The organism is Bartonella pachyuromydis (assembly GCF_039543065.1).
GTDB classification, from domain to species: domain Bacteria; phylum Pseudomonadota; class Alphaproteobacteria; order Rhizobiales; family Rhizobiaceae; genus Bartonella; species Bartonella pachyuromydis.
The window spans coordinates 1-46212 of sequence record NZ_BAABJA010000010.1 but is presented as its reverse complement, the minus strand read 5'-3'; the positions used below and the strand labels follow the sequence as shown (position 1 = coordinate 46212).

Sequence of the window (46212 nt, the reverse complement as noted above, 5' to 3'; positions counted from 1 at the left end):
ATTATGATGTTTGAGATGGCAATGCTCTTACTGAGATGGTGAAAGATATTTTGCTGAAATTCTAATCGAGAATTTGTTTATGGGGATTGGGCCGATTGGCGAGAGAAACATCTTCAAGAAAATAAAACAGTAAAATTTATAATAAAATAATTTACATTGTTTCTGTTAATAGATAAAAAAGAGAATTATATTTATTGATATATAACAAAATACTTCTTAAACAAATAATTTATTTTTAAAATTGCAAAATGTGCTTTTCTCTCATGCAACATAAATATACATTACCATTCCTTATACTTATCGTGTGTTTGTCGACCGGAGGTCTGATTTCTACAGATATTTTTCTTCCGGCACTGGGAGAAATGCGCCAATATTATCAAGTTACTGAATCTCGGATTCAGAATGCTGTGGCGATTTTTTTGTTTGCATTGGCACTTGGACAGCTCATTTATGGACCATTGAGTGATAATTTGGGGCGTAAAAAAACACTTCTCTTTGGTTTGTTTCTATGGTTGTTGACCACGATAAGTGTAATTTATACGGTTAATATTCACGCTTTTCTTGCTTTGCGTTTTTTACAAGGTCTTGGAGCATGTGCCGGAATTGTTTTAAGCCGTGCTATTATCAATGATTTATTGGATAAAAAAGCAGCAGGAAAACTTTACTTAATTGTTTTTCCTTTTATTGGCATGTCGCCAACACTCGCCCCTTTAGTGGGAGGGATATTGTTACAAGCTTTTCATTGGCAAGCGACTTTTATCTTTTTAAGTGTTTTTATATTCTTGACTATTTTACTTTGTTATTTTGTGCTCACAGAAACCTTGCCCGTTCAAAAACATCATCGTTTTTCTCTTGTGGGATTTATGAAGGGATGTTTAGGGGTTCTTAGAAATAAACAATTTGTTTTCATGCACTTATTCCGTGTTTTTCTTATGCGGCCTATTTTGCTTATATTGTAGAGTCGCCTTTTTTACTCACAACTTTGGGTTTGCCACCAGTCTATATTGGTTATAGCTATATTGGTGTGTCATTACCCTATATTTGGGGAAATTTTACAGCGCGATGGTTTTTTAAGCGCGAGTCTATGGAAAAAACTGTCTGGCGCGGGTATATTATTTTTGCGATAGGAGGGGGGCTGTTTGCTTTGCAAATGTATGTAAGTCCATGGCCCTTGGTGACGAGTTTTGTTGCTATTGCTGTTCTTACTTTTGCCAATGGTTTTTTATTGCCATTAGGGACAGCATTGGCTATTTCTTCACATCCGCAGGCTGCTGGAGCTGCTTCTGGTATGATGGGAGCTTTACAATTAGGTAGTGCTGCGTTGAGTGCTGCGGTTATTGGAAAGATATCTGGGCACAATCCATAGACTATGGCAGTTTTATTGGCTGCCTGCTGTTTGCTGGGTTTTATCATTTTATCTGTAAAGCGCATGATTTTATGCATTCCGAAATGGATTGAGGGAGATAAGAAAAAAGAGCATTATGGGTAAATATTATACTGTTATTTTACTTGAATAGAAATTATTGTGGTTAATAGTAAAGTTTTAGGAAGCTGGTTCCTTGAACGTATTTAAAATTTATCGCAGTTTTGTTTAATTTTGTTACAATTGCGTATTCTGAATAATTGTTTTGGGGGAATGCATGATAGGATTCGGATATATATGTGTTTTAATGTTATCTGCAGTGAGAATTTTTTTTTCTAGATATCTTTTAAAATAACAGTTGTGGGGAATAGCGGGGAATAAATCAATGAGCCTTCGTATTGTCATTCTCTCTCCTGTGATGCCAATTTGGGATCATGGTGTTTTTTGTTCTTCATTTACAAAGCTATGTTCGGAAAAAGGGTACCAAATTACTCTCCTCGATACGCTGTCTCTTTTTCCTAGTAATTCTCTTATTTGTAAGCACTCTTCTGTAGAAATTTTGTCTTTTATTAGAGAGAAACTTGAAAGCTCTTTTAGAGAGCCTTCAGTACTGGTGGGTTTTTCTATGGCTGGAATGTTAGTTCAAATATTGGCAGCAAGACTGCCAAATGTTCGCGCTGTGCTTGCTGTGAATGCACCAGGTTATCCAGATGAGCTTTTACAACAGAGACTTGGATATGTTCTTAATTTCTTAAAAAATCAAGATTTATCTAGAGCGCTAGAAGCACTCAATATTTTGATGCATCCTTCTGGAGGTGTCAAAAAAAGAGTTCCACGGGAAATCCCTGATACGCAAAAGGATATAGCAATTGAGCGTATGACGAGAGGATTTCATTTCTTGCTAGAGATGGATGCTAGAAATGAGATTATCAAATATACTGGAAAGTTTTTAGCGCTAATTGGTGAAAAATCGCAACTTGCAACCATAGACAATCAAACGAGAAGCTATTGTATTTATCATGAATATAGGGTCATCCCTGATGCTGGTACGCGTCTGTGGGATGATAATCCTGTTATGACGAATGCAATTATTGAGCAATGGATGAATGGATTATGAAAAAGAAAGTTCTTGTATTGCTATGGAGTGGGACCAGGGATTTGTGATGCTGCACTGATGGTCTTAGAATAATTTAAGTTGCCTATCGAATTCACTTATGGCGATATTGGTTGGCAATGCCATTTTAAAAGAGTTTGTAGAACCTTCAAAAGCAAGTCAACTTTCTGATGTTTTCCCTCTTGTTCAATTGCGCCAAAAGTTGGATCTTTTTGCAAATATACACCCTATCAGATACATTATCGGTCCGAAAAAGCCTTTTCATTTTTGTGTTATCAGCGACAATAGCGAAGGTCTTTATACAGAACGAAATTCTCGTGGAATCCCCTCTGAGGAAGCTGCATGGTTAAGACAACTCAATTTAGAAAAATTTGGTCTTAAAGAGGCGGCGTGGACGGTGCATTTGCAAACACGCTTTGGTTTAGAACGATTATTTGAATATGCTTTTTCTTATGCACGAGCACATGGGTGTAAGAGGGTTACTTTTGCGGATAAGCCAAATATTATGGGGAAAAGTGGTCAATTTGCGCAAGAAATTTTTGAGAAAATCGCGCAGAATTATCCGGAAATAGAAGCAGAGATTCACGATGTGAATACGGTTTCTTTATGGATTGCAACAAAGCCTGAGCGTTTTGGTGTAATTGTTGCTGACAGTATGTTTGGTGATATCCTTTCTAATTGTTCTGCTGGAGTGATGGGTGGATTAGAGCTTGCACCTTGTGCAATGGTGGGAAGCAAAGTTGCTTGTTTTAAACCTGTTCATGACAGTGCACCGCATATTTCTGGACAGAATAAAGCAAATCCTTCTGCCATGCTTTACACCACGGCTTTACTTTTGAATTATTTAGGCTTTCAGGATGCGGTATGACAATTGTCTGAGAGTGTTGATCAGGTTATTCGTTCTGGAAAAACTGTTACTTATGATTTAGGAGGTTTAGCCTCTACACGCCAAATGGCACAAGCTGTTCTCAATTCTCTTGAAAATCCTGTTTCTGTTTGTCGGGCAGCGGTTATTACCGTTGGTGATGAACTCCTTTCAGGACAATATTTGAATACCAATTTGCAGGATTTAAGTCAAAGCTTGGAAAAGAGGAATATTCAAGTAACACGCCATTTTGTTTGCGTAGATCAATTACAGCAAATGTGCGAAACTGTAATTGCTTGTTTGGGACAAGAAGATCTTATCATTATCAGTGGAGGATTAGGGCCTACATCTGATGATAAAACGCGTGATGCGGTGGCTCAAGCTGTGAGACAGCCTTTGATTCATCATGAAGATGTTTGGCAAACAATAAAAGCGCAATTAGAGAGACTAGGAATTGTGCCGGATAGCAATAATGCGTGTCAAGCATTGTTTCCAGAGACAGCAAAAGTGCTTGATAATCCTACTGGTACAGCCCCTAGTTTTTACCTTTCTTGTGATGGAAGTTCCCTTGTGGTGTTGCCTAGTCCACCTACACAAGCTCTTGCCCTTTTAGAAGATTATTTACAACATGGTGAGAAAAACTATTCTTTTATATCGCGTGCGCAATATGCATGGACTTTGATTGGAATCGATGAAAGCACTATTGCGCATTGGGTGGATTGCCATTTTGAAAATGAGCCATTTGAACGGCATTTTTTATGGAAAAACCCTTATGTTCTTGTGCAATTGGTTGGCCAGTCATCTACGCCTTTAGCAGGGCATTTAATTGAAGAATTTGAAAATCATTTTCGTCCATATTTGGTTGGGGCAGAAATTACCACTGCTCGTGAACAATTAGCAATGTATACAGAGGTTTGTTGGTCGGCAAATGATCCTCATCTTTTAAAGTATTTTCAGGAGGCAGGAAAAAGTGTAAAAAATATTCCGCAGTTAGAGGTTGAGGTTAGCTTATCACCTTCTTTAGAAATATTAGAAAACCAAAAAGAAAGCCTTGGATATGCTACAATGAGTGTACGGATAAAAGACTATGGGGATGATCAGGTTTCTTTTCTTTATACACGACCACTTTTAGGGATTGTCTTACAGGAATATGCAACTTGGTTGGTTTTAAAAAGATATTTGCAAAGAGAAAAAAGCAAATAATACTTTATAAAGACTCTATTTCCTAAGTCATTTTGCTGTTGCATGAATTACAGACAGTGTTTTTTTGATGCGTTAGAAGAATTGTCTTGGCAAGTGATTTTCGTTGATATTAAATACTTGGGAAATATTTTATTCCAAACGTTTTTACAGTAAAAATTTTCCTATAATCGCCTAGACATTGTACATAAAATTGCTGATTATAGAGCTTATCATTACCTTGTTTGCAAACAAATATTTATATAATTTGGAGTAAAAATCCCCTGTACAGATGAATTATAGGGGATCTTTATGGCATGATGAAATTACAATTATTTTTGCAGATTGTTTTATTCAGTTTAGAAAAAAATTTTGGCGCGTGTTGTTTGAGAGATAAGAGAATATATTTTAAGAAAACTGTAGGAAAAACTTCTTTATGATAAAGGCAACAGCTTGATTGTTTATCACTATACAAAAGAAGTTTCTCAATGTTGTTTTAAAATATGCGAGCGAAGAATTCAGCCAAAATGGGTATTGTTAATTGGTTTTGCCCATAAATAGACACAAAAATTTCATAAAAGAGTCTCTCAGTGTTTTTGCACTATCAGGCGATGGTTCAATAGGGGGGCTAATATCTGTCCGTGTATTGCTTACATTCGTAAGAGGAGGAATTGTTTTATACAAAGCATAAGAGAATAGTTGCTCAATAGTTTCGCTGTGCTTGTATTTGTTTCTTAATGAGTAGTTTTTCAGACATTTTAGAGAACAGATGTTTGAATCAGTGGTTGGTGCGTGTTTAGAGAGTTATTTTGTTCGTTTTGTATAGAGGATGTGAAAGTGCGCGTTCATTATGGAGCAAGAGCTTTGCTGTTTTTGATGCGCCAATTTAAAGTTGGATAGTGGGATGTCTTGAAAAAGCCATCATAACACTGATTTTGAGTATTTCTATTGTAACGTGCAGTCTTATTCGCGAAAGAGATAAAAAGGAAGAATTGCTGTGTATCAGATTGATTACAACAGTTATCGTTCTATCAAGAGCTTTAATCGTCGTGTTCGTTTTCTTGTCATGCATTATACTTCACTGGATTTTAAAGAGTCAGTGATGGCTCTCACAGGAGAAGATGTTAGTGCCCACTATCTTGTTCCAGATCCCACAGAGCAGAGCTATATTGAGGCAGGGTTTAAAGATATGCGCATCTTTAATCTGGTAGATGAAAATGAACGCGCATGGCATGCGGGTATGAGTTCATGGGCTGGACGTAGTAACCTTAATGATACCTCCATTGGAATTGAAATAGTGAATTTGGCGAAGGGCTATTCTGATTCTTCAGAGAAGGCATATAAAGATGACTGTGAATTGCAGAATTATGTTAATTCATGGAGTGAAGGCGATGGTGTGAATGGGACGGCTTTGCAGCTTGAGACAGAGAATCTAGAGGTTGACAATTGTCAGAATTTTATATTTCCTCCTTATAACCCAAGGCAAATTGATGCAGTTAAGGAACTTGCATTAAATATTCTTCAAAGATATCCAGATATTATGCCAACGGGTGTTGTTGGACACAGTGATATTGCCATTGGAAGAAAGAGTGATCCAGGGGCTGCGTTCCCATGGAAAGAACTTTATTTGGCTGGTATAGGGGCATGGTATGATGAGAAACAAAAAGACGGCTATCAGGAGCAGTTCTATAAGAGTTTGCCGCCTCAAGAAGATGTTTTGGCTAAACTAAAATGTTATGGATATGATATTTCGGTTGCATCTAGTGAAATGGGATATAGAGATTTGATTCGAGCATTTCAATTTCATTTTCGTCAGGAAAATTATGATGGAATTTTGGATATTGAAACAGCAGCAATTATTTATGCGTTGGTAGATAAATATTTTCCATCAAATTGATTCAATTTATTTTTATTTAAATATAAAGTTACGATAATAGACGTTTTATAAAATTCTTTATTTGCTTTTTGCCGATTAGAGTTGTGTGGAAGAAGTCATTTGTGGTGTGAGAGCAAGTGAGAGTGCATTTACGAGCTTTTCAAACAAAGTGCGTATAGTAGCAAAAAACAATGTAGTGTTTCTCTTTGGATAGAGGAAGGTAGAGAGAAATATTATTAATGTTAAGACCTTGAAATTGATCAGCATGTTTGGAGTGAGTTTTTCTTTGTACAAGATTTGTATTCTTGCAACACTGTTTGCTTCAATAGAAGGATGTGGGAGATAAGATCACTCGATTTGCTTTTACATAACAAATCCGGAGAAATATTTTCTTTTTTTCCTGAATTGCCATAACATTTGAAATTGATCACAAAAAATAAAACACTTATCTGTTATCTACAGAAAAAGGGACATAAACGCGTAAGAGAAAATTGAGATAATCTTTTGCACGAAGTATATCATACAGCAAGAAATTGAAAAATCGGCAAATGAGTTAAGAAAATAAGCTGCAATGCATGCAGCTCATTTAGATGTTACAGTTTTGCCAATGAAAGCATTTTTTTGCTCGACTGAAGATAAAATGGCATCACCCTATCTCAAAACAACCGATAAAAAACCGTGAGCAAAAAAAGCAATTTATGAAGATATAAAAAATTTTGAATAGCCGGAAAAATAAAAAGAATCAAAAAAACAAAATTTCCAAATTTTATTACAACCTATTACTTTTACTGAAAATAGCGGAGAAGAAGAAAATCCTATTCCCTCACTTTTATTCTAGCATCCCGTACCCTAAAAAAAGATATCAAAAATCAATAAGTTATAGCGTGATAAAAGTGTTGTGGCGGAGAGGAAGAGATTCGAACTCTCGAGAGCCTTTTGAGCCCTACTCCCTTAGCAGGGGAGCGCCTTCGACCACTCGGCCACCTCTCCAAGGAAGTGCATAAATGGTATCAACCGAAAGTTCAAGACATTTTCGATTTTTTTCAAAAATATCTAAAATTTTTCTTTTATTGATGACATCAGATAAGGCGTTAACAAAATGCATATGTGCTTTTTTTACCACATTGTCGTGAATAGTACATCAAGATCCTTCAAAAAGTTAATTTCATATTTGTATATTGAAAAAAGATTAGTATAGCTAATGAATTATAAGTATCGCGTATTTTACTCTGTCTTTGTATAAGTCGAGAAAATAACATTCCCTACGAAGATTAAACTACGTTTCATTGGAGATTCATTATGAATATTAAATCCATTTTTTTAAGCTCTGCAGCAGCTTTTTTAGCAGTTTCTGGAGCGCATGCTGCTTCAACAGTCGTTGCAGAACCAGAGCCTGTAGAATATGTTCGCGTTTGCGATGCATATGGTAAAGGATATTTTTATATCCCAGGAACAGAGACCTGCATGCGTTTGTCAGGAAATGTTCGTGCTGATTTTCTCGGCGGTGATAATATTAATGCAACAACAAATGCTGAATTAGCTACCAAAAGAAAAACCTATAGTGCAACATCACAATTAACCCTTGTTTTTCAGACTGCTTCTGAAACAGAAATGGGAACACTTCGTTCATATGCGCGCATTGCCTCAAACTGGAAGAATGGTGCAAACAGGGATGGTGCTAAGCTTACAGCTGCCTATATTGAACTTGGCGGTTTCCGCGTAGGTCTTGATGATACAATTTTTAGCAGCTGGACTGGTGGTTATGGAAATGTTATCAATGATGACAGTATAGCGCCAGCGGGTGATACACGTACCAATTTTATTTCTTACACTTTTAGTGGTGATGGTGGTTTTTCTGCCATTATTGGGGCTGAATTAGGCAATGCTTCCTTCAAATCAGATGATGATACATACTACTACATCGATAAAAATGACAAAGTTGCCCTTGTTCCTAACGATGACCTTCCGCCAAGCAAAGGCATAAAGAATTACGCTCCTAATCTGGTTTTAGGTATGAAGTTTATGCAAAAATGGGGTGGTTTTTCAGCCGTTGCTGCTTATGATTCTTACTACAAAAAGTGGGCTGGTAAGGTCCGTGTAGATTTCAATGTCAATGATCGTTTTAATCTATGGGCAATGGCTGGCTATAAAAACAACGTTGATTACTATACTGTAGAAGAAGGTACAGATAGTGTGTTAACGCGGCAAAATACAACGATTTACGCAAACTGGGGAGGAAATTGGGCTGCTTGGGCTGGTGCAACTTATAAACTCACTCCAAAAGCGAATTTAAATGCTCAAGTTTCTTATAGCGCTGTAAAAACCTTTGCAACTTCTGTCAATATTGCCTATACGCTCGTTCCAGGCTTTGTAATTACACCTGAACTTACTTACGTTTCTTGGAATGATGATCGTACTTTGAAAGGCGTAAATAAAGATAAGAATTATACCCATGCCTTGAATGGAAAAAATGCTTTCCAAGGTATGCTTCGCTTACAGCGTTCATTCTAATCCTATTGAACTATGCTTTTAAAAACTGGCGATATACATTGCCAGTTTTTATTTTTTTAAGTGAGTTGTGATAATTATAATACTCTATGAAGATATTTTTACCACTATTTCTCAAAAAAGCTGTTTACTTCTATAAAAATATTCCAAACATATACATTATCAAGTGCAATAAGGACTCTCAAAATCTTGTACATCTCATTCAAATGATCTTCTCTTTGCCCTTTTAGGATAAAATTCTTACCTTTCATCGGTTGTTATAAAGCTGGGATTTTTAAGAAAATTCTTCAGTACTTTTATATTTAATGAATAGGCTTACACCTTTCAGGTAAAACAAAATGCCATGATATCATCAATTTACGTATTTATTTTCAAAAATATTTCTCAAAGCATTTAGATTCATTTCACTGCGCTATTCATGAATGGTATAATGATAAACCTGTAGTGTACCACCATCTTTGCAATTTATAAAGAAGCAAACTTGCTTCATTAGACTAGTTGCTAGCCACTCATGTTATGACAGTTTTTGATACCTAAGATGATTCATAAGCGGCGTTATTATTACTTTCCCAAAGGCCTTTTGTCCTTATATTCATCCTATTTAGGATGAGCAGAAGGGAAGGGGGTATGATTCCATATAAACAGATTTGAATGAAAAGAATTTTACGCTATGAGAGACTCTATTTAAGATAATGGATTATAAATCAATATGTTGTTCATATTAAGCAATATCATTTTTGGAAGATATTATATGATATTTTGCGTGTAGCGCTTTGCGGGAATGTGTCATCCATCTCATGACGATCAAACCACAGATGAAAAAGGCGATGGTTGGTAATATTAGATAATAAGACGGTGAAATTTTTGCAGGGAGACAAGAGATGATGCTCAGCACCGTGATTGAAAATATTCTTCCACTGAAAGATACAGCGCTGATAATGCCGGAAATATGTCCTGTTTGTTTTTGGTTAAGCTCTGAAAAAAATAGGCTCTTTGCACCGATTGATACGGTGCAAATAAATCCATGGATTAACGAAAATGCGATGATTTCTAAAGCGATTTGCTTGCTATGAGCTAAAAAATAAAGTGCCCTGCACATCAGGGCAGAGAAGAATAAAAAATATTTTACAGAATTTCTGTATTTGTTCTCTAAGACATGATATTTAGACATCAGTAAGTTTGAAAAATATTGCGCTGTGAAGAAGCCCCTACATGGCAGAATATCAGTGTGAGCATCTGTGCACTGTTAAGGTAGTTGATTTTGCTTGTTTAAAGTATTATCGATTGACAGAAATGATAAATAATCTGAATGCCAGTACTGAAAAGGCACATGAGAAAAATAAACCATGCTCCTTCAATGGTATTTTAGAAAATCCACAGTGTTTCTTTGGCATTTTGCAGGATTGTTGTCTTTTTTTCTTCAGGAATAAAAAGGAAGATCAAAAAAATGATGCTCATCATGAAGCATGAAATGATATATCTCATGAAATATTGCCCAGAATAGTATATTGTTCCAATTCCTATCATACCGCTGATAATGCTCCCAAAAGAATTTTCTTGGTGATAGAGATGGGCATAATGCGAAAAGCAATCTTATTTGTTGCCTAGTGAATGATAAATCCATCCGTCTTTTTGGTCAAAAAATATTTTGAGCTAGTAACAGAAAATCGCATTATCGTTATGGAAAAGAAAACAGGTATTCCTCCACATATATTGTGGTTTCATTGATATCCTTCTTATTTATCAAAGCCGTTTTTTTTGAAACGAATACCGATGGAAAGAGATATCCCTATCATTTTAAAACTATGCAGTCGATGTTTTTTCTTTTTAATTTTTATTATTCTTTATTGTCAATTTAGAAGAGATATTATTTTTAAAGAGTATTAATCTAATTGTATTTATTCTTTTACAAAATAAATACATTTTTTTGTTGTAAATAATTAATTTTATTTCATATAATTATAATATATTATTATTTTGTAATAGCTATGTTTACTATTTTATAATATTTTATTTTTAATTGGTTTTTATATTATAATAATACGTTACTTTATTGAAGTTATGTATGTTTTTTTGTTTAATATCATTGTTTTTTGCAATCGAGCAAGTTATATTTTGTTGCCTTAAGAAATAAGGGGGGAAGGAAGGAAAGAATTTTGTCATGAAGTTTCAGTGGTATGCTTGGCAAATTTAAGGTGTTTTAGCGCATCTTATTGCAAGATAAATTTTGAAGAGTAGTTTTTTATTGCTTGAGAAGAAAAAACTATTGATCAACAACCGATGTTGTTGGGTAGGTTGTTTTTGTGATGTTATAAAACTGCATATCTTTGCAAAGATGTTCGAGGCTCATTTGTGTTAATCTTTCGTGATTGTGATGTGGTAAGGAGAAAGTTTCAAAGGTTGAGATTTTTTATACAATGCAAAGAGCTTGAATGTTTAGGATAACTAAAAAATATCTAAAAAAACGCAATCTAAAATAGATTATAGAAGTAAGTTGGGAAGCTATATTCTTTTATTTTTTACACTTCTCTCACGTCTAAAAGTATCCGTAAAATCAACTATTGATATCGTGATGAAAAGAGAATGGTGCCCAAAAGAGGACTCGAACCTCCACGCCTTGCGGCACAGGTACCTGAAACCTGCGCGTCTACCAATTCCGCCATCTGGGCTATAAAACTCGTCTAAGCTTGTGAGGCAGTTCTGTCAATAAAATTTTCTAAAGTACCATAAAGATTGTTTTTCACTATAGGGGAAAGCACGTTTATGTATTCATTGGCGTATTTTAAAGTGACATTTCTCAACTCTCTGAAGCTCATTTTATGACGGCGTCTGTGAATAGTATAACGGTAAAACCATGGAGCACTATCATCTATGCTTATGGGCCCATCATACTCTTTGCTAATTCCCAATGTTGCTACTGTTCTTGCTTTGAGATAGTTCATGAGGAGTATTTTTACTCCTTTCTTGAATTTTTTATCTACACGTCAATATCGCTTGTCACATACAAGCGAATGATTTTGATTAATTTAGCATTGGGAAGAAGTTTGGAATGAGAGAATCTTGGGATATTCGGGTTTCTCATTCAATATGAATAATTCTATATTATTATTATAAATCAACATGTTGCATTTTATAAAGTTATAATGTTGTTGATGTCTAATTTTCATTTTCTATTGTATTTATCAAATGTGCAAAAGAGAAAGTTAAAGGAAATGTTTAGGAACGAATTTATGTGTAGAGCCTTTAAAGTCTCCCATAAGTGTTCAGAAATGGAATCTACTAAGAAAATTCAATTTGATGAAAGGCTAATAGGGAGCAGAAAGCTTTGTCTTTTAGGGTGAGGGAAAAGTCAAAGAATTTATTCTTCCGTTTAGAATTATTGGGCTAAACTTCTTCTGATCATTACGATTTTAAGAATTTAAGGGGTGATGATTGTCTTTGAGGCGATTGTTGAGTCAGAATTTAATGTATAAATGATAGGAATGCCGGTTGCTAATTCTTGGGAGATAATCTCTTCACTGCTTAAACCTTCAAGAGCCATTATAAGAGCACGAAGAGAATTGCCGTGTGCGGCTACCAAAACAGTTTGAGAACGCAAAATATGAGGTTGGATATGGTGAAGATAATAGGGCCAGATGCGAGCTCCAGTATCGCGTAGACTTTCTCCATTTGGGGGGGCAATCGTATAGGAGCGACGCCACATTTGTACTTGTTCTTCTCCCCATTGTTGGCGTACTTCATCTTTATTTAAGCCAGCAAGATCACCATAATTACGTTCATTCAATGCAGGGCTTTTTATGAGTTCTAAATCTGCTTGCTCCATCTGTTCTAAGATGTAGCGCGCTGTTTTTTGTGCACGCTGTAGATCCGATGTATAAGCAATATCAAATTTTAAACCAGCTTCTTTGAGTTTTTTTCCTGCTGCTATTGCTTCCGTACAGCCTTTTTCCGTTAAATCAGGGTCTTTCCAACCGGTAAAAAGATTTTTGAGATTCCATTCACTTTGTCCATGACGGATGAGTACGAGTGTGCGTCCCATTATAAATTTCCTGTGTTACATTGATTGCTTATAATTCATCATTCAATCCTAAAACATCAAGCATTGAATAAAGACCATTTTTGTGGTTCTTTGCCCATAATGCTGCTTTTAATGCTCCATTAGCAAAAATAGAGCGTTCTTGCGCTGCATGTGAGAGAACAATACGCTCATTTGAGCCAGCAAAAGTGACACTATGGTCGCCAACAACTGTCCCACCTCGCAAACTGGCAAAGCCGATAGTGCCTTTTTCACGTTTACCTGTATGACCGCTTCGTCCACTCACACTCACATTTTTGAGCACAACATTGCGACCTTCGGCTGCTGCTTGACCAAGAAGAAGAGCTGTTCCAGAAGGAGCGTCAACTTTGTTGGCGTGATGCATCTCATAAATTTCAATGTCAAAATCATCCGCTTCTAATGCTTTGGCTGCTTTTTTTACAAAGTTTGCTAACAGATTGACGCCAAGGCTCATATTTCCTGATTTGACAATAGTTGTATCTTTTGAAAAGTTTACAATTTCTGCTTCTTCGGCTTTGTTAAATCCCGTTGTACCGATAATATGCACAAGGCCTTGTTGGGCAGCATAGTTGGCGTAAAGAACGCTGGCTTGTGGCTGAGAAAAATCTAAAATACCCTCTGTATTAGAAAAGGCGCTTTCAGGATCATCAGTGATGCGGATACCAAGAGCATTAGAACCAATCAATATACTCGCATCTTTGTTTACGAAAGGTGATCCTTTACGCACAAGCACAGCACACAGTTCTACATCTTGCCTACGCTGGATAGCGGCAATGAGCTCGCGCCCCATTCTTCCATTGGCACCAACAACTGTAAGGCGCATCTTTTTCTCCTTAATAACACTTTACCTTTTGTAGTATAGGCAAATTCTTATTCTCTTTCCAATGGTTCTTTTTCTTTCTAGGGAGAAATTAGGTTTCTTTAGTTTTGTGAAAAGATCGCTTGTTGATAGAAGTGCATGACAAAAAACACTTTTATTTTTTTATAGAGTGAATCACGTGGATGTTCAGCAATTATTTTTTTAAGAATACCTTTAGAAAATGACATCTGTCGATATCATTATTTTATTTGCGTGCTCTCATAATACTATAGCTCTTGTATTTAAATACAGAAGCTTAAAATCTTTACCTGAAATGGTTTTACTCATATATTTATCATCCAACAGAGCTTAATTGAGAAAATATTTTGTATTTTAAGTGTTCATTCAAGTTATCACACGGTGATCATCTTAGTGTATCAATCTTATCATAATAAAGTCTATAAAACACTAGGATTTTATTGATAAAGAGCTGTATAATCTTTTAGATAAAATATTGCTTTCACTTTTATTCAAATAGATGCTTATAGATGTTTAAAAATCAAGGTCCGTATAATGAGGACTTGCGACAATTCCCCTGATGCGATCTGCTAGAAGAGAGCGAAAAGAAGGTCGCGACTTAATCCGCATGTACCAGTCTTTGGCAGCAGGGACTGATTCCCAGTCGATTTCTCCTAAAAAATCAAGGACAGAAACAGAAGCAGCAGCTGCGAGATCCGCATAGGATAATTCAGAACCAACTAACCAGTCGCGAGATGCACAAAGCCAATTAAGATAGTTCATATGGGGTGGAATATTGGCGCGTGCATTGCGTAAAATTTGAGAATTGGGAGCACCACCGCCAATGGCTAATGGCATTTCACGTTTATAGATCCGTTCTCGTACAATATGGCGTGTGGCTTCAGTTTCAAATTTATTTAAAAACCAGTCATTGAGACGACGTACTTCAGCACGACCTAAAGGATTTTCTGGAAAAAATTTATTCTCTTGTCGTAAACTACCATGCGTTTCATCTAAATATTCGTAGATAACAATAGCTCCCGATAATGGAACTTCATGTTCATCAAGAAGAACGGGCACATGGCCTGCCGGATTGAGTGCAAGAAATTCATGTCTTCTGGCCCATTCATGTTCTTCAATTAATTGCGTGGTTACACCATATTCTCCAAGAATAAGGCGTATAAAACGGGAAGCAGAAGAAAGAGGAGAGTGAAAAAGTGTCAGCATAATCTACAGTATCAGATAGAGTTAATGAGAATTCTTTCAAGTAATAAGAATTTTATAAAGATGCTTTACTAGAAGTACAAGATTATTAGCAGAAGCTCGCGATTATGTTTAATAAATTCTTAAAAATAGAAATGTCTTCTATATTGTGATGGTTTGTAAAATGGCTGTACGTAATTCCTCTAAACCAAATGCTTTTTCTGAAGATGTTACAAGAAGTTCAGGGTAAGCTGCTGGACGTTTGAGAAGCTTTGTTTTTGTAGTTATTACTAATTTTTCAAGATCACTGGATTTGATTTTATCACTTTTCGTGAAAACAATTTGATATGAAACAGCTGCTTTATCAAGAAGATCTAGAACATCTGCATCATTCTTTTTGATTCCATGGCGTGAATCAATCAACAGATAAACACGTTTTAGTGTTGTACGACCCCGTAAATAGCTGAAAATCAAATTTGTCCATGCATCAACCAAATTTTTAGGCGCTTCAGCAAAACCATAACCTGGCATATCTACCAGTGCTATAGGGGGAAGATCTTCTCCTTGTCCACTGAAACCATCAGGTACAAAGTAATTCAGTTCTTGCGTACGCCCCGGTGTATTTGAGGTACGTGCTAAGCCTTTTTTTTGGACGAGCGCATTAATTAAAGATGACTTACCAACATTAGAACGTCCTGCAAAGGCGATTTCTGGTGGTCCTTCAGGGGGAAGAAAGCGTATTGCTGGTACACCACGAATAAAAATCCAATTGTGAGAAAAAATTCCAGAAAGGGAAGTATTTCTTGTCATTCATGCACTTCTTTTTTTGGTGATTTTTTCCACATAGCTTTAAGGTTATCGAAAAGTTCGATTTTTACCCCTTGGCGTTTCATCATGATACTCTGTTGGATTATTGATAATATATTGTTCCATGCCCAATAGATGACAAGACCAACAGGGAAGGAGGCGAGCATAAAAGTAAAGATAACCGGCATCCATGTAAAGATCATTGCTTGTGTTTGGTCTTGAGGGGATGGATTCATACGCATTTGTAAAAACATCGTTATTCCCATAATCAAAGGCCATGCACCAATCATAAGAAAGCTTGGAGTCGTATAGGGTAAGAGACCAAATAGATTAAAAACAGATGTTGGATCTGGCGCTGCTAAATCTTTAATCCAGCCAAAGAAAGGTGCATGTCGCATTTCGATGGTAATATAGAGAACTTTATAAAGAGCAAAGAAGATTGGAAATTGAACCAACATCGGCCAACAGCCAGCAAGAGGATTAATTTTTTGGGTTTTATAGAGCTCTATTATTGCTTGTTGTTGTTTGTTTCGGTCATCTGGATATTTTTCTTTTATTTCTAACAACATAGGTTGTACAAGCTTCATGCGTGCCATAGATTTGTAAGACTTATTTGCAAGTGGGAAAAGAAGCGTTTTTAAGAGCACGGTGACAAGAAGAATAGCGATTCCAAAATTGCTTGTTTGCTTATAAAGAATGTCAATGAGAGAAAACATTGGTTTGGTGATGAAGTCAAACCAACCCCAATCGATTAAGAGTGCAAACTTCTTAATTTGCAGGTCATTTTGATAATGATTAATGATTCCAACTTGTTTTGCACCAGCAAAAAGACGATTTTTAATGGTTTTTGTTTCATTGGGAGCAATCGTTAAAAGGGATCCTAGCAAGTCAGATTGATAGTGTGTTTGTAGATGATCAAAATAAACAAAGCGACTTGTATATTCTTTATCCTGTGGTGGAATAACTGCTACAGCCCAATATTTATCGGTAATACCAATCCAACCTCCTGTTATTTTAGAGAAAGTCATGCTTTTTTTGCCACTGTCAGGATTAGGATCAAGCTCAGCTAAGGCTTTGTATTTCTCAGTTTTGAGTGAATCACCTGCAATAGCTATCATACCTTCATGAAGCAAATAGGTTGCATTTGTATGTTCTGGTGGAGCTGCACGTGCAACACGTGCATAGGATGAGAGATATATCGGTTTATCCCCTTCATTGCTGATAGTGTCCTCAATGGTAAACATGTAGTGATCATCAACAGAAAGGGTACGACGGAAGATTTGTCCCTGTCCATTATTATAAATTAAGGTAACGGGTGTTGAAGGAGTCAGGGTGGTATTGCTACCCTCTATTTGCCATTGGGTATCAGATTGCGGCAAGGCGTCTACGGGTAAAGATGAACTTGTAAAACCGAATTCAGCAAGATAGGTCGTTGTGAAACCTTTGGGGTTTAGTAAAGCAATTTCTGGTGATTTTTTATCTACTGTCAGGCGATATTTTTTGAGGAGAAGATCATCAAATTGTGCACCAACAAGATTAATAGATCCTTCAAGTTCATTGGTTTTGATAGTAATACGGTTTGTTTTAGCTAGTACAGCATTTCGCAGTTCAGGAGTCATTTGCGGATCAATTATGTGCGTTGATTCACGCGTTGATACTGCATCAGAAAAATTTGTTGTAGGAGTGGAGAGTGTTGATTGCTGTTTTGACGATTGCTGAGCAATCATTTGTTGCCTTTGTAACTCAGCCTGTTTGGGAGCAACGTGAAGAAATTGCCATGCGATAAGCACTGCGAAAGACAATCCAATGGCGATAAAGAAATTGCGGTTATATTCCATTCGTGCATCCCTGTTGTCGTTGCTGATGTTGTGTTTTGGGTTTTATTCGTCGATTTAATTCACTGATCAAAGATGTAAAAGGCGCATAAAGTACGCTAGGGCGCGCAACAATAACGTAATCTGTTCCTGCTTCCATGTTATTTGTTAAACCAACCCTTACTGCTTCACGCAAACGCCTTTTAATACGATTGCGTTTGACAGCGTTGCCATTTTTGCGCGTAACTGTGAAACCTACACGCGCAACAAGAGGAGTTTTTGTCTCTGCAGTTTGTTTATGGGACTTCACTTCGAGCAAAAATAAAGGACCACGTCGTTTTTCTCCTGTGCGGACAGCCAAAAAATCTGCTCTCTTGCGAAGGCGGCATGGATGTTTTTTCTTCATAAAAAACGTTCCGCAATTTTACTAAATGCCTGCTTTGCAGGCATTAGAGGTTCATAACGAAAATTTCACAATGGTGAGATGATGGATCACCCTCAATTGTTGTGAAAAATTAAATGGTTAAGCGGATAGACGTTTACGTCCACGAGCCCGCCTTGCAGCGATCACTTTACGGCCACCAGCGGTTGCCATACGTGCGCGAAACCCATGACGGCGTTTACGGACAAGTTTAGATGGTTGGTAAGTACGTTTCATTTATTTAAATACCGCGGAGTGCGGCCCTTCTTAATTTTACGGTAATATTCTATGGCAATTATGCACTAGATAAACAGTCTTATCCTATCTTACGACTGACCATCCATAAGGAAAAACATAAGAAAAGTCAATCTTAGATTGTTTTCTCTTTCCTTTAAAAATATCAAAAACGCTATGGTTGATGTGTATTTTGTTCATAATAGTTTCAAATTTAAGGAAAATAATGATGACTTATAATGCCTCAATCTCCAGTTATTTTTTATACCACAAGTTAATACTGGTAAAAAGGTAAAAAGAATCGTGACTTGTTATTATATGATATTAGTAGTGTGTTTGTTTTATAAGAGGTTTGCTTCGTTTGAGTTTTTAAAGGCGCTTGTAAAATGCGTGAGGTGATTGTACGAAAAACATGTTTCATGGAATTTTATTTAAAATTTTACGCAGGCGTTTTCTTTGAGATTGGTTTCGTATTTTAAAAGAGATAAGCTGTGAGATATTTATAGTTTATAATTCTAAAAAGTGCAAAATTTCAAGTAATTAAGTTAAAAGTGTTTTAAGTCTTTATTGCTATATTTTGGGCATTTGTATAGAGAGGAAAGAATGTGAATCCTATAACAAGTGAGGCTATCCGTAACGCGTTATCTAAAATCAAAGTGCCGAATTCTGAAAGTGATATTGTGTCGCTTGGGCTTCTTTCAGAAATACTGATTGCTCATGGAAAGGTATTTTTTTCCATTACAGTTCCTGATGGACATGTGCAAGAATGGGAAGTGGTGTGCCGTGCTGCTGAAGAAGTGGTGTGTGCTATGGATGGGGTTGAATCTGTTGTTGTCACCCTTACGGCAGAAAAAAAACCGAAGGCTTCTTCTCAGATGCAGAGGAATACAGTTTTTTCTGCATCAAGGCGTAGAGCGATAGGATTGCCTGTAAAAACGCCAATAGAAGGTGTGCGGCATGTGATTGCTGTTGCTTCTGGAAAGGGAGGGGTTGGTAAATCGACAATGGCGATAAATATCGCTTTAGCTTTACAAGATTCTGGTTTTAAAACTGGTTTAATGGATGCAGATATCTATGGTCCGTCTTTGCCACGTTTGACAGGATTGGTTAACCAAAAACCACAACTTGTTGATGGGAAAAAGATTCAGCCTCTTGAAAAATTTGGTCTTAAATTGATGTCGATGGGATTTTTGGTTGAGGAAGAAAAGCCGGTGGTATGGCGTGGTCCCATGGTAATGGCGGCGGTGACGCAATTGCTCCGAGATGTTTTATGGGGACCTTTAGATGTCTTGGTGGTGGATATGCCGCCAGGGACAGGAGATGCACAATTGACACTTGCTCAACAAGTGCAATTAACGGGTGCATTGATTGTTTCTACTCCGCAGGATCTTGCTTTAGTTGATGCATGTAAAGCGATAGAAATGTTCATGAAAGTCAATGTTGCTATTTTAGGGCTCATTGAGAATATGAGTTATTTTATTGCTCCTGATACGGGGAAACGTTACGATATTTTTGGTTATGGTGGTGCACAGGCAGAAGCGAGGCACCGAGGAGTGCCTTTTTTAGCAGAAGTGCCGCTTGATGCAGCTTTACGATCTTCTTCAGATGATGGCGTGCCAATCTTTGTTGCTAAACCCGATGAGACGTATGCTAAGATTTATCGTGCAATTGTGGAGCAAATAAAAGACAAATTTCCTTAAATTTATGTTTTTTAAAGTTTACTAACAAACAATAATTTAGAACATAAGGGCGATTTTTATGAAAATGGGAGTACGTAAACATTTTATTGTTCTATGAGATCTTTCGGATATTAAGCAAAAATTGATTGTGGAATGGATGATTATGTTTGTTTTTCTAAAATTATCCGTTGATTTTTGCTGCTGGCACGAAATTGATGAAAATTTTAGTTCAGATATAAAAGAGTATTTTTCGATATGAAATTGTTGGATATTCTTTATGCCGTTGTGAAAACTGAATATTACAAAATGAAATATTGTAATAGGGTCTCATTCATTGGTTTGCCCCAAACAATGGGGGACTGCGGCTAGGAGAATTGTGTTTACTTTTGGGAATGTTTTAACAGCAATGAATATGCTTAATCCCCAAAAAGCGGGTTTAGTCATTTAGAAAACTTAATTTTTAACAGGGGGAAGTAGGCATTTGATGTGGAAATGGCTGAAATTATTTTCTTGAAATGAAGGTTTTATGTAAAAAATATTGGGGTTAATATGGTTTGTTAGAATTGAGCATTCATTCTACTGAGAGTAATCATGGTAATCCGAATGTATTATAACACTTCACCAAAGTATAAATGCTAAAGGAAGAAATTCCATTATAGCATAAATGATTATTAAAATGGTTGTTTTTTGCGATAGCAAAAATTGGCAGAAATAAATGATACCGAAGAAAGATTTTAATAAAAGCCGATGAAGAGAGATTATTTGGCTATGAAAGAATGGTATGGGTGAAAAAACATATTTTATAAGTGGGCATGCCTATTCTGCGCCTGTTTTAGAACCAGCACTTTATCTTGTGGCAACGCCTATCGGAAATCTTGCCGATATCACTCTTCGTGCTTTGCAAGTGCTTGCAGGAGTTGATATTCTTGCTTGTGAGGATACGCGTGTGACGCGTGTTTTATTGGAACGCTACGGTATTGAAAAAAAAACCTTTCTTTATCATGAATATAATGCACAAAAGGCAGGACCAAAGTTACTGAAAGCTTTGGCAGAAAAGAAAAGTGTGGCGCTTGTATCAGATGCTGGGACACCGCTAATTTCTGATCCAGGATTTCGATTGGTGGAAGAAGCACGCAAAGCGGGTCATAAAACTATTCCAATTCCTGGTGCATCAGCTCTTTTAGCAGCTCTTGTCGCGACGGGGCTTCCTACCGATAGTTTTTTCTTTGCAGGTTTTTTAAGTGCACGCAAGACGCAACGCCAAAAGCGTTTGGAACAATTAAAAGCCATTCCTGCAACGTTGGTTTTTTATGAATCTCCCCATCGTCTTATTGAGACTTTACAGGATATGGTTGCTCTTTTTTCAGCAGATCATCCCGCGGCAATCTGTCGTGAATTAACAAAAAAATTTGAAACGGTGGATGTTTCTAATTTAGGAAATTTGTTAGAAAATTACAGCAAACAAACGCATATTCGTGGGGAAATTGTTGTGCTTGTTGGGCAGGCACTTTCTTCTTTGGCAGTGATGAGTGAGCAAGAAGTTGATGCAATGTTATTAGAATTGTCTGGGGCGCATTCTGCTGCGAAGGTAGCTGCTTTGGTGGCAAAGAGAACGGGTTTAAAAAAACAAGAACTTTTTCAGCGATTAAATTTTTTAAAAGATACGTAAAGCAATGGAGAAAACGATACAAAAAAAGCGTAGGCAAAAGTCTTTCTATCGAGGTCTTCGTGCAGAAAAATGGGCAGCTTGGTGGTTGCGACTCAAAGGTTTTCACATTGCTGAAATGCGTTTTAAAACAAAATATGGTGAAATTGATTTAATTGCACGGCGTGGCAATCTTGTACTCATTGTTGAAGTAAAAGCACGCCCAACATTAGCTGAAGCAATGGTTGCGGTTTCACGGGTGAATGAAAAGCGAATTGAGGCAGCAGCCGATATTTGGTTGGCACGACAAAAAGATCGTGCTCTTTTATGTTTACGCTTCGATCTGATTGCAATTTTGCCGTGGTGTTGGCCGAAGCATATTCCAGCATTTTTTACATCTGATAAATAAGAGTTTCTATATTGTTTTAACCATGCTAAGTGAAAGAGCTTTTGTTTTCATATACACATGTACACATGAATGAGAAAAATGGGTAACATTTGAGCACTATGAGGAGCGAAATATGGATGATTATGAAAAGTTTGCAACGGGCTTGTTGATTGTTTTTGGGGCGCTGATTATAGGTGGTTTAATGGCGGTTCATATTATGCTTATGAATAAGCCCGGTTTTTTGTTTGCCTTAGCGGCTGCTATCATTGGTTGGTTTTCTGCTTTTGCTGTTCTTTTTGATAAACCCAAAGTCTATTTGGTCTTGATTGTTCTTGCTATGCTCTGTGTTGCGTCCTCAATTAGTGTTTATGTGAGTTAAAATGCTAAGGCGTTGGCTTTAGTTTTCTGTGAAATGATGTGTACGAGGAGTAGAAATGAAAATTGGCTTCCTTGGAACAGGTAAAATTAGCGCTTCCATGGTCGATGGTTTAATGATGAGCGCTTTTGATGTTGCTTCTGTTATCCTTTCACCTCGCAATGCACAAATGGCAGAACGCCTTTCACACAATTATGATAAGGTTATTATTGCTGAAAACAATCAAGCATTAGTGGATGCTAGTGATTGTGTTTTTCTTTGTCTTCCCAACCAAATTGCAGAAGAGGTTTTGTGTTCTCTTCGTTTTCGTCCTGAACAGCTTGTGGTTTCTGTGCTTGCGATGGCAAAAGCAGCAGATGTTGAAGCATGGATAAACCATAAAGTTTATCGTGCTGTTCCACTTCCTTTTGTGGCAGAATGTAAAAATTTGACGCCAATTTATCCTGATCACCCATTTTTACGAAGCTTATTTGATGCTTTGGGTGGCACATTGGTTTTGGATGGGGAAGAGCAGTTTAATCTTTTTATGACTGCTGGTTCACTTATGGGAGTTTATTTTAATTTTATACAAATAGCACATCAATGGTTTGTGACACAGGGGTTAAAAAAACAGCAGTCAGCAGACTTCCTTTCTATGATGTTTGGAAATCTTACCGATGAAATGCGCAAGATTATGGCTGAGAATTATTCTACACCTTTTGATTTTGCACTCCTCGAGAAAGAGTTTTCAACAAAGGGGGGAACAAATGAGCTTTTGTCAAACTGTTTTTCTCGCCAAGGGGGAGGAAACGCTTTAATAACGGCTCTTGAGACTACTTTGCAAAAAATAAATACGCCTTTTACGCATTAGAGGGCTGAATTAGGATTTTTAATCTTCATGAGAGTGGTTATTGGTGCGTTGGTTTATTTTTCATAAACACAGATCTATAAAATTGTCTGCTCTATATATTTAAGTGACAAATAGATTAATATTCAGAATTTTTCTAAATGAATAAATTGATTTATGAAGATAGTTTATTGTTTGCAGATTGCATAGCAATACTGAATACAAAAACTTCTTTTCTCTTATTTTGAAATAAAAAATCCTTTCTTATACGATTATAAGAGGGAAGAGCGTATGGATAAATCGTTTAAGGAGAGGAAGGATATGTTTCTCATGAATGCTTTCAAATACAAAGGGTAGATGCGACATTTTGAATTGGTAAAAGGTTATACTGCTGCTGGTTTGTATTTTCATAAAGATAATCATTGCTAATGGGGCTTGCGTTCTATTTTATGGGGAGCGTTGTGAAATGGGTTTGGGATCTTATTGGGATGTTTGTTAAAATAGCTCTATGAATAAGTATTGTAGGAGCGTGTGATGTTTTATGAAGAAAAAACGCAAGAATGTGAAGTGTTGCGCAATTTCCTTAACAGATCTTGTTGTGGATGTGTTTGAAGATCGTCAAGCTTAAATTAAAAAGAGAGTGAAGAAGGACGATGGTTTACTTCTTTTCAGCCAAAATGGTTAAAATACCTTAGTCATTGTTTTGTTATTTATAAATAAAAAGTTTTTAATAACAGTATGTTATTTTTCTAATGACAAAAGTGATGGGGGTGTGAAAATATACTAGTATGGGAGGGGGGATAGAATAGATTCGCATGGTAAACAAGCATATGCATGAAAGCTATTGAGTGGGGGCATAGGAGGAGTCGCCTTATGGACCACATTCTTTGATTTTTATGTTAGTAAAATGATAATGATTACATATTGAGATAAAGCGGTCCCTCATTGCCTTGTGGGCAGGTCCAATTGATATTTTGATTGGGGTCTTTTATATCGCAGGTTTTACAATGTATACAGTTTGGAGCGTTGATAACATAAGCTTGTTGATCATTATTCTCTACCCATTCATAGACAGCAGCAGGGCAATAGCGGGTAGAAGGTCCTCCATAGATTTTATATTCAGAGTCTTTTTGTTTTGCTAATGAGGCTATTTGTAAATGGCAAGGTTGATTTTCTTCATGATGCGTATTTGAAAGTGCAACACTGGAAAGGCGATCAAAGGTTACAACTCCATCTGGTTTTGGATAAGCAATGGGTTGAAAATTTTCTGCTGGTTCAAGACAGGCATAATCTGCTTTTGCGTGGGAGAGCGTTTTAAATAAGGAAAACCCGAACAGATTTTGCCACCATATATCAAAACCGGCAATCCTGATGCCATATTTTGTACCATACTTTGTCCAGAGTGGTTTGGCATTGCGCACTTTATAAAGATCTTTGCCAATGGGACCTTTGCGCCAATCCTCTTCGATTTCTTTGACTTCATCATGAGCGCGACCTTTTGCCAGAGCTACCGCGATTTTATCGGCTGCTAAGATGCCAGATAAGATGGCATTGTGTGATCCTTTAATACGAGGGACATTGACAAAACCAGCAGAACAGCCAATAAGTGCTCCACCTAGAAAGGTCAGTTTTGGTACAGATTGCCAGCCACCTTCGCTGATGACGCGTGCTCCATAGGAAAGGCGTTTTGCACCTTTGAAAATTTCATAGAGTTTGGGATGTGTTTTAAAACGTTGAAACTCTTCAAAAGGGGAAAGATAAGGATTTTTATAATCTAAGTGCACAACAAAACCGACAGAAATTAAATTGTTTTCTTGGTGATAAAGAAAACCACCGCCACCAGTGTCATTTTCTAAGGGCCAACCGGCAAAATGCTGTACTAAACCAGGTTTATGTTTTTGAGGTTCAACTGCCCAAAGCTCTTTGAGACCGAGACCAAACTTTTGTGGTTCACGGTTTTTGCTCAGATCAAATTTCTGTATCAGCTGTTTTGCAAGGGAACCACGTGCCCCTTCTGCAATCAGAGTATATTTTGCTAATAAAGCCATACCAGGCATATAATTTTTCCCAGGAGTCCCGTCCTTATTTAATCCCATATCTCCTGTGAGAACGCCAATGATAGCGCCATTATCATTCTCTATGGTTTGTGATACGGCAAAACCAGGATAGATTTCAACACCAAGTGCTTCGGCTTTTTTGCTTAGCCAACGACAAACACTCCCAAGTGAAACAATATAGCACCCATCATTTGATAAGATTTTGGGGAGAAAAATATTGGGAAATAATGTAGCTTGTGTTGGCTTTAGAAAAAAAAACTGATCACGTTTAACAGGCGTTTTAAAGGGATGATCGTGTTCATTTCTCCATTCTGGTAAGAGAGTATCAATACCGATGGGATCAACAACGGCACCAGAAAGAATATGGGCACCAACTTCTGTGCCTTTTTCAACGATTGTCACAGAAAGTTTTGGGTTGATCTGTTTTAGACGAATGGCAGCAGAAAGTCCTGCAGGTCCGGCTCCAACAATCACGATGTCAAATTCCATGCTTTCACGTTGATGATGCAAAGGCACATTCATGGCTTATAAAGCTTTCTCCAGTTTTGGTATAATTTTGTGCGGATTAGCTGCACATATTGGGTAATTTTTATGGAGAAAAGTCCTGCTGCTCCTGCTCCAACAATCACACTGTCAAATTCTATACTTTCACGTTGATGATGCAAAGGTACATTCATGGCTTATAAAGCTTTCTCCAACTCTGGAATAATTTGATGAAGATCACCGACAAGGGCATAATCAGCAATTTGCATGATGGGAGCTTCTGCATCTTTATTAATGGCAACAATAACTTGTGCATCCATTATACCTGCTAAATGTTGGATTGCACCGGAAATGCCAACAGCTATATAGAGTTCTGGAGCAACGACTTTTCCTGTTTGCCCAATTTGCCAATCATTAGGGGCATAGCCAGCGTCAACTGCTGCACGGCTAGCACCTAAAGCTGCTTCTAGCTTATTGGCAAGGGGGAGAAGGAGTGCCATAAATTGTTCTTGTGAACCGAGTCCGCGCCCGCCTGATATAATAACACGTGCTGAGGTAAGATCAGGACGGTTGCTTTTATTGGTTGCAGCTTCTATGAAAGAGGAAAGGTTTGGATTGGGGGCTGGTGTTATTGTCTTAATGGGAGCAGTATTATTTTGGAAAGGAGCTGGTGTGAAAGAGGCTGTACGAACAGTTATAACCTTTTGGTGATCATTGGTGCGTACAGTTTCAAGTGCATTTCCTGCATAAATGGGCCGTTTGAAAGTGTCTTGTGCAAGAACTGCAATAATGTCTGAAATTTGCATAACGTCAAGAAGAGCAGCTACGCGCGGCATGATATTTTTGCCGGTGCTGGTAGAGGCAGCCATGATCACATCATAATCTTTCGCATATTCGACAATGGTATTTGCTATAGGTTCAGCAAGTTGATGGGCTAAATAATCAGCTTCAGCGATAAGAACTTGTCGCACACCAACGAGTTTGGCACTGTTTTGGGCAATGTCTTGGACCTGTGTTCCACAAACCAAAATATCAATATTATCGCTGATTGCTCGAGCGGCAGTGAGTGCTTTTGCAGTTTCTTCTGTATTATGTTCGGCTAATAAAAGAATTGCCATAAGTTTTTGCCCTTTTATACAGTGTATTTTAAAATTTATTGGTTATCACTATTAAATGCGATTTGTTTGTTTTAGTGCATTGACCAGTTCTGCTACATTTGCCACTCTGATACCTGATTGGCGGGGTTTAGGCTCTTCAACGCTTAGAACTGTTAAGCGCGTCTGCGTATCGATGCTAAGGTCAGAAAGTGTTTTCTTTTCAATGGGTTTCTTTTTTGCTTTCATAATATTGGGTAGAGAGGTGTAACGTGGTTCGTTTAAGCGTAGATCAGCTGTCAGGACTATGGGGAGGGGGAGAGAAAGCGTTTGGGTACCGTCATCTACTTCACGGATAACAGTTGCATGCCCATTTTCTACGTTTAAGCTTGAGGCAAAAGTTGCCTGTCCCCAACCAAGAAGAGCTGCTAGCATTTGTCCGGTTTGATTGCTATCGTCATCAATGGCTTGTTTTCCCAAAAAGACCATATCTGGTTTTTCCTCATCAACAATGACTTTAAGAATCTTAGCAATTGCTAAGGGTTCAAGAGTTTGTTCTGTCATGACAAGGAGTGCACGGTCCGCACCCATTGCAAGTCCTGTTCGCAAAGTTTCTTGTGCGGCTTCTGGTCCAATTGAAACAAGAACAACTTCTGAAACGTTCCCAGTTTCTTTTTGGCGGATTGCTTCTTCTACAGCGATTTCGTCAAAAGGGTTCATGGACATCTTGACATGGGATAGATCAACGCCTGTACCATCGGGTTTGACGCGTATCTTGATGTTATAATCCACAACACGTTTGACAGCGACAATTATTTTCATGGTGATCCTCTTCGTTTGTGTGATTACAAGTTTATAGCAATAATGATAAGAAACCAAATTGTTTAGAATGAAATCTCACTTATAATTATTTTTCTTCAATGTATGTATTTGCTTAAAGTTGTTTCTTTTTTTATCACTGTTACTCATCTCTTTTTTATTTTTATGCAGTTTCATAATTGTCACATTCATTTGAATAAAAAGTAAAAACAGTATGTTTTTATTTTAAGAAAATGTCTTTGTGATAGTTTAAAGAGAATTTAAAATAAAAGGGATAGAGAATGATTAAGTGATCTCAGAATAATAAAATGAAAATATGCATTTTTGTTCGTTGTGGAGCAAAATGGCAAAAAGCGTCAAAAAGAAAAATAGGGGAAAACTTATCAATTTAAATCTTGAGAATAGGTACATTTAAGATCACTTATTGGGATATTTGCGCAAGTTCTTAAAGCTCTATTTACCAAAATGGAGCATAATTTCTTTTTATTTGTGCGATTCTTTGCAAAAAATGTAAAGCGTAGTGTTTATAGACATCATGAGGGGTAGCGTATTTTGAATACGAAGAGTCAGACTATAAAGCAGGTGAAGAAAGATAATCCTTCCTTTTTTGTTGTGGAGCAAAAAGAAAAGATGGATAGGTCTACTGAAGTCACTATGTCGGACATTGCTAAAAATTTACGCTCTGTTTATGCTCAAATGCAGATGAAACATTCTTCTCATCCAGTAACATCGCGAAGTTTTGTAGAAGAAGGTTTAAAATCTTACTTGGATGATATTAGTAGAGCAATTTTGGCTGAGCATTATATCCGCCGCCAAAAAGAAAAAAAGCTTTTTGAGTATTTAGAGCAGATTAAAACACTTGTTCAAAGTTTGCAGAACGAAAAGAAAAGCTTAGAAGAAGCAATGGTGACACGGCGTATGGTACGTTCAAAATCGCTTGATTCTGTTGTGCAAAAGCTTGCTGATATGGTAGATGAAGGGAAGCAAGAACGCTCGTTGCGCCAAGAGACATTAAGCTGTTTAAAACAAAACAACCTAACTGCAAGCCAAACAAGTTTTGAAAATGCCTTACAAAAAGGGACTAAAAACTTTTTGACAAATGATACTATAGTACCTTTTTCAAAAGAGGGTAAGGAGCTTGTAGGGCATTCTACTAGACCTGAAAGATACTCTTCTGACGTTCAAGCAGTTGATCGTTGCGTCGAGGATGGTTGCGTGCCTTCCTTAAATATGAAACCTCAGAAAACTTTCTTTCCTTCTTTTAAAAAAGTTTTTGGGTGTTTTTTAATCATTGCATTTGTGACAGCGATAACGTTATGTTTTTATGGGCTTTTAAAAGGAGCTGTTTTTTTTAGTTTTTATTAGGTTAAGTGCTATGAGATATATTGCGCATTTGTGATTTTCTGAAAACATGTGTGCAATTTAAAATGATCTTTTTAAATACACGATAAAAACTATTGGAGAAGAGGGGCTTATTGGAAAGGAGCTTTCGAATTATCTAAAAAGTTAAATTATCTTGAAGGTTTTGTAAGTGAGTATTTATTTACCAATTGCTGAAATGTCACTTAACATGCTGATCTTAATTAGTATGGGAGTCGTTGCTGGTTTTTTTTCAGGTCTTTTTGGCATTGGCGGTGGTTTTCTTATCACGCCGTTATTGATTTTTTATAATGTTCCTCCTGCTATCGCTGTTGGAACAGGTGCTAATCAGATGATTGCATCATCTGTAACGGGGGCGATTACACATTTTAGAAGACGCACCCTTGATATCAAACTTGGTATTCTTTTGGCAATTGGTGGGGGTATTGGCTCTGTAATTGGGATTCAGATTTTTTCTGTTTTGAAAAAGTTGGGACAATTAGATCTTATGATTTCACTGCTTTATGTGGTCCTTCTTGGCAGTATTGGGAGTTTGATGATTATTGAAAGCTGGCGCGATATGGTGCGTCAGCGTCAGGAACAAAAAGTTAATATGCGCCTTGCTGGTAAACATAATTGGATCCATCGATTGCCATTAAAAATGCGTTTTCGCACATCTATGATCTATGTGAGTATTATTCCAGTTTTAGCAATTGGTCTCATTGTTGGCTTACTGTCCTCTATTATGGGAATTGGTGGGGGATTTTTTATGATACCAGCACTGATTTATCTGCTACGTGTCCCAACCAGCGTGGTGATTGGAACATCACTTTTTCAGATCACATTTGTGTCTTCTTTTACTACAGTTTTGCAAAGTATGACCAATCAGTCTGTTGATATCGTGTTAGCTTTTTTGTTGATGCTTGGCGGCAGTATTGGGGCGCAATATGGAACGCGGGTTGGACGAAAGTTAAAGGCTGAACAGTTGCGTATGGCTCTTGCATTTTTGGTGTTGATTGTATGTATGCGTCTTGCATTCCAATTATTTATACGCCCTGATAATCTTTTCTCTCTGGATATTTTAATGAGATAAAAATGGGTAGATTGTTTTCTTTAGGCATCATTACAGGTTGCTTTTGTGTCTCTTCTTTTTCTGCATGGGCACATGTTGGCGCAAAAGCTGCGTATATTGATCCCATTGATCATGAAGCTATCCAAGTCATTGTAACAACGAATAGGATTACGGTTGATGCACATTTTGATGGTCGTGATCTTTATATTGCCGGTGTTTTGGAAAATACTGATCCGTTATATTCTCGTCAAAATCTTTATGACATTATTGTGAGCTTGGAGGGACCAGCTCGGCCAATGGTTATGCGAGAAAAAAAACGTAATGCTGGGGTTTGGGTTAACGCAGATTCCCTTGTTTTTAAAAATGTTCCTCTCTTTTATTCTATGGTCACAACGCGTGAGATTGATGATATTACGAGTGTTGAAGATTATAAGCGTTTGAGGCTTGGGTTATCCTCTTTATTACTGTCGACAGATGAACAAGATGAAAAGAAAATACAAATTTTTCGTGATGAGTTGATAAAATTGCAAAAAGATAAAAATCTTTATCATGAGGAGGTAGGAGGCGTTCGTTTTGGTTCAGGGGCACTTTTTACAGCACACTTTCGTTTGCCAGCTAATACGCCTGTTGGACATTATCAGGTGCGTGCTTACCTTTTTCGCAATGGGCAATTTATTGATAGTACAACGACAACTCTTGAAATCGTTAAAGCACAAATCACTTATACAGTTTTTCATGCAGCGCACAAGCATAGCTTGCTCTATGGTATTTTTGCAGTGATTGTGGCTATTAGTACAGGCTTTTTGTGCCGCTTGATTTTTCGAAAAGACTAGAGAAGGAAAACGTTCAGATTTTTATTTTTTATCAAGAATGCGTAAGATAAGAAAAATGGGTACAACAATGATGGCTCCCGTCATGGTCAGATGAGAAAGGTTTGCAAGGGTTATAAATCCTGTTTCCCAGAGATGTTTTAAAAAATTTATTATTTTCTGTACGAGGCTCTCAGGTGTCCAGCCAAGAAAATCCATCACAATGCCGGCAACGAAGGAGAGGATGAGCAATTTTAAAATGACACGACCCAGTGTCCCTCCAAGAAATCTATGAAGAGAGTTGGACCATTTTTTCTTTTGGTTCATGTTTAATACTTTCAAATATACCGTAACGTCGTTGCATCAGACAATAATGTTTTTTTAAAAAGAAGAGAAAACATTTTTTTTGTTATTTTTTCTTACGTCTCTTTCAAGCTTACCACCTTGTAATACTGGAGTAACCTCTGTACTGGTTTCTGACACGCGCTCGTGTTCTATTGGCATTTTTCGAGATATTTTCATAGTATTCCTTTCATTAACTTAGTAAATATTCTTTATTTTGGGGAATCTATTGAGAAAATTATAATATTTTGACGTTTTACATGATAATAAAAGTGTTTTTAATACATCGAAGATTGTATAATAAATGAATATGTTGTGTATAGAATCTATTTTTAAAATATTCTCTTTCGAAGAAAGACTATTCACCCCTATAAAAAATATATATAGATATTAGAATTCAATATTTCAATTTTTATGAGTTAAAAAATAATGATTTGTTGATCGGAAAGACAAGGGCAACAAAAAATAGGTACAATAAGTGGGGTGGAATTTAGGGGTTCTGAAGTAGAAGGGGGATTGAAAATGTGTTGTTAAAGAAAAAATTGATTATATGCAGGTGGGTAGAGAAATATCAGGCTACTGTGGGGCACGTCCTTTAGATTACGTTATCTCTCCTTAAAAGCTTATAAAGTGTGGTTGAAAGTGTCTTTTGAGTGTTTGTTTACGGAAGTGTTCAAATTTCCTCTTGAAGAAGGATGGAAGAAAACGCTTTTAACACTCAGTTATTGAAGATTTTTAAGATATCAATTTATTATTGAGGCTGTTAAAGCAACGGAAATCAGCACTTTGGTAACTTTTTTAGAAAATCGCAAGAAGAAATTTAAAGAAGAAAGCCTGTTTGAGGAAGCAAATCAGAAATCTTTTTCTGATACATTTTGAATTATCCGTGTTGTGACATTTCCAACAAGTTCTGTCGTTTATGGTCTTATCCATTGTCTATCAGCTGGTTGTTTTCTGTTGCGTATTTTTTTTAGGTTATTTGTGTCACAGGAATGAGCGGTTGGTGATGAAGGTTTTGTATTTCTAAGGGGGTTCTAAGTCTGATCTTCTTATTTTTCGCGCATGATTGTTGCATGGGGAATTTATACAATAAATTTAAAAAGGAAAAATCTATGAGTTTGAAAAGAAAATTAAAAGGGAGCAGTTCTTTTATTTCTGCTGTTTTTGCACTGGGGATGTTTGTGCAACAAGTTTCAGCAAAAACACCTGCCGATACCCTCGTGATGGCTTTGAATCTCGATTCAATTGAGACCTTTGATCCTGCACAGATCAATGAACGTTATGGCAATGAAATTGTTGCTAATATTTGTGATAACTTAATCGATTCTGCTACAAACGATTCCGCTAAAATAGTTCCTGTTTTGGCAAAGAGTTGGGATGTTTCAAATGAAGGTGGGGGTACGGTCATTACTTTTCATTTGCGTGATGATTTGAAGTTTAATGATGGTCGTTCTGCTGGTGCTCATGATCTTGTTTGGGGGATGAAGCGGGTTGTCAAATTGAAGTTGTCTGCGGCGGCAACATTTAATGAATATGGTATCACAGAACAAAATGTTGATTCTACTCTGCAAGCACTAGATGAAAAAACGGTGGTAATGAAATTTGATAAACCTTATCCAGCAGAGATTATTCTTGGCCACATTCTTACTGTTCGCATTGCTGCTTTGCTTGATCGTGAAACCATTATGAAGCACGAACAAGATGGTGATATGGGAAATCGCTATTTGGCAAGTCATGCTGCTTGTGTTGGTCCTTATCAGTTAGAGAGTTGGCGTTCAGGGGAAGCGATTTTGTTGCGCGCAAGTTCCCATTATTGGGGAGAAAAACCTAAATTAAAGCAGATTCTCATTCGTCATATTGCGGAGCCTGGAACACAACGTTTATTGTTAGAAAAACATGATATTGATGTGGCACGTAATTTGATGCCAGAGGATATAGCAGATCTTCAAGCAAAAACAGATATTAAGATTGAGAAAAGATTGACACCATCTGTAATCCTGTGGGGCTTCAACACGACAAATCCTATTTTTGCCAATGAAAAAGTGCGTTTGGCAATGCGCTATCTGATTGATTATGAAACGCTTGGAAAAACGCTCCTTAAAGATGTTGGTATTCCACGGGCAAGCTTTATTCCTCTTGGCAATCTTGGCGCTTTAGATGAAAAAGAAGGACAACCTTTTAAACTTGACCTTGAAAAAGCTAAGCAGCTTTTGACAGAAGCAGGTTATCCAGATGGTTTTGAGGCTAATATTTTTGCTGGAAAATCTCCTTATCCTTTTGCTTTGCCTATTGCTCAGTCTATCCAAGACAATGCAAAAAAGATAGGCGTGCTCTTTAAAATTGAAAATTTTGTAGGGACCCAGTTGTTTTCAAAACTTTATGCACGTAGCTTTGATACGATTTTTATGGGATGGAATAATGATTCTGCAGATCCTTACACCATGGCTTCGCGTCTTGTTTACAATCCTGATAATCGATTTGAGGCTAAAAACACAGGCTATCCTAGTTGGTGTCATGGCTATTTGGATGAAGAGATGAATAAGAAGGTGAAGGAAGCATTGTTTCAAAAAGATCCACAGAAACGGGCAGAAATGTATGCTGATTTGCAGCGTGATTTTATGCAAAAAGGTCCCTATGCTTTTATTTATCAGACATATAATATTGTCGCTATGACACCTGATGTAAAAAAATGGGTGTGGAATAGTGCACCACGTATTTTTTATAGTGCCATTGAAAAATAAACATGTCTTAGAATATTTTAGTTTATAAAGCGTGATCACGATAACTTCGACGTTTTGCTATGGTTGAAAAATTTTGCAAGACGTCGAAATTTATTGGTAGTGAGTTGAATGCTATGTATAAAATGTATTTTTAGAACGTTCTCTTTGAGAAAGAGGTTATCACATCCAATTAAAGATGTTTTGGTATGGATGTTAAGATTGAATATTTGAGCTTCTGTTGATACAATTTTGTAAATGAAATAATGATTGTGTATATCATCATGTTCTTCAGCTTTATTTACAATCCTAATCATTGGTTTGAGATTAACAATATAAGTTGTTCGAGGTGGTGGTGCGGCTATTTGGATGAAGCTATCAATCAAAAATTTAAAGATGTATTATTGCAAAAAGATTCACAGAAACGGGCGTAAAGATATTGAAAAATGGTAAGTTTGTTTGGTGAGAAAACAGGTGCAACGAATGTAGCAGAATTTACTGTTTCTGAAATAGCAGGAGCTCTAAAGCGTGTTGTTGAAGAGAAGTTTGGTTATGTGCGAGTGCGTGGGGAGATATCAGGTTACCGCGGTCCTCACGCTTCTGGTCATGCTTACTTTGCCTTAAAAGATGATAAGGCGCGCTTGGAGGCTGTTATTTGGCGTGGGTTCATGGAAAAGTTTAAATTTCCTCCTGAAGAAGGAATGGAAGTGATTGCTGTTGGCAAATTGACAACCTATCCTGGATCATCAAAGTATCAAATTGTTATTGAAGCGCTTGAACCAACTGGGGTTGGCGCTCTAATGGCACTTTTAGAAAATCGTAAGAAAAAACTTGCAGAGGAAGGTTTATTCGACGAATCTCAAAAAAAACCTTTGCCTTATATGCCCCGAATTATAGGTGTTGTGACATCACCAACAGGCGCGGTCATTCGCGATATTATTCATCGTATATCAGATCGTTTTCCATTACATATTTTGGTTTGGCCTGTTCGTGTTCAGGGAGAAACCTGTGCGCGTGAAGTGGCTGCTGGCGTTGAGGGGTTTAATGCACTGCCTTTAGGAGGAACTATTCCAAGACCTGATGTTATTATTGTGGCACGGGGAGGGGGAAGTTTAGAAGATTTATGGGGGTTTAATGATGAAGCTGTGGTGCGTGCTGTTTATGCATCTGACTTGCCTGTTATCTCTGCGGTTGGGCATGAGACAGATTGGACTTTGATTGATTATGTTGCGGATTGGCGTGCTCCAACTCCTACAGGGGCAGCAGAAAAGGCTGTTCCCGTCAAGCTTGATCTCGAGGTGTATGTAGCATCGCTTGGTGCACGTTTGCGTATGGGACTCACACGTTATTTTGATTTTCATCAACAAAAATTGCGTGCTCTTGTCCGTGCTCTTCCCACTGTGGATCAACTTTTTGCGCTACCACGGCGTGGTTTTGATGAAATTTCTAGCCGGTTACAGCGCGCTCTTTGTGTAAGTTACGATAAGAAGCGTTTTTATTTCCATGCATTAGCTGTTCGTCTTGCACCGCGTTTATTGAATACTGAAAAAGCACAACGCAATACAAAGGAATATGTGATGCGTCTTCAGCGTGCTTTTGTACACAATGTCGAAAAACAACGAGCTCAGATAGAAGTTGCTTTTAGGCTTTTAAAAAGTACTTCATATCAAAATATTTTAGAGCGTGGTTTTATTTTGGCTTTGGGGCAAGAGAATAAGCCTATTAAACGATTGGTGCAGTTTCCTGAAACCGGACAAGTCAATTTACGCTTTTTTGATGGTGATATCAGTGTTGTAAGCGAGGGATCTGCTTTGAATAAACATTCAAAACACAAGCAGGTCAAGCAACAAGGCGATGATCAAGGAACACTCTTTTAATATGCTCAATCAGGTGCTTGATGAAGGACTTCGCAGGGGAGCGGATGGAAAAGTTCGTTGTTCATGGGCAGGAGATGATCCACTTTATTGTGCTTATCATGATCATGAATGGGGAAGGCCTGTTTTTGAAGATCGCCGGTTGTTTGAAAAAATTTGTCTTGAAGGTTTTCAAGCAGGGCTTTCTTGGCTTACCATTTTAAAAAAACGCTCTTTTTTTCAAGAGGCATTTGATCATTTTGACTTCGAAAAAATCAGTCATTATGATGAAGGAAAAGTGCAAATGTTGATGCAGAATAAAGGTATTGTTCGTCATCAAGGGAAAATCCGCTCAGTACTTAATAATGCATTGAGGGCACAGGACATTATCACAGAGTGGGGAAGTTTATCTCACTATTTTTGGTCTTTTCAGCCACCACAATCAGAGTGTTATGAGAAGGTCAATTTTCAAACATTGTTAGCAAATCCTATAACACCTGCGTCTCTTCGTCTTTCTCAAGATTTAAAGAAACGTGGCTGGACATTTGTTGGACCAACAATTTGTTATGCTTTTATGCAATCGGTTGGGATTGTTAATGACCATCTTGAAGGCTGTTTTTGTCGATAAATTAGCAAAGATCTTTTGCACAAGAAAATGTCATTCAAGAGGACAATAAAAAATCATGGAATGATCTTAAGATCGTTTCATCTATTTGTTATTATTTGATTACTCTTCCTAACATAGCAGATGATGCAAGACTGATTTTAACAGAGAAGCCAAGTGTTTTTTTAGTTGAGAAAAAATAATAGATAATTTTTCAAGAAGTTTTTTTATTTTTGCGTTTCGCAGAGTATTATAAGAAAAATTTTTGTTATTTGTTTTAATCTGTATTTGTCTATTTTTATTTAGATCATAGTTATAATTTAAATATAGTATATTTATGTTATTCTCATTTAATGATGTATAAAAGTATTTATTATATCTTTACGTCAATGGATATTATTATACTATTTCATTTTTTGAAGTTTAAGAAAGATATTTGTTATATTTTTATTGAATAGAGAATGATACATTTATTTATAGATGTGTTTGATTATCAAATAGTTGTGTTAAGTTTTATTATCTGATAGCTTCGTTTTTAAGAGAATAATTTTGCTACTTGTAAGCTCCAGTTTTGGGGAGGAGGATTCGTTCAGATAGATTGGTATCCATTCCATTTCTTCGTTAAATCTCTAGAGTATGCCTTTGGGAATGCGAGTGAGAATGGTGGGGTGTTTGGTGTCTGTTTTTGTTGTTGGAAAGTGATAATGGGTGTTGCAATTTAGAAGCGTTAGCGTGTCGTCATAGGGATAAGTTTGATGAATTTTTGGCTCGTGAAAAGGTGCATTTCATTATGTGTTCTTTTATTGGCTACTATATTTGGGAAGAATAAGACGTAGAGAGGTAGGTATTTTTCATTGCAATTTTATTTTTGTTGACTCATTTGATATTGTTGATAAAAGTTTTTTGCGCTTAATTTTCAAAAGATTAAGTCATTTTTGATAGGTGGTATAGTTTTCGCAGAAATGTTTTCTTTTGTTTTACTACCTGTTCGTGCGCAGTCTATTATAACACAGTAAGGATGTGTGTACATCTTGAAACTGAGTGTTTGAGGGGGTACGATTATTTTAAAAATTTGCACATTATCATTATCCTTTTTAGTACAGTTTGTAAGGAAGAGTGCGTTCATCAATCTGCGTATGATGATTTTCTCCAAGGTTTACAACTCTGGTGAATGGTATGGGGAACAACTACAGTATGTTGTGGAGAAAAAACTATTGTGATGCGGATGTGATAATGGTTTATGAAAGACATTTACTGTATTTTCATTGAAATTAAATGAGTGAATTGAGAAGTAAATGCCTTTGTAGAGATGGTTAATACGCGTTTATTCAATCTTTAGGGTTATAAATCTGCCGTGTTATTTCAGGATAATAAATTAATACAACAAACTTTAAAAGGAAAAGGCTATGAACATAAAAAGAAAAATATTGAAAGGCAGTACTTCTTTTGTTTCTGCTGTTCTTATAGTAGGGATGTTTGCACAACAAGTTTCAGCAAAAACACCTGTTGATACCCTCGTAATGGGTTGGAATATTGATGGAATCAATACATTTGATCCTGCGCAGCTTAATGATGTTTATGCAAATGAAATTGTTCTCAATGTTTGTGACAATTTGGTTGATACTGCTATAGATGATCCAGCAAAAATCATTCCCTCTTTGGCAACGCACTGGGATGTTTCAGGCGGTGATCAGAGTACAGTGCTTACTTTTCATTTGCGTGATGGTTTGGAATTTGATGATGGTCGGCCTGCGAATGCTCATGATCTTGTTTGGGGCATGAAGCGAATTATCAAATTGAAGATGGCAAATGCAGCGATATTTAATGAATATGGTATTACAGAACAAAATGTTGATTCTGCTCTTCAAGCACCCGATGAGAAAACGGTGGTGATGAAATTTGATAAGCCTTATCCAGCAGAGCTTATTCTTAATAATATTGTTGCGAGTCGTGCTACTGCCTTGCTTGATCGTGAAACCATTATGAAACACGAAAAAAATGGTGATATGGGAAACCGATATTTGGCCAGTCATGCTGCTTGTGTTGGTCCTTATCAGTTAGCGAGCTGGCGTCCTGGAGAAGCTATTTTATTGCGTGCAAGTGCCAATTATTGGGGGGAAGCACCTAAGTTAAAAAAGATTCTCATTCGCCATGTTGCGGAGACTGGAACACAACGTTTGTTGTTGCAAAAACACGATATTGATGTTGCTCGTGATTTGAGACCTGAAGATCTAGCAGATCTCCAAGAAAAAACAGATATTAAGGTGGAAAGAGTGTTGGAGCCTTCCATGATGTATTGGGGTTTTAATACGACAAATCCTATTTTTGCCAATGAAAAAGTACGTTTGGCAATGCGCTATCTGATTGATTATGAGGCTCTTGAAAAGAGCCTTCTCAAAGGTGTGGGTGTTCCACGGGCAAGCTTTATTCCTCTTGGTAATTTTGGAGCCTTGGATGAAAAAGAAGGACAGCCCTTTAAACTTGATCTTCAAAAAGCCAAACAGCTCTTAACAGAGGCGGGGTATTCAAAAGGCTTTGAGGTTAATTTTTTAATAGGAAGCTCTCATTATGCTTTGCCCATTGCTCAGTCTATTCAAGACAATGCGGCAAAGGTAGGCGTGCATCTTAAAATTGAACGCTTAGCAGGTACGCAGGTGTTTTCAAAACTTTATGCACGTGCTTTTGATACAATTTTTGTCGGATGGAATAATGACTCTGCAGATCCTCATTCAATGGCTTCACGCCTTGTTTACAACCCTGATAATCGATTTGAGGCGAAAAACACGGCCTATCCAAGTTGGCAGCATGGCTATTTAGATGCGGCTATGAATGAAAAGGTGGAAGCAGCATTATTTCAAAAAGACCCACAGAAACGGGCACAAATCTATGCTGATTTACAGCGTGAACTTATGCAAAAAGGACCTTATGCTTTTATTTTTCAGAAATATAGTGTTGTAGCTATGACACCTAGCATTAAAAAATGGGTGTGGAATAGCGCTCCGCGTATTTTTTATAGTGCAATTGAAAAATAAATACGTATTAAATAATACTGTAAATTATAAAAAAGAATGCAATCATCAGGTAAATGATGAAAATATCCCCCGCAGAGGGTTATCCTAATGCTTAAGGTATGAAATTGCGGGGGGCTTTTTGTATAATACAATTAAGGTATAGTTTAGAGGGGGAGTGATGTTGATCAGTATGAAAATAATAGCTTTTAGTGATCTCTGTTGGTAGTACACAGAGGTTTTATATCTTGCTTATAGGTTGATATGTGAGAAATTTATCTTCAGATTTTTGATGAGTAAAGTTGGTAATATTACGCTACGTAAGAAATAAAAGAAAAAATCGGAAGTATTTTGTGCAAAAATAATCAAATAAAATGCAAAGGGTAATGCTAAAATGAGAAAAAAAGGAATGTTAAAAAACTTTTGTATTTTGTTAAGTACAATCGTTTTTTTTAATGGATCTATATTACCAATATTTAGTGCATCATCAAAAGATACATTGGTAATGGCATGGAATATTGATTCAATTAGTAGCTTTGATCCAGCTCAAGTAGTTGAAGTTGTCGCGAGTGAATTATTGACAAATATTTGTAGTGCGTTAGTGGAGTATGATAAGCATGATCCTAAAAGAATTCGCCCTTCTATGGCCAAGTCTTGGGATGTTTTAGATGGTGGAAAAAGAATTGTTTTTCATCTGCGTGATGATTTAAAGTTTGATGATGGAAGGGTAGCGAAAGCACAAGATCTTGCTTGGTCAATGCGGCGGATTATCAAATTGGGATTAGGGTATGCCCAGTTTTTGATGGATTATGGCTTTAATAAAGATAATGTGGAAACGCATATTCAAGCTCTTGATGATAAAACTTTACAGCTAAAATTAGATAAACCTTATCCTATTCAGCTTATATTGACAGCTATTGGACAATCCTATGCTTCTGCTTTGCTTGATCGAAAAACAGTTGAAGCAGAAAGTATTAACGGTGATATGGGCAATAAATATTTGGCAACGCATTCGGCCTGTGTTGGACCTTATAAATTGGTACGTTGGTCTCCAGGGGAAAAAGTTGTATTGGAAGCTAAAAAATATTTTTGGGGAGACGCACCTAAAATTAAGCAAATTATTGTACAGCATGTTGCGGATTCAGCAAGTCAAAGACTTCTTTTGGAAAAAGGTGATGTGGATATAGCGCGTGATCTTTCCTCAGAGGATGTTTTAGATATTGAAAAAGAGAGGGGAGACGTCAAAATTAGCCGCGTTTTGCGACCGCAGATTATTTATCTCTCCCTGAACAATAAAAATGCAATTTTTGCTAACGAAAAAGTGCGTTTGGCTCTTCGTTATTTGGTTGATTATAAGGGGCTTGGAAGGAGCGTTTTAAAGGGTGTTGGGATTCCACGTGCCAGTTATATGGCGTTGGGAATTCCTGGTGCTTTGGATGAAAAAGAAGGATTACCCTTTAAATTGAATTTGAAAAAAGCCAAACAGTTGATTAGTGAGGCAGGTTATCCTAATGGATTTAAAGCTAATCTTTTAGTTGGTAGTCTTAGTTATATGTCATCTGTTGCGCAGTCTATTCAAGCCAATGCGCGCGAAATTGGTGTTGAGCTTACCATTGAAAAAATGGCGCAAAATCAGTTATTGAGCCGCGTGCGTGGTGGGAATTATGATAGTGCTATTATGGGGTGGGGAAGTGCTGATCCTGATGGACATCCTGCTTCATTAAACCATGTTTTTAATCCTGATCCAACTTTTACAAAAAAACATAACATGTATCTGGCTTGGCGTGCTGGATATTATGATGAAAATATCAATAAAATGGTGATGGATGCTTTGTTTGAGCAAGATCAAAATAAACGCATTGCGCAGTATCGTTCTTTACAGCATTATGTGTTTGAACATGGTCCTATGGTTTATTTATTTCAGACATATTATACCGTTGGTATGGGACCTGCAGTAAAAAAATGGGTTTGGAATAGTTTTAGACTTTACTACAGTGATGCAGAAAAATAAAAATAGGCATGTTGTGAGAAAAGATTGTAGAACGTGTTTGATTAGGGATTGCTTGATTTATAAAGAAGGTGTTTGCTTTATGTTTGGTAGCTATGGAGGGGGATATTATAATGGTTTTGCCATTTTCAGATTCTGAAAGAGTAGTATCACAGACGCAGAAAAAAATGTTCATATGGGACTTTTTTTTCAAGCTATCGAAGCTGCTCATTTCAGTCTTTGTCACATTGCTTGGTTTGGTGACCATTACTTTTTTTATTGGTCACTTGCTTCCCTTAGATCCCGTTCTTGCTATTCTTGGTGATAATATCAGTCAGGAGGCCTATGATGCAATGTTTCATAGGTTGGGTCTTGATCAGCCGTTGATTGTTCAATATTGGAATTATCTTCGCAATGTCTTTTTGTTTGACTTTGGAGATGCTTTAACTTCAGGGCGTCCTGTCTTAGAAGATATTATGCGGGTATTTCCTGCAACATTAGAGCTTGCTACAGTTGCTATTGTGATTGGCACGAGTCTTGGTATTCCATTTGGTGTTTTTGCGGCAATGTATCGCGATTCATTTATTGATTACTTTGTTCGTGTTTTTACACTTCTCAGTTATTCCACTCCAACCTTTTGGCTTGGATTAATGGCGTTATTAATCTTTTATGCTAAGCTTGGTTGGATTGGGGGGCCAGGACGGATTGATTTCCTTTATGAATATTCTTTTGAACCTAAAACGGGATTTTTTCTCTGGGATACTGCTCGTCAAGGGCAGTGGGAAGCTTTTGGAAATGTTTTCAGTCATATTATTATGCCTGCTTTAATCTTAGCTTTTGGTTCTATGGCCTATATTAGTCGTATGACTCGTGGATTTATGATTGAACAGCTTAATCAGGAATATATCATTACTGCGCGTGTAAAGGGATTATCATTGGCACGGACGGTGTGGGGGCATGCCTTTCGGAATGCCGCTGTGCAGATTATCACAGTTGTTGCACTTTCTTATGCTTTTCTCTTAGAAGGTGCTGTGTTAACGGAAACCGTTTTTGCTTGGCCTGGCTTTGGGCATTATTTAACGAATGCTCTTTTGGCCGGAGATATGAATGCAGTTGTCGGCTGCACCCTATTGGTAGGGTTTCTCTTTGTTGTTATTAATTTATTTTCTGATTTGCTTTATCGAATTTTTGATCCAAGGACACGTTGAATATGACAATAACGCATCATTATAAATCACAATCGACAGTTTCTTTGGGGCGTTGGTTAAATGAATCTGTTCCACGATCAGTTTTTCAAGCAAATGTACAAAGAATCTATCATGCATTGATCAAGTTTTCTGGTAATTTTTCTGCTGTATTTGGTCTGATTATTATTTTTATTATTATCTTATGTGCAATTTTTGCTCCTTGGATTGCTACCAATGATTTTGTTAGCAATGATCTTGCGCATCGATTACAATCGCCCTCTATGTCGCATTACTTTGGGACAGATGAATTGGGGCGTGACATTTTTAGTCGTCTCGTTTTTGGTGCACGTATTACGCTTTATGTTGTTTTTCTCACGACAATTATTGTGGGCCCAATAGGGCTCATTGTGGGAACTGTATCTGGCTATATAGGGGGATGGGTTGATACTGTTCTTATGCGTATTGTTGATGTTTTTCTTGCTTTTCCCGCTTTGATTTTAGCACTTGCTTTTTCAGCGGCATTGGGACCAGGAATTGAAAATGCATCTATTGCAATTTCCATTACAGCATGGCCACCAATCGCGCGTTTAGCACGAGCTGAAACTTTGACAATACGTTCCTCTGATTATGTCTCTGCTGTTCGTTTGCAAGGGGCATCTGCTTTGCGGATTATTTTGTTTCATATTGCACCAATGTGTATTCCTTCAGTGGTGGTACGCTTAACGTTAAATATGTCTGGGATTATTCTTACGGCCGCTGGTCTTGGTTTTTTGGGGTTGGGAGCTCAACTCCCAAGTCCTGAATGGGGAGCAATGCTTTCGACAGGTCGTGAATTTATGATGACAAATTGGTGGTTAGCGGCAATACCAGGTTGTGCAATATTGTTGGCAAGCCTTGCTTTCAATCTTTTGGGTGATGGGCTTCGTGATATATTGGATCCGCGCAATGGCTAAAAAATTATTAGAGATAGAAGATTTACGTATTGCTTTTCCTACAAGGCGTGGCATTGCTGAGGTTGTGCGCGGTGTTAGTTTTTCTGTAGGAAAAGAAAAAATCGGTATTGTTGGCGAGTCTGGGTCTGGAAAATCAATGACGGGGCGAGCGATACTTAAATTGAGTCCAAGGGCAGCAATTGTTAAAGCAAAAAAAATGCGCTTTGAGGATGTCGATTTATTGCGCGCAAGTGAATCTCAGATGAGAACTATTCGGGGAAAGCGTATTTCAATGATTTTACAGGACCCTAAATATTCACTTAATCCACTCATACGGATTGGGGACCAGATTATGGAGGCTTATTGTATTCATTACCGTGTTTCAAAAGCTGAGGCGCGTGAGCGGACAATTGCTATGTTGGAATCTGTTCATATTCGTGATCCAGAACATGTGATGCGCCTCTTTCCTCATGAAATATCAGGAGGGATGGGGCAGCGTGTGATGATTGCGATGATGCTCATTCCAAAACCTGATTTAATCATTGCCGATGAGCCAACATCTGCGCTTGATATTACAGTGAGGCGTCAGGTCTTGTCAGTGTTGGATGAGCTTGTGACCAAATCTGGAACAGGGCTTATTTTCATTAGTCATGATTTGAATATGATTGCCGATTTTTGTGATCGTGTTTTGGTTATGTATGCGGGCCGTGTGTTAGAAGAATTGTCTGCATCTGATTTGTCTCGCGCTTGTCATCCTTATACTAAGGCTTTGTTAGCGAGTTTGCCAAGGCTTGATAATCCTGTTGATGTTTTGGCTGTTCCTGAGCGTGATCCTGATTGGTTGTATAATCCCACGATTGTTAATGGTATTGAAGGAGCTGCTCCGTGACCAATTGTGACAATATTATTGATGTTTCTAATTTATCTGTAACCTTTGGGCATAGGCACAAGGCAGTAACAGTTGTAAAAAATGTTAATTTTCATATTAAGCGTGGTGAGGCTTATGGTTTGATTGGTGAATCAGGATGTGGAAAATCAACCATTTTGAATACATTGGTTGGGCTTATTTCTGACTATAGTGGCCGTTTTATTTTTGATGGGGAAGAAGTTCCCAAAAAAAGAGATAAGAATTTTCTACGCCGTATTCAAATGGTTTTCCAAGATCCTTATTCTTCGCTTCATCCAAGAAAAATGGTGCATACTGTTCTTTCTGAATCGCTTAAAATTCATGGTATGGATAATCCAAAGGAACGGGTGCGCGATGCTTTAAATTCCGTTGGTTTAAATTCTTCATTTCTTTATCGTTATCCGCATGAATTATCCGGAGGACAACGGCAGCGTATTGCTCTTGCTCGTGCTTTAATTATTGAGCCAGAGGTTTTATTGCTTGATGAGCCAACATCTGCATTGGATGTGTCAGTACAGGCTGAAATTTTGAATTTGTTGAAATCCTTGAGAGAGGAAAAAAAGCTTACTTATTTGATGGTATCCCATGATCTTGCCGTGGTTGCACATATTTGTGAACGTGTTGGAATTATGCATAAAGGGATTATTCTTGAAGAACTTAGCAATGATGATCTGCGTAATCTACAGGCACAACATGACTATACAAAGGTGTTTTTTGAAGCCAGTATTGAACCTATTGTTCATAGAGAACAGAGGGCATGATAAGGTTTACAGAAGAGAAAATACTGTTTCTTAAGAGAAGGTAATATTAAAATAGTAGTTTCTGTGCAGTTGTATATGCGCTAAAGAGAGATAAATTGTGTTATTGCAGAATTCATGAAGAAATAATTTTTTGAAGTATAGTTTCTTATATTTTTTCCTCAGTGGTAGAAGGTGAGATAAGCTAGAAATGTGTGATCAGTCATTGTCTGTGTCTTTATGTTTGGCAGTGGGTATAGTGTTTAATGAGATCTTGAAAGAAAAGGATTTAAAAGGTTTTTGAAGTTTTCTGAAAAGTAGACAGAGCTTATAAAATCTGCTCATCAGCTCCAATCGCTAAAGTTTTCTCTCTATAAAAAATCTTTTTGGATCTAGATTAAAATCTGGATAATGAGTGGTTTTACTAAGAGAATATACTCTAAGAATTTAGTTTGACACTAGGTTTTATACTAAGTGGGAAAAGGTTGGATTAGTTAGGAATAGGTAGTAATTTGTTGTTTTTATTGTTATTTTTTACCATTAAATGCGCGTTTTGTCAAAACAGATTTTGACACCTAAAATTGTGAAAATTAGCGAAAATCAGAAAAAAGTGCGTTTTCATGGTAAAAATGAGAGAAGGCTTTGAAAGGTCTTTGAAAACCCTTTGAAGATTTTTAAAAAGTCTGTGAAAGCCCAGAAAACCGCCTTTGAAGACCCTTTGAAAAAAATCAATCCAAAAGTTTAATTGACTCCAAAATCAGCCAAAAATGACCAAAAAAGCAAAAAAGATTTTCACTTATAGGTGATTATCTATTTTTAGAGACAATATATACTTATAAATCAAATTGTTATATAATTTTTCTAATGTAAAAAGATTTTCATATCGATTTTTCATTTTAGAGAGGCATTACGCCGTATTTTGTGTAGTTTTGGAGTGTTCTTTTCTAGAGATTGCCAAATATGGTCCAATTTTACCGCGAGGCTTAACGGTCATTCTGCCTGAACTCGCACTTCACAATCCCCAAAGTATGGTGAAACGGTTATGGGATTAATGCGCACACACCCTTTTATTG

Annotated in this window: 33 protein-coding genes, 2 tRNA genes and 3 pseudogenes; 22 read left to right on the top strand and 16 right to left on the bottom strand. The window is 37.1% G+C overall.

What is annotated here, in order from left to right; all coding sequences use genetic code 11:
• The first annotated feature begins 263 nt into the window (after positions 1–263).
• The 4 genes and pseudogenes from ABD917_RS06775 to ABD917_RS06760 all read left to right on the top strand — a co-directional run bounded on the left by ABD917_RS06775 (position 264) and on the right by ABD917_RS06760 (position 6418).
• Positions 264–1458 (top strand): annotated as a pseudogene (locus tag ABD917_RS06775) (multidrug effflux MFS transporter).
• Positions 1459–1748: 290 nt separating this feature from the next.
• Complete coding sequence (locus ABD917_RS06770; protein WP_345119339.1) at positions 1749–2480, top strand: alpha/beta hydrolase family protein; 732 nt, start codon at positions 1749–1751, stop codon at positions 2478–2480.
• Positions 2477–4545 (top strand): annotated as a pseudogene (locus tag ABD917_RS06765) (isocitrate/isopropylmalate family dehydrogenase). The gene ABD917_RS06770 and the pseudogene ABD917_RS06765 overlap by 4 nt, the downstream one beginning before the upstream one ends.
• A gap of 973 nt (positions 4546–5518) precedes the next feature.
• Positions 5519–6418 (top strand): N-acetylmuramoyl-L-alanine amidase, encoded by a 900-nt coding sequence (locus ABD917_RS06760; RefSeq protein WP_345119338.1) that lies wholly within the window; start codon positions 5519–5521, stop codon positions 6416–6418.
• An 878-nt stretch (positions 6419–7296) separates the two neighbouring features.
• On the opposite strand, the gene ABD917_RS06755 is transcribed toward ABD917_RS06760, so the two are convergent.
• Positions 7297–7387: transfer RNA gene (locus tag ABD917_RS06755), tRNA-Ser, on the bottom strand.
• Positions 7388–7696: 309 nt separating this feature from the next.
• On the opposite strand from ABD917_RS06755, the gene ABD917_RS06750 reads away from it, so the two are divergent.
• Positions 7697–8908: a porin gene (locus tag ABD917_RS06750; protein WP_345119337.1), complete on the top strand. Its 1212-nt coding sequence runs from the start codon at positions 7697–7699 to the stop codon at positions 8906–8908.
• A gap of 718 nt (positions 8909–9626) precedes the next feature.
• Here ABD917_RS06750 and ABD917_RS06745 read toward each other — a convergent pair.
• The 10 genes and pseudogenes from ABD917_RS06745 to rpmH form a co-directional block, all read right to left on the bottom strand.
• Positions 9627–10534: pseudogene (locus tag ABD917_RS06745) on the bottom strand (MFS transporter); the annotation flags it as partial.
• Between the two features lie 955 nt (positions 10535–11489).
• Positions 11490–11574: transfer RNA gene (locus tag ABD917_RS06740), tRNA-Leu, on the bottom strand.
• Between the two features lie 12 nt (positions 11575–11586).
• Positions 11587–11847 carry a hypothetical protein gene (locus tag ABD917_RS06735; protein WP_345119336.1) on the bottom strand — a complete coding sequence of 87 codons (261 nt, stop codon included), beginning with the start codon at positions 11845–11847 and terminating at the stop codon, positions 11587–11589.
• A gap of 476 nt (positions 11848–12323) precedes the next feature.
• Positions 12324–12944 (bottom strand): 2,3-bisphosphoglycerate-dependent phosphoglycerate mutase, encoded by a 621-nt coding sequence (locus ABD917_RS06730; RefSeq protein WP_345119335.1) that lies wholly within the window; start codon positions 12942–12944, stop codon positions 12324–12326.
• 28 nt (positions 12945–12972) lie between these two features.
• Positions 12973–13785 carry a 4-hydroxy-tetrahydrodipicolinate reductase gene (gene dapB / locus ABD917_RS06725; RefSeq protein ID WP_345119334.1) on the bottom strand — a complete coding sequence of 271 codons (813 nt, stop codon included), beginning with the start codon at positions 13783–13785 and terminating at the stop codon, positions 12973–12975.
• 528 nt (positions 13786–14313) lie between these two features.
• Positions 14314–15006 carry a glutathione S-transferase family protein gene (locus ABD917_RS06720; protein ID WP_345119333.1) on the bottom strand — a complete coding sequence of 231 codons (693 nt, stop codon included), beginning with the start codon at positions 15004–15006 and terminating at the stop codon, positions 14314–14316.
• A gap of 138 nt (positions 15007–15144) precedes the next feature.
• Positions 15145–15792 carry a ribosome biogenesis GTP-binding protein YihA/YsxC gene (gene yihA, locus ABD917_RS06715; RefSeq protein ID WP_345119332.1) on the bottom strand — a complete coding sequence of 216 codons (648 nt, stop codon included), beginning with the start codon at positions 15790–15792 and terminating at the stop codon, positions 15145–15147.
• Complete coding sequence (gene yidC / locus ABD917_RS06710; RefSeq protein WP_345119331.1) at positions 15789–17627, bottom strand: membrane protein insertase YidC; 1839 nt, start codon at positions 17625–17627, stop codon at positions 15789–15791. The genes yihA and yidC overlap by 4 nt, the downstream gene beginning before the upstream one ends.
• A complete protein-coding gene (gene rnpA, locus ABD917_RS06705; RefSeq protein ID WP_345119330.1) occupies positions 17617–18009 on the bottom strand; it encodes a ribonuclease P protein component in 393 nt (130 codons plus the stop codon). The genes yidC and rnpA overlap by 11 nt, the downstream gene beginning before the upstream one ends.
• Before the next feature lie 117 nt (positions 18010–18126).
• Complete coding sequence (gene rpmH / locus ABD917_RS06700; RefSeq protein WP_005864709.1) at positions 18127–18261, bottom strand: 50S ribosomal protein L34; 135 nt, start codon at positions 18259–18261, stop codon at positions 18127–18129.
• 602 nt (positions 18262–18863) lie between these two features.
• Here rpmH and ABD917_RS06695 point away from each other — a divergent pair.
• The 5 genes from ABD917_RS06695 (at position 18864) to ABD917_RS06675 (ending at position 23196) form a co-directional block, all read left to right on the top strand.
• On the top strand, positions 18864–19958 hold the full coding sequence (locus ABD917_RS06695; RefSeq protein WP_345119329.1) for an Mrp/NBP35 family ATP-binding protein: 1095 nt from the start codon (positions 18864–18866) through the stop codon (positions 19956–19958).
• A 760-nt stretch (positions 19959–20718) separates the two neighbouring features.
• On the top strand, positions 20719–21606 hold the full coding sequence (gene rsmI, locus ABD917_RS06690; protein WP_345119327.1) for a 16S rRNA (cytidine(1402)-2'-O)-methyltransferase: 888 nt from the start codon (positions 20719–20721) through the stop codon (positions 21604–21606).
• A 16-nt stretch (positions 21607–21622) separates the two neighbouring features.
• On the top strand, positions 21623–21991 hold the full coding sequence (locus ABD917_RS06685) for a YraN family protein (RefSeq protein WP_345119340.1): 369 nt from the start codon (positions 21623–21625) through the stop codon (positions 21989–21991).
• A 112-nt stretch (positions 21992–22103) separates the two neighbouring features.
• Positions 22104–22349, top strand: coding sequence for a hypothetical protein (locus ABD917_RS06680; RefSeq protein ID WP_345119326.1), 246 nt, complete (start codon positions 22104–22106; stop codon positions 22347–22349).
• A 55-nt stretch (positions 22350–22404) separates the two neighbouring features.
• Positions 22405–23196, top strand: a complete 792-nt coding sequence (locus tag ABD917_RS06675) for a pyrroline-5-carboxylate reductase (RefSeq protein WP_345119325.1) — start codon at positions 22405–22407, stop codon at positions 23194–23196.
• A gap of 893 nt (positions 23197–24089) precedes the next feature.
• Here ABD917_RS06675 and ABD917_RS06670 read toward each other — a convergent pair.
• The 4 genes from ABD917_RS06670 to ABD917_RS06655 are packed head-to-tail and all read right to left on the bottom strand — an operon-like array spanning position 24090 to position 27628.
• The gene (locus ABD917_RS06670; RefSeq protein ID WP_345119324.1) at positions 24090–25751 is read right to left on the bottom strand and encodes an electron transfer flavoprotein-ubiquinone oxidoreductase; all 1662 of its coding nucleotides are present in this window, start codon (positions 25749–25751) and stop codon (positions 24090–24092) included.
• Positions 25748–25906 carry a hypothetical protein gene (locus tag ABD917_RS06665; RefSeq protein ID WP_345119323.1) on the bottom strand — a complete coding sequence of 53 codons (159 nt, stop codon included), beginning with the start codon at positions 25904–25906 and terminating at the stop codon, positions 25748–25750. Before ABD917_RS06665 ends, ABD917_RS06670 begins: the two co-directional genes overlap by 4 nt.
• A gap of 3 nt (positions 25907–25909) precedes the next feature.
• Positions 25910–26830 (bottom strand): electron transfer flavoprotein subunit alpha/FixB family protein, encoded by a 921-nt coding sequence (locus ABD917_RS06660; RefSeq protein WP_345119322.1) that lies wholly within the window; start codon positions 26828–26830, stop codon positions 25910–25912.
• Positions 26831–26881: 51 nt separating this feature from the next.
• Positions 26882–27628: an electron transfer flavoprotein subunit beta/FixA family protein gene (locus ABD917_RS06655; RefSeq protein WP_345119321.1), complete on the bottom strand. Its 747-nt coding sequence runs from the start codon at positions 27626–27628 to the stop codon at positions 26882–26884.
• 549 nt (positions 27629–28177) lie between these two features.
• On the opposite strand from ABD917_RS06655, the gene ABD917_RS06650 reads away from it, so the two are divergent.
• The 3 genes from ABD917_RS06650 (at position 28178) to ABD917_RS06640 (ending at position 30889) form a co-directional block, all read left to right on the top strand.
• The gene (locus tag ABD917_RS06650; protein WP_345119320.1) at positions 28178–28990 is read left to right on the top strand and encodes a hypothetical protein; all 813 of its coding nucleotides are present in this window, start codon (positions 28178–28180) and stop codon (positions 28988–28990) included.
• A gap of 166 nt (positions 28991–29156) precedes the next feature.
• Positions 29157–30077, top strand: a complete 921-nt coding sequence (locus ABD917_RS06645; RefSeq protein ID WP_345119319.1) for a sulfite exporter TauE/SafE family protein — start codon at positions 29157–29159, stop codon at positions 30075–30077.
• A gap of 2 nt (positions 30078–30079) precedes the next feature.
• A complete protein-coding gene (locus ABD917_RS06640) occupies positions 30080–30889 on the top strand; it encodes a TIGR02186 family protein (protein WP_345119318.1) in 810 nt (269 codons plus the stop codon).
• A gap of 21 nt (positions 30890–30910) precedes the next feature.
• Here the strand turns inward: ABD917_RS06640 and ABD917_RS06635 are convergent, their stop codons facing one another.
• Positions 30911–31192, bottom strand: a complete 282-nt coding sequence (locus ABD917_RS06635) for a DUF6460 domain-containing protein (RefSeq protein ID WP_345119317.1) — start codon at positions 31190–31192, stop codon at positions 30911–30913.
• 1127 nt (positions 31193–32319) lie between these two features.
• Between ABD917_RS06635 and ABD917_RS06630 the strand changes: the two genes are divergently transcribed.
• The 9 genes from ABD917_RS06630 to ABD917_RS06590 all read left to right on the top strand — a co-directional run bounded on the left by ABD917_RS06630 (position 32320) and on the right by ABD917_RS06590 (position 45163).
• Positions 32320–33948, top strand: a complete 1629-nt coding sequence (locus tag ABD917_RS06630; RefSeq protein WP_345119316.1) for an ABC transporter substrate-binding protein — start codon at positions 32320–32322, stop codon at positions 33946–33948.
• A gap of 422 nt (positions 33949–34370) precedes the next feature.
• Positions 34371–35801 (top strand): exodeoxyribonuclease VII large subunit, encoded by a 1431-nt coding sequence (gene xseA, locus ABD917_RS06625; RefSeq protein WP_345119315.1) that lies wholly within the window; start codon positions 34371–34373, stop codon positions 35799–35801.
• Positions 35779–36405 carry a DNA-3-methyladenine glycosylase I gene (locus ABD917_RS06620; RefSeq protein ID WP_345119314.1) on the top strand — a complete coding sequence of 209 codons (627 nt, stop codon included), beginning with the start codon at positions 35779–35781 and terminating at the stop codon, positions 36403–36405. Before xseA ends, ABD917_RS06620 begins: the two co-directional genes overlap by 23 nt.
• A gap of 1382 nt (positions 36406–37787) precedes the next feature.
• Entirely contained in the window at positions 37788–39413 is a 1626-nt protein-coding gene (locus tag ABD917_RS06615; RefSeq protein ID WP_345119313.1) for an ABC transporter substrate-binding protein, read from the top strand.
• Positions 39414–39783: 370 nt separating this feature from the next.
• On the top strand, positions 39784–41400 hold the full coding sequence (locus ABD917_RS06610; protein ID WP_345119312.1) for an ABC transporter substrate-binding protein: 1617 nt from the start codon (positions 39784–39786) through the stop codon (positions 41398–41400).
• Between the two features lie 110 nt (positions 41401–41510).
• Entirely contained in the window at positions 41511–42584 is a 1074-nt protein-coding gene (locus ABD917_RS06605; protein ID WP_345119311.1) for an ABC transporter permease, read from the top strand.
• A 2-nt stretch (positions 42585–42586) separates the two neighbouring features.
• Positions 42587–43516, top strand: coding sequence for an ABC transporter permease (locus ABD917_RS06600; RefSeq protein WP_345119310.1), 930 nt, complete (start codon positions 42587–42589; stop codon positions 43514–43516).
• A complete protein-coding gene (locus ABD917_RS06595) occupies positions 43509–44384 on the top strand; it encodes an ABC transporter ATP-binding protein (RefSeq protein WP_345119309.1) in 876 nt (291 codons plus the stop codon). The genes ABD917_RS06600 and ABD917_RS06595 overlap by 8 nt, the downstream gene beginning before the upstream one ends.
• The gene (locus ABD917_RS06590; RefSeq protein ID WP_345119308.1) at positions 44381–45163 is read left to right on the top strand and encodes an ABC transporter ATP-binding protein; all 783 of its coding nucleotides are present in this window, start codon (positions 44381–44383) and stop codon (positions 45161–45163) included. Before ABD917_RS06595 ends, ABD917_RS06590 begins: the two co-directional genes overlap by 4 nt.
• The last annotated feature ends 1049 nt before the right edge of the window (positions 45164–46212 follow it).

Coding starts and splice junctions, on each gene's coding strand:
- xseA (WP_345119315.1), top strand. CDS start 34,371: ATGGTAAGTTTGTTTGGTGAGAAAACAGGTGCAACGAATGTAGCAGAA.
- ABD917_RS06665 (WP_345119323.1), bottom strand. CDS start 25,906: ATGAATGTACCTTTGCATCATCAACGTGAAAGTATAGAATTTGACAGT.
- ABD917_RS06600 (WP_345119310.1), top strand. CDS start 42,587: ATGACAATAACGCATCATTATAAATCACAATCGACAGTTTCTTTGGGG.
- yidC (WP_345119331.1), bottom strand. CDS start 17,627: ATGGAATATAACCGCAATTTCTTTATCGCCATTGGATTGTCTTTCGCA.
- ABD917_RS06635 (WP_345119317.1), bottom strand. CDS start 31,192: ATGAACCAAAAGAAAAAATGGTCCAACTCTCTTCATAGATTTCTTGGA.
- ABD917_RS06670 (WP_345119324.1), bottom strand. CDS start 25,751: ATGAATGTGCCTTTGCATCATCAACGTGAAAGCATGGAATTTGACATC.
- ABD917_RS06640 (WP_345119318.1), top strand. CDS start 30,080: ATGGGTAGATTGTTTTCTTTAGGCATCATTACAGGTTGCTTTTGTGTC.
- ABD917_RS06680 (WP_345119326.1), top strand. CDS start 22,104: ATGGATGATTATGAAAAGTTTGCAACGGGCTTGTTGATTGTTTTTGGG.
- ABD917_RS06660 (WP_345119322.1), bottom strand. CDS start 26,830: ATGGCAATTCTTTTATTAGCCGAACATAATACAGAAGAAACTGCAAAA.
- ABD917_RS06675 (WP_345119325.1), top strand. CDS start 22,405: ATGAAAATTGGCTTCCTTGGAACAGGTAAAATTAGCGCTTCCATGGTC.
- dapB (WP_345119334.1), bottom strand. CDS start 13,785: ATGCGCCTTACAGTTGTTGGTGCCAATGGAAGAATGGGGCGCGAGCTC.
- ABD917_RS06730 (WP_345119335.1), bottom strand. CDS start 12,944: ATGGGACGCACACTCGTACTCATCCGTCATGGACAAAGTGAATGGAAT.
- rpmH (WP_005864709.1), bottom strand. CDS start 18,261: ATGAAACGTACTTACCAACCATCTAAACTTGTCCGTAAACGCCGTCAT.
- ABD917_RS06770 (WP_345119339.1), top strand. CDS start 1,749: ATGAGCCTTCGTATTGTCATTCTCTCTCCTGTGATGCCAATTTGGGAT.
- ABD917_RS06720 (WP_345119333.1), bottom strand. CDS start 15,006: ATGCTGACACTTTTTCACTCTCCTCTTTCTTCTGCTTCCCGTTTTATA.
- ABD917_RS06610 (WP_345119312.1), top strand. CDS start 39,784: ATGAGAAAAAAAGGAATGTTAAAAAACTTTTGTATTTTGTTAAGTACA.
- rsmI (WP_345119327.1), top strand. CDS start 20,719: ATGGGTGAAAAAACATATTTTATAAGTGGGCATGCCTATTCTGCGCCT.
- ABD917_RS06615 (WP_345119313.1), top strand. CDS start 37,788: ATGAACATAAAAAGAAAAATATTGAAAGGCAGTACTTCTTTTGTTTCT.
- ABD917_RS06655 (WP_345119321.1), bottom strand. CDS start 27,628: ATGAAAATAATTGTCGCTGTCAAACGTGTTGTGGATTATAACATCAAG.
- ABD917_RS06735 (WP_345119336.1), bottom strand. CDS start 11,847: ATGAACTATCTCAAAGCAAGAACAGTAGCAACATTGGGAATTAGCAAA.
- ABD917_RS06605 (WP_345119311.1), top strand. CDS start 41,511: ATGGTTTTGCCATTTTCAGATTCTGAAAGAGTAGTATCACAGACGCAG.
- ABD917_RS06620 (WP_345119314.1), top strand. CDS start 35,779: ATGATCAAGGAACACTCTTTTAATATGCTCAATCAGGTGCTTGATGAA.
- ABD917_RS06595 (WP_345119309.1), top strand. CDS start 43,509: ATGGCTAAAAAATTATTAGAGATAGAAGATTTACGTATTGCTTTTCCT.
- yihA (WP_345119332.1), bottom strand. CDS start 15,792: ATGACAAGAAATACTTCCCTTTCTGGAATTTTTTCTCACAATTGGATT.
- rnpA (WP_345119330.1), bottom strand. CDS start 18,009: ATGAAGAAAAAACATCCATGCCGCCTTCGCAAGAGAGCAGATTTTTTG.
- ABD917_RS06630 (WP_345119316.1), top strand. CDS start 32,320: ATGAGTTTGAAAAGAAAATTAAAAGGGAGCAGTTCTTTTATTTCTGCT.
- ABD917_RS06750 (WP_345119337.1), top strand. CDS start 7,697: ATGAATATTAAATCCATTTTTTTAAGCTCTGCAGCAGCTTTTTTAGCA.